Origin of the sequence: Haloarcula rubripromontorii (assembly GCF_001280425.1) — an archaeon.
In the GTDB taxonomy this organism is placed as follows: Archaea; Halobacteriota; Halobacteria; order Halobacteriales; family Haloarculaceae; genus Haloarcula; species Haloarcula rubripromontorii.
On sequence record NZ_LIUF01000004.1, the window covers coordinates 393,298 to 450,798 of the forward strand.

At 61.0% G+C, this 57,501-nt stretch carries 52 protein-coding genes (1 of these 52 only partly in view); 30 read left to right on the plus strand and 22 right to left on the minus strand.

From position 1 onward, the window contains the following. Both AMS69_RS14175 and AMS69_RS14180 read right to left on the minus strand, forming a co-directional pair. Positions 1-234 carry the start of a GcvT family protein gene (locus tag AMS69_RS14175; RefSeq protein WP_053968705.1) on the minus strand. The gene continues 2,319 nt to the left of window position 1, outside the view, so 234 of the gene's 2,553 nt are visible here — the first part of the coding sequence; it begins with the start codon at positions 232-234; its stop codon lies off the left edge, out of view. 216 nt (positions 235-450) lie between these two features. Further along, the gene (locus AMS69_RS14180) at positions 451-3,021 is read right to left on the minus strand and encodes a GcvT family protein (RefSeq protein WP_053968706.1); all 2,571 of its coding nucleotides are present in this window, start codon (positions 3,019-3,021) and stop codon (positions 451-453) included. Between the two features lie 368 nt (positions 3,022-3,389). On the opposite strand from AMS69_RS14180, the gene AMS69_RS14185 reads away from it, so the two are divergent. The 3 genes from AMS69_RS14185 to AMS69_RS14195 all read left to right on the plus strand — a co-directional run bounded on the left by AMS69_RS14185 (position 3,390) and on the right by AMS69_RS14195 (position 6,623). Next, positions 3,390-4,346, plus strand: a complete 957-nt coding sequence (locus AMS69_RS14185) for a succinylglutamate desuccinylase/aspartoacylase family protein (protein ID WP_053968707.1) — start codon at positions 3,390-3,392, stop codon at positions 4,344-4,346. Positions 4,347-4,484: 138 nt separating this feature from the next. Continuing rightward, positions 4,485-5,684 carry a hypothetical protein gene (locus AMS69_RS14190; protein WP_053968708.1) on the plus strand — a complete coding sequence of 400 codons (1,200 nt, stop codon included), beginning with the start codon at positions 4,485-4,487 and terminating at the stop codon, positions 5,682-5,684. Positions 5,685-5,762: 78 nt separating this feature from the next. After that, entirely contained in the window at positions 5,763-6,623 is an 861-nt protein-coding gene (locus AMS69_RS14195; RefSeq protein ID WP_053968709.1) for a methylenetetrahydrofolate reductase, read from the plus strand. Positions 6,624-6,920: 297 nt separating this feature from the next. Here AMS69_RS14195 and AMS69_RS14200 read toward each other — a convergent pair whose 3' ends face one another. The 6 genes from AMS69_RS14200 to AMS69_RS14230 all read right to left on the minus strand — a co-directional run bounded on the left by AMS69_RS14200 (position 6,921) and on the right by AMS69_RS14230 (position 14,639). After that, on the minus strand, positions 6,921-8,297 hold the full coding sequence (locus tag AMS69_RS14200; protein WP_053968710.1) for a glycine cleavage system protein T: 1,377 nt from the start codon (positions 8,295-8,297) through the stop codon (positions 6,921-6,923). 227 nt (positions 8,298-8,524) lie between these two features. Then, a complete protein-coding gene (locus AMS69_RS14205; protein ID WP_053968711.1) occupies positions 8,525-9,022 on the minus strand; it encodes a dihydrofolate reductase in 498 nt (165 codons plus the stop codon). Between the two features lie 688 nt (positions 9,023-9,710). Continuing rightward, a complete protein-coding gene (locus AMS69_RS14215; RefSeq protein WP_053968713.1) occupies positions 9,711-10,364 on the minus strand; it encodes a helix-turn-helix domain-containing protein in 654 nt (217 codons plus the stop codon). 621 nt (positions 10,365-10,985) lie between these two features. Then, a complete protein-coding gene (locus AMS69_RS14220) occupies positions 10,986-12,086 on the minus strand; it encodes a carbon-nitrogen hydrolase family protein (protein ID WP_053968714.1) in 1,101 nt (366 codons plus the stop codon). A 101-nt stretch (positions 12,087-12,187) separates the two neighbouring features. Next, the gene (locus AMS69_RS14225; protein ID WP_053968715.1) at positions 12,188-13,426 is read right to left on the minus strand and encodes an MFS transporter; all 1,239 of its coding nucleotides are present in this window, start codon (positions 13,424-13,426) and stop codon (positions 12,188-12,190) included. Between the two features lie 430 nt (positions 13,427-13,856). Then, entirely contained in the window at positions 13,857-14,639 is a 783-nt protein-coding gene (locus AMS69_RS14230; protein WP_053968716.1) for an IclR family transcriptional regulator, read from the minus strand. Positions 14,640-15,157: 518 nt separating this feature from the next. Here AMS69_RS14230 and AMS69_RS14235 point away from each other — a divergent pair. The 12 genes from AMS69_RS14235 to AMS69_RS14290 all read left to right on the plus strand — a co-directional run bounded on the left by AMS69_RS14235 (position 15,158) and on the right by AMS69_RS14290 (position 27,371). Continuing rightward, positions 15,158-16,255 (plus strand): ABC transporter ATP-binding protein, encoded by a 1,098-nt coding sequence (locus AMS69_RS14235; RefSeq protein WP_053968890.1) that lies wholly within the window; start codon positions 15,158-15,160, stop codon positions 16,253-16,255. Continuing rightward, entirely contained in the window at positions 16,255-17,055 is an 801-nt protein-coding gene (locus AMS69_RS14240; RefSeq protein ID WP_053968717.1) for a creatininase family protein, read from the plus strand. Before AMS69_RS14235 ends, AMS69_RS14240 begins: the two co-directional genes overlap by 1 nt. Before the next feature lie 55 nt (positions 17,056-17,110). Then, positions 17,111-18,469: an ABC transporter substrate-binding protein gene (locus tag AMS69_RS14245; protein ID WP_053968718.1), complete on the plus strand. Its 1,359-nt coding sequence runs from the start codon at positions 17,111-17,113 to the stop codon at positions 18,467-18,469. 9 nt (positions 18,470-18,478) lie between these two features. Then, positions 18,479-19,417 carry a carbohydrate ABC transporter permease gene (locus AMS69_RS14250; RefSeq protein WP_053968719.1) on the plus strand — a complete coding sequence of 313 codons (939 nt, stop codon included), beginning with the start codon at positions 18,479-18,481 and terminating at the stop codon, positions 19,415-19,417. After that, positions 19,414-20,259: a carbohydrate ABC transporter permease gene (locus AMS69_RS14255; RefSeq protein WP_053968720.1), complete on the plus strand. Its 846-nt coding sequence runs from the start codon at positions 19,414-19,416 to the stop codon at positions 20,257-20,259. Before AMS69_RS14250 ends, AMS69_RS14255 begins: the two co-directional genes overlap by 4 nt. Before the next feature lie 40 nt (positions 20,260-20,299). Next, positions 20,300-21,448 carry a hypothetical protein gene (locus AMS69_RS14260; RefSeq protein ID WP_053968721.1) on the plus strand — a complete coding sequence of 383 codons (1,149 nt, stop codon included), beginning with the start codon at positions 20,300-20,302 and terminating at the stop codon, positions 21,446-21,448. Between the two features lie 46 nt (positions 21,449-21,494). Further along, positions 21,495-22,664 (plus strand): mandelate racemase/muconate lactonizing enzyme family protein, encoded by a 1,170-nt coding sequence (locus tag AMS69_RS14265; protein WP_053968722.1) that lies wholly within the window; start codon positions 21,495-21,497, stop codon positions 22,662-22,664. Between the two features lie 49 nt (positions 22,665-22,713). Then, positions 22,714-23,556 carry an SDR family NAD(P)-dependent oxidoreductase gene (locus AMS69_RS14270; RefSeq protein WP_053968723.1) on the plus strand — a complete coding sequence of 281 codons (843 nt, stop codon included), beginning with the start codon at positions 22,714-22,716 and terminating at the stop codon, positions 23,554-23,556. Between the two features lie 5 nt (positions 23,557-23,561). Next, positions 23,562-23,936: a Rid family detoxifying hydrolase gene (locus tag AMS69_RS14275; protein WP_053968724.1), complete on the plus strand. Its 375-nt coding sequence runs from the start codon at positions 23,562-23,564 to the stop codon at positions 23,934-23,936. A 1-nt stretch (position 23,937) separates the two neighbouring features. Next, positions 23,938-24,576, plus strand: a complete 639-nt coding sequence (locus AMS69_RS14280; protein ID WP_053968725.1) for an HAD-IB family phosphatase — start codon at positions 23,938-23,940, stop codon at positions 24,574-24,576. Positions 24,577-24,832: 256 nt separating this feature from the next. Further along, positions 24,833-25,765 (plus strand): DMT family transporter, encoded by a 933-nt coding sequence (locus AMS69_RS14285; RefSeq protein WP_053968726.1) that lies wholly within the window; start codon positions 24,833-24,835, stop codon positions 25,763-25,765. A gap of 301 nt (positions 25,766-26,066) precedes the next feature. Continuing rightward, positions 26,067-27,371: a dicarboxylate/amino acid:cation symporter gene (locus AMS69_RS14290; RefSeq protein WP_053968727.1), complete on the plus strand. Its 1,305-nt coding sequence runs from the start codon at positions 26,067-26,069 to the stop codon at positions 27,369-27,371. A 204-nt stretch (positions 27,372-27,575) separates the two neighbouring features. Here AMS69_RS14290 and epsC read toward each other — a convergent pair whose 3' ends face one another. Beyond that, positions 27,576-28,439 (minus strand): serine O-acetyltransferase EpsC, encoded by an 864-nt coding sequence (gene epsC / locus AMS69_RS14295; RefSeq protein WP_053968728.1) that lies wholly within the window; start codon positions 28,437-28,439, stop codon positions 27,576-27,578. Positions 28,440-28,589: 150 nt separating this feature from the next. Here epsC and AMS69_RS14300 point away from each other — a divergent pair, with 150 nt between their 5' ends. Beyond that, the gene (locus AMS69_RS14300) at positions 28,590-28,790 is read left to right on the plus strand and encodes a hypothetical protein (protein WP_053968729.1); all 201 of its coding nucleotides are present in this window, start codon (positions 28,590-28,592) and stop codon (positions 28,788-28,790) included. A gap of 36 nt (positions 28,791-28,826) precedes the next feature. On the opposite strand, the gene AMS69_RS14305 is transcribed toward AMS69_RS14300, so the two are convergent. Then, positions 28,827-29,720: a bifunctional methylenetetrahydrofolate dehydrogenase/methenyltetrahydrofolate cyclohydrolase gene (locus AMS69_RS14305; protein WP_053968891.1), complete on the minus strand. Its 894-nt coding sequence runs from the start codon at positions 29,718-29,720 to the stop codon at positions 28,827-28,829. A 314-nt stretch (positions 29,721-30,034) separates the two neighbouring features. Between AMS69_RS14305 and pabB the strand changes: the two genes are divergently transcribed. Beyond that, positions 30,035-31,546 carry an aminodeoxychorismate synthase, component I gene (gene pabB, locus AMS69_RS14310; protein ID WP_053968730.1) on the plus strand — a complete coding sequence of 504 codons (1,512 nt, stop codon included), beginning with the start codon at positions 30,035-30,037 and terminating at the stop codon, positions 31,544-31,546. Further along, a complete protein-coding gene (locus tag AMS69_RS14315) occupies positions 31,543-32,115 on the plus strand; it encodes an anthranilate synthase component II (RefSeq protein WP_053968731.1) in 573 nt (190 codons plus the stop codon). Before pabB ends, AMS69_RS14315 begins: the two co-directional genes overlap by 4 nt. Before the next feature lie 20 nt (positions 32,116-32,135). On the opposite strand, the gene AMS69_RS14320 is transcribed toward AMS69_RS14315, so the two are convergent. Continuing rightward, positions 32,136-33,992 carry a BCCT family transporter gene (locus AMS69_RS14320; protein WP_053968732.1) on the minus strand — a complete coding sequence of 619 codons (1,857 nt, stop codon included), beginning with the start codon at positions 33,990-33,992 and terminating at the stop codon, positions 32,136-32,138. Positions 33,993-34,081: 89 nt separating this feature from the next. Then, a complete protein-coding gene (locus AMS69_RS14325) occupies positions 34,082-35,326 on the minus strand; it encodes an NAD-binding protein (protein WP_053968733.1) in 1,245 nt (414 codons plus the stop codon). 172 nt (positions 35,327-35,498) lie between these two features. On the opposite strand from AMS69_RS14325, the gene AMS69_RS14330 reads away from it, so the two are divergent. After that, positions 35,499-35,909, plus strand: coding sequence for an EamA family transporter (locus AMS69_RS14330; RefSeq protein ID WP_053968892.1), 411 nt, complete (start codon positions 35,499-35,501; stop codon positions 35,907-35,909). A gap of 90 nt (positions 35,910-35,999) precedes the next feature. Continuing rightward, complete coding sequence (locus AMS69_RS14335) at positions 36,000-36,380, plus strand: Rid family detoxifying hydrolase (protein WP_053968734.1); 381 nt, start codon at positions 36,000-36,002, stop codon at positions 36,378-36,380. Positions 36,381-36,401: 21 nt separating this feature from the next. On the opposite strand, the gene AMS69_RS14340 is transcribed toward AMS69_RS14335, so the two are convergent. Continuing rightward, positions 36,402-36,671, minus strand: a complete 270-nt coding sequence (locus tag AMS69_RS14340; RefSeq protein WP_053968735.1) for a hypothetical protein — start codon at positions 36,669-36,671, stop codon at positions 36,402-36,404. A 165-nt stretch (positions 36,672-36,836) separates the two neighbouring features. Here AMS69_RS14340 and AMS69_RS14345 point away from each other — a divergent pair, with 165 nt between their 5' ends. Both AMS69_RS14345 and fdhF read left to right on the plus strand, forming a co-directional pair. Beyond that, complete coding sequence (locus AMS69_RS14345; RefSeq protein WP_053968736.1) at positions 36,837-38,360, plus strand: NADH-ubiquinone oxidoreductase-F iron-sulfur binding region domain-containing protein; 1,524 nt, start codon at positions 36,837-36,839, stop codon at positions 38,358-38,360. Next, positions 38,357-41,668 carry a formate dehydrogenase subunit alpha gene (gene fdhF, locus AMS69_RS14350; protein WP_053968737.1) on the plus strand — a complete coding sequence of 1,104 codons (3,312 nt, stop codon included), beginning with the start codon at positions 38,357-38,359 and terminating at the stop codon, positions 41,666-41,668. The genes AMS69_RS14345 and fdhF overlap by 4 nt, the downstream gene beginning before the upstream one ends. 225 nt (positions 41,669-41,893) lie before the next feature. On the opposite strand, the gene AMS69_RS14355 is transcribed toward fdhF, so the two are convergent. Together AMS69_RS14355 and AMS69_RS14360 are read right to left on the minus strand one after the other, a co-directional pair. Further along, the gene (locus tag AMS69_RS14355) at positions 41,894-42,625 is read right to left on the minus strand and encodes a creatininase family protein (RefSeq protein WP_053968738.1); all 732 of its coding nucleotides are present in this window, start codon (positions 42,623-42,625) and stop codon (positions 41,894-41,896) included. Positions 42,626-42,752: 127 nt separating this feature from the next. After that, a complete protein-coding gene (locus AMS69_RS14360) occupies positions 42,753-43,604 on the minus strand; it encodes a CPBP family glutamic-type intramembrane protease (RefSeq protein WP_053968739.1) in 852 nt (283 codons plus the stop codon). A 546-nt stretch (positions 43,605-44,150) separates the two neighbouring features. On the opposite strand from AMS69_RS14360, the gene AMS69_RS14365 reads away from it, so the two are divergent. Both AMS69_RS14365 and AMS69_RS14370 read left to right on the plus strand, forming a co-directional pair. Next, positions 44,151-45,452, plus strand: a complete 1,302-nt coding sequence (locus AMS69_RS14365) for a S8 family serine peptidase (protein WP_053968740.1) — start codon at positions 44,151-44,153, stop codon at positions 45,450-45,452. A gap of 64 nt (positions 45,453-45,516) precedes the next feature. Continuing rightward, on the plus strand, positions 45,517-46,128 hold the full coding sequence (locus AMS69_RS14370; protein ID WP_053968741.1) for an ArsR/SmtB family transcription factor: 612 nt from the start codon (positions 45,517-45,519) through the stop codon (positions 46,126-46,128). 183 nt (positions 46,129-46,311) lie between these two features. Here the strand turns inward: AMS69_RS14370 and AMS69_RS14375 are convergent, their stop codons facing one another. Then, positions 46,312-47,667 (minus strand): DUF7827 domain-containing protein, encoded by a 1,356-nt coding sequence (locus AMS69_RS14375; protein WP_337999205.1) that lies wholly within the window; start codon positions 47,665-47,667, stop codon positions 46,312-46,314. Between the two features lie 349 nt (positions 47,668-48,016). Between AMS69_RS14375 and AMS69_RS14380 the strand changes: the two genes are divergently transcribed. Continuing rightward, positions 48,017-48,295 (plus strand): PRC-barrel domain-containing protein, encoded by a 279-nt coding sequence (locus tag AMS69_RS14380; protein ID WP_053968743.1) that lies wholly within the window; start codon positions 48,017-48,019, stop codon positions 48,293-48,295. Between the two features lie 207 nt (positions 48,296-48,502). Here AMS69_RS14380 and AMS69_RS14385 read toward each other — a convergent pair whose 3' ends face one another. Next, positions 48,503-49,093: a TetR/AcrR family transcriptional regulator gene (locus AMS69_RS14385; RefSeq protein ID WP_053968744.1), complete on the minus strand. Its 591-nt coding sequence runs from the start codon at positions 49,091-49,093 to the stop codon at positions 48,503-48,505. 180 nt (positions 49,094-49,273) lie between these two features. Between AMS69_RS14385 and AMS69_RS14390 the strand changes: the two genes are divergently transcribed. From AMS69_RS14390 to AMS69_RS14400, 3 genes are all read left to right on the plus strand, one after another. Next, complete coding sequence (locus AMS69_RS14390) at positions 49,274-49,873, plus strand: TetR/AcrR family transcriptional regulator (protein WP_053968745.1); 600 nt, start codon at positions 49,274-49,276, stop codon at positions 49,871-49,873. Beyond that, entirely contained in the window at positions 49,873-51,342 is a 1,470-nt protein-coding gene (locus tag AMS69_RS14395; protein ID WP_053968746.1) for an MATE family efflux transporter, read from the plus strand. Before AMS69_RS14390 ends, AMS69_RS14395 begins: the two co-directional genes overlap by 1 nt. Positions 51,343-51,418: 76 nt before the next feature. After that, positions 51,419-52,087 carry a class I SAM-dependent methyltransferase gene (locus AMS69_RS14400; protein ID WP_080508836.1) on the plus strand — a complete coding sequence of 223 codons (669 nt, stop codon included), beginning with the start codon at positions 51,419-51,421 and terminating at the stop codon, positions 52,085-52,087. Positions 52,088-52,098: 11 nt separating this feature from the next. On the opposite strand, the gene AMS69_RS14405 is transcribed toward AMS69_RS14400, so the two are convergent. Then, complete coding sequence (locus AMS69_RS14405) at positions 52,099-52,770, minus strand: AIM24 family protein (RefSeq protein ID WP_053968894.1); 672 nt, start codon at positions 52,768-52,770, stop codon at positions 52,099-52,101. 223 nt (positions 52,771-52,993) lie between these two features. Between AMS69_RS14405 and AMS69_RS14410 the strand changes: the two genes are divergently transcribed. Further along, positions 52,994-53,596, plus strand: coding sequence for a class I SAM-dependent methyltransferase (locus AMS69_RS14410; protein WP_053968747.1), 603 nt, complete (start codon positions 52,994-52,996; stop codon positions 53,594-53,596). A gap of 200 nt (positions 53,597-53,796) precedes the next feature. Next, a complete protein-coding gene (locus AMS69_RS14415) occupies positions 53,797-54,165 on the plus strand; it encodes a cupin domain-containing protein (protein WP_053968748.1) in 369 nt (122 codons plus the stop codon). 10 nt (positions 54,166-54,175) lie between these two features. On the opposite strand, the gene AMS69_RS14420 is transcribed toward AMS69_RS14415, so the two are convergent. From AMS69_RS14420 to AMS69_RS14435, 4 genes are all read right to left on the minus strand, one after another. Beyond that, on the minus strand, positions 54,176-54,481 hold the full coding sequence (locus AMS69_RS14420) for a hypothetical protein (RefSeq protein WP_053968749.1): 306 nt from the start codon (positions 54,479-54,481) through the stop codon (positions 54,176-54,178). A gap of 53 nt (positions 54,482-54,534) precedes the next feature. After that, positions 54,535-55,458: an LLM class oxidoreductase gene (locus AMS69_RS14425; RefSeq protein ID WP_053968750.1), complete on the minus strand. Its 924-nt coding sequence runs from the start codon at positions 55,456-55,458 to the stop codon at positions 54,535-54,537. A gap of 80 nt (positions 55,459-55,538) precedes the next feature. Continuing rightward, entirely contained in the window at positions 55,539-56,285 is a 747-nt protein-coding gene (locus AMS69_RS14430; protein WP_053968751.1) for an NAD(P)-binding oxidoreductase, read from the minus strand. 114 nt (positions 56,286-56,399) lie between these two features. Beyond that, on the minus strand, positions 56,400-57,395 hold the full coding sequence (locus tag AMS69_RS14435) for a DMT family transporter (protein ID WP_053968752.1): 996 nt from the start codon (positions 57,393-57,395) through the stop codon (positions 56,400-56,402). Between the last annotated feature and the right edge of the window lie 106 nt (positions 57,396-57,501).

Sequence of the window (57,501 nt, forward strand, 5' to 3'; positions counted from 1 at the left end):
GAGTAATCGGCTGGTGTAGTGTGCCGTCTTCGTCTGTATCTTCGACGGCGATGTCTGGAACATGATGCCGGGTGCGTGGACCGACGACCCGCCGGTGACCGGAAGCGGCCCCTGGTCGATGACGACAACATCCTCCGCGCCGAGTTCCGTCAGGTGATACGCGACGCTACACCCGACGGCCCCGGCACCGATAACGACTGTATCCGCCCGAGACGGGGGAGTCTCTGTGCTCATGTATCTCGTTTGGGACTGTTTCTGTCACAATCTTAAATACACCGGTGGGGAGAACCACGCAAAGAGTAGACCGCCGGGGAGAGCGCTCAAATATCGATTATTCGTCCGGTATATGAGTGTCTGCTGTCCGTCGGGAAGGGAGAGTAAACGGCCAGTCGGACTGAACCACAGCGTGTTACAATCCCGATAGAATCAGCGGCGGGTCGGAGACTGCTCTCAGACGAGCGGTTCCTCGCGGACCGTCGCGTCGTAGCGCTCGCCCTCGTAGAGGATTTCGACGGTGGTGCCGGGTTCGGCGTACTCCGGCGGCAGGTACGTGTAAGCGACGCAGGCCCCGACGGTGTAGCCGTACTCGGCGCTGTGGAGATAGCCGATAGTCTCGTCGCCGTCAAGCACTGGCTTGTTGTCCAGCACCACGGCGTCCTCGTCGTCCAGCGTCAAGCACGCAACTTTGTGGTCGATGTTGTCGCCGTCGGCGGCCGCCGCGACCGCCTCCTTGCCGATGAAGTCGGTTTCGAGGTCGACGGCCCAGCCGAGGCCGGCCTCGTAGGGGTTGTGTTCTGTGTGGAGGTCCTTCCCCCAGAGGCGGAACCCCTTCTCGATTCGCAGGGAGTCGAGCGCGCCGCTGCCGTACGGGCGGATGCCGTACTCCTCGCCGGCCTCCAAGATGTGCTCCCAGAGGCGCTCGCCGTACTCCGAGGGCGTGTAGAACTCCCAGCCGAGTTCGCCCGCGTAGGAGACACGGAGCGCGGTCACGGGCACGTTCTTCACGAAGAACTGCTGGCTCGTGAAAAACGGGAAGGCGTCGTCCGACAGGTCGACGTCGGTGACCTTCGACAGGACCTTCCGGGCGTTCGGGCCGGTACAGACCATCGCCGCCAGACTGGAGGTCACGTCGTTGACGACCACGTCGTCGGGGGATTGCTCGCGCACCCACGCGACGTGGTTGTTCCCGACCTCGCGGCCGGTCGTCAACAGGAGGTAGCGGTCCTCGTCGGTCCGCGTGACCGTGATGTCAGCCCGGACGCCGCCGCCCTCGTTGCACATCAGCGTGTACTTCACGTCGCCCACGTCGATGTCCATGTCGTTCGTACAGAGGTACTGGACGAACTCGCCGGCGTCGCTCCCGATGACCTCCATCTTGTTGAAGGGGGTCATGTCGTGGAGGCCGACGTTGTTGCGGACGTTCAGCGCCTCGGCACCCTCGATTGGCGACCAGTACTTTGCCTCCCAGCCCTCGCGGTCGGGAATCCGGTCGCCGTACTCCGCCAGCAGGTCGGCGTTGGAGTCGAACCAGTGTGGTTCCTCCCAGCCCGCCTCGGCCCACAGTTCGGCGTCGTACTCCTTGTGGGTGTGGTACATCGGGGTCCGGCGGATGTCCCGCTGTTTGTCGGTCCAGACCCACTTGGGGTGCATGATGTTGTAGACGATGCGGTACTCCTCGCCGCCGATGTCCCGGGCGAAGTCCCAACTGCCCTCGTGGTCGTCGAAGCGGTTCACGTCACAGTGTGCGAGGTCAATCGGACCGGACGGGAGCCGCGGGACGCCGTGTTCCATCCACTCGGCGAGGGCCTTCCCGGCCCCGCCGGCGTGGGTGACCCAGATGGCCGCAGCGGTCCAGAGGCCGTCGTACTCCTGGACCGGCCCCATCACGGGGAGGCCATTGGGCGACTCCGCGAACATGCCGTTGTACTTGTGTTCGAGTTCCTTGCCGGCCGTCGCCGGGATGAGTTCGTCGCTGGCCTGGCGCGGGGCCTTGTCCGGCCGGTCCGGGTGGGTCGCGTTGTCCATGTGGTAGTCGGTGAACTCGTGGACCGACCCCTGTTCGCCGTCAGGATCGTTGCCGCCCAGTCCCTGCGGGTCGGGCACGATTGGCTCGTGGTTGTACGAGCCGATGCCGTAGGAATCTCCATGGTTCCGGTAGTACATCGCGTTGTCCTGGTCGCGGAGAATCGGCCGGTCCGGACCCACGAGGAGCCGTTTCGCCTTCTCCCCGGAGACGTTCTCGTAGTTCTCGAACAGCGGGTGGTCGGTGATGTCGACCGCGCTGTCGGCCAGTTCGTCGAGCGATTCCGTCATTGTGTACTGGTGTTCGACCGGCGTCACCGGCAGGTGGACGCCGAGCTTCTCGCCGAGTTGCCGGGCCCAGATGTTCGTCGCCACGACCACCTCGTTGCACTCGATGGTACCGTTCTCGGTGACGACGGCCCGCACCGAGCCGTTCTCGGTTTCCACGTCCTCGGTGCGCGTGTGCGGAACGAACTTCGCACCCCGGTCCATCGCTTCCCGGGCCAGCGCGTCACACGCGACGACGCCCGAGACTTGCCCGTCCGTTGGGGAGTAGTAGCCACCCTTGATCTGGTCGGCGTCGACCAGCGGGAGGTGGTCGGTGACTTCCTCTGGGGAGAGCAACTGCGGGTCTTCGATGCCCCAGGCCTTTGCGTACTCGACGCGGCGCTGGAGGAAGTCCATGCGCTCCTCGCTCCGGGCCACCTCGATGCCACCTGTTTCGTTGTAGGCCTGGTGTCCGTCAGCCCCTTCGAGGTCCGAATACAGCCGACGGCTGTAATCCGCAAACTGGCTGAGGGTCTTCGGTTCCGCGGTCTGGAACATGATTCCGGGGGCGTGTGTCGACGATCCACCCGTAGTCGGCATCGGCCCCTGGTCGACCACGACCACGTCTTCGCGGCCGAGTTCTGTCAGCTGGTAAGCGACGTTACAGCCGACGATTCCAGCACCGACGATGACGGTATCGGCCTGGGTCGGCAGGCTATCGGTAGGCTCCATGACTCTGGGTAAAACGTGCTATGGCGTGGCAATATAGTTACCGCCTGATCCATCTCCTTTGCAAAATAAAGCCGAATTGTCACGTAGTGTTTCAGAATAACAGGAGTACCATTGTTAATAGATTTGGGTCCCCTGTGGTGATTGTCGCCGCTGTGTAGGAACTCCAAGTCACGCCTAACAGACAGATTGTATTGTCACCTTATGTATTCATACCCCAGCAGAATGTGTCCCCAACGGTGATTTCACACCATCGATGGCAGCGTCTCAGCCAGCGGTTCTGTCCCGAAAGAGAATCACAGCACCGCGCTATGTGACCCGGTGCAACGCCCACTCCCAGCGTTTTTGTCCGCGCGCCGCCGGCCTTGGGTATGGACTACGCGCCCGTCACGCACACGACGACGGACCGACAGCTCGGACGATTGCCGTCAGGGCGAGACGTGTCTGTGACTGTCCACCGGTACGTCGGCGGCTCCGGGCCGACTGTGTACATTCAGGCGGCGCAACACGGCATCGAACTCAACGGTCCAGCCGCGTTGCGGCGGCTCCACGACCGCCTGACTGACGCGGCCATCGCTGGGCGAGTGGTCGTCGTCCCGGTGGTGAACCAGCTTGCGTTCGACCACCGGTCGTACATGACTCCCGGTGAGTACGACGTGATGAACCCGAACCTGAACCGCGTGTGGCCGGGCAACGAATGCGGAAGCTTACAGGAGCAGTTCGCCGCTCGGCTGTGGGAACTCGTAGAAGACGCCGACGCGGCCGTCGACCTCCACACCGGGACGGCAGATATGCTGGAACACGTCCGGTGTCGGGCAGGCGATCCGGCCGCCGAGCGCCTCGCCGAAGCGTTTGGCACGTCATACAGGCTCACCGACGCAGCAGAGGACACAGATGACGACGGGTCCGGCAGGACGTTCCGAGCGGCGGCTGCGGCAGCCGGGATTCCGGTTATCACTGCAGAACTATCGAACAGTCGTCGGATCGCACAGGACGCGGTTGCAGCGGGTGTCGACGGGATGCAGAATCTTCTACGCGAACGTGACGTTCTCCCCGAAGAACCCGAATCAAAAGCGACACAAACGGTACTCCGAAACGATGCGGAGCCAGTCACCGCGTCGAAATCGGGGCTGTTCGAATCTCGGCCGGACATCACTGTCGGCAATACCGTCGACGCCGGGGAGCGACTGGGAACTATATACGAACCAGCCTCCTTCGAGCAACAACAGGTCGTTTCAGCGACAGAACGAGGAGTGGTATTCTCGATTGCCAGGGAGTCCGTCGTCGTGAAGGGGGAGCGGCTCGCGGGCATCGCGATACCGGGATAGCCGACTCAAGTTCGACGGCTCACCGACGAGTTCTGTTTCAGACAGGTGGTGATAGCCGTGGTTTTGTGGGGGTTTATAAATGGGTTCGGTATTCCACACCTATCTCTACACCATAACGTGTCATAGTCACTCAATGACATGGGACTCCACACCGCCTTCACGGCGCTCGCGGAAGTTATCGATGCGTACGAATCCCGCGGTCGGTCCATTGAGACCGTCGAAGCATCGCCTGCCGACACCGGTGGTGCAGTCCTCGATGTGACGGTGGCAATGCCGGTCTCGCTGCGTTCCGGTGGCGGCGCTGATGAGAGCCTCACGCCGGAGACGGCGAGGCTGACCGAGAGTGGTGACCTCGAAGTCACGTTCTCACCACCGGCTCCCGAACTCCCGTCGACTTCCGGTGTCGCGCTGTCGGTATGCGACGCTTCGGCGACGGTCACCGACGATGGCTTACTCCTGACGGTTCATCTAACGATCGACGCCACAGATGCACCAGACGGGGCAGCCAGCGCCGACTGCGGGCCTGACCGGGCTGGCTCCAGCGACACAGCGACCACCACATCGCGTTCGGCCGGGCCCGTCGAGGGTGACGGTGGCCCGGTCGATGGGTCGGCCGCCTCGGCTGCAGAGTCTACCAACGGCGGAGACAGCGGTTCACAGGAAAACTCACAGTCAGGCGACGCATCTACGGCGGATGCGCAGTCTGATCGCGACACCGACTCTGAATCCGACTCATACGCCGCCGTCCGCGACGACTCTGTGCCACCGTACGAGGACACGGACTACCTGCAAGCACTGTACGACGGATGCGACAACTTCAGAGAAATCGCCGAGAAAATACAGATGGACGTGTCCTCCGAGACAGTCCGACGGTACATGATAGAAGCGGACATCCACGTCCCGAACACGTACGACACGTCCAGTGACGACGAGGAAGAACCGTCGACCGAATCAGATGCCCCGGACGAGGGCGCGAATCAGTCCGGTGCTGTGGATGCGGACGAAACGGTCGCTGTGGTCGAGCCTGTCTCGGCAGAGTCGTCCGGCCCCGCCGACGAGCCGGTCGGAGAACTCCCCGACGAACAACTGGTCACCGACGGGATCGGACTCCCGGCTGATGTCCAGTTACAAGACATCGCGGACGCGGTCGTCGAGTCGGACACGGTCTACGAGGTCCAGCGCCGCCTAGACCTCGACCGGGGCCGGACCCGGGATCTGCTCGAAGAGCTCAATCTGTTGGACCTCGTCCTGTGCCGGCTCACGGACGAACCGGACCAAGCCGTCTCCTACGAGACTGTGGCAGGTCGAATCCGGCAGTGTACGCCACATTGCGCGTGATGATCTCGGTCTGTTATAAATGGGTTCGATGCCCCACCCACAGAGAAAAGTACGGGTACGTCTTATATATGGCAACACATGGCCCTCGGAACTCGCGCAGTCTCAAACAGTCAGGGTGTCCAGACGCTGCTGACGAGCGCCCGGTTCGAACTGATGCCGTTCGAGAGCTTCGACGAGGAAATCACTCACCTTCCCGACGACGCGACGATCGCAATTACGACCTCGCCACAGCTCGGTATCGAGAAGACCGTCGAAAAGACGGAGCAAGCCGCTGCAATGGGGTACGATGTCGTGCCACATGTCGCAGCCCGCTACGTGGAAGACCGGGCGCAACTCGAAGCTATAGCCGAGCGACTGGACCAGGCAGGCATCACTGACATCTTCGTCCCTGGCGGTGACCGCGAGGAACCGGCCGGTGAATACGAGTCAGCCCTCGATATGCTCGAAGCACTCGCAGAGACCGAGTACTCCTTTGAGGAAGTCGGTATCACGGGCTACCCCGAGGGCCACGACTTCATCGACGACGAGACGCTGGCGGAGTCGATGGCACAGAAAGCACCATATGCGACGTACATCGTCACGCAACTCTGTTACGACCCGGATGCCGTGTTAGAGTGGGTCGAAGAGATCCGTGGTCGCGGTATCGAACTCCCTGTCGAAGTTGGCATCCCGGGGGTAATGAACTACCAGCGACTGATGCAGATCTCCCAGAAAGTCGGCGTCGGTGACTCGATCAAGTTCCTCAGAAAGACCACGGGGATTCTCGGCTTCGTCAAGCAACTGGTCGGTTCTCGCGGGACCTACGAACCAGACGAACTCATCGACGGTCTCGCCCCATACGTCGGGGACGACGAATACAACATCCGCGGCGTCCACATCTACACCTTCAATCAGACGCCCGACACGGAGAAATGGCGGCACAAGCGTCTCGACTCCTGAACCCCGCTGATTGCCCGGACTCGGGTCGCGCCCCGACAACAACCAGTTTTCAGTCGTATTGTAGTCTCTGACAGCGGACGGTGGTGTGTCCGAATCACCCCACCGGAGTACAGCGAGAAGCGACGTGGATATTCCGTAGACACGAGCTGTCCAGCGACAGCACTGCAGGACTGAATGGCGTGTGAAAACGACGGAGCGCTACGACGGTATCAGTGAAAACTGTGACGGCAGTCAAAGAACAACGTCGGCGGACAGCAGCGAGGTTCGCTGGCTGCCGGGACAGACGGAGTGGTGGAGTTAGTCGTCGCTTTCGGCTTCTTTGCGGGCGTTGAGCTTCGCCTGCTCACGGGCGCTGGGATTGACCGACTCCTTGAACGGGACCTTCGCGGCGGTGGCAAACACCGGTTCGCCGGGTTCCTCTGCGTACTCGTCTGGGAGATGAACCTGGAACTCCAGGTCCAGTTCCTCGTCGTAGATCTCGTCGTTAAGCGGCGTGTCTGTGACTTCCTGAATCTTCTCGGCCGGGACGAACCCCATCCCGATGTTGGTTTCCAGGTCCGGGTTCCACCACGGGGACGTGAGGTAGCCGCACTCCTCACCCGTGTCCGGATCAGAGATAAGCCAGAAGTCGGGGGCGTAGTCGCGGATAGGCTCACCGGCGATCTTCAGGCCGATGAGTTTGTGCTGGAACGGGTAGTTACCGTTCTCGATCTGTTCTTTCTGTTCTTCGAGCACCTCTTTCCCGATGTAGTCGGCTTCCTTGTCGTCGGGAACGTGGTAGCCGAGGTTGACCTGGAACGGGGAGGTCTCGTGGTCGAGGTCCTGACCCCAGGACATGATGCCGGCAGCGATCCGGCGGTGGTGTCCCGGCGCGATCTGGCGACCACCGTGGTCTTTGACGGACGCCATAACTGGGTCCCATACCTTCTCGGCGTTTTCCATCGCGTCCTTGACGTAGATCTCGAAGCCTTCCTCGCCGGAGAAGCCGGTCTGGCTGATCAGTACGTCACAGCCGTCGATCTCGGCCTCCATCAGACCGTAGTACGGCACGTCTTTGACCTTGTCACCGACGACGTCGACCATCACGTCAAGCGCCCTCGGGCCCTGGATCTGCATCGGGGCGACGTCGATCTCGTCGATCTCAACGTCGAAGTCGTTGTCGACGTTGACGCCCTGCAGCCACTGCATAAGCGTCGAGTCGGAGATGGAGAACCAGAACTCGTCTTCTTCGGGGCGCAGGAGGACGGGGTCGTTGAGGACGCCGCCGTCTTCGTTGCAGAGGATGACGTACTTCCCGTCCATGGCGTCCATTCCTGTTACGTCGCGGGTGACGACGTAGTTCGTCAGCGCCTCGGCGTCAGGCCCTTTGACACGAATCTGGCGCTCTACGGCAACGTCCCAGAGGGTGACGGTGTTGGTCAGTGCGTCGTACTCCTTCATCACGCCGCCATCCTCGGGTTCGATGAGGCCGCGTGGGTGATAGAGGCGGTTGTAGACGGTTGCCCGCCAGGCACCCTCTTCATTGAATGACTTGTGGAAGAACGGGGACTTTCGAACGCGCGTCGACACCAACATCTCGATGTTGGGGTCACCAGTCTGGCGGAGGTTACGGGGGACGGTCCGGTCTGACTGGTCGACACTGGGATGATTAGGATGTTCCTCGTTACCGGTCATGCCTCTGAAAGAAGATGTGAAATGCTAATAAAAGATACTGTTACTTGCTTCTGGGATTTATATGCGGGGCGGAGTTGACTGGCAGAAGCGATGCTCTGAACCGTTGTTTTACAGCTCCTAAGTGGAGATATTTACAGGAGTACGCAATCGTATGACTCGGCTGAGACTGGAAAGTACGAGAGGAAACGACCGGCACAGCCCAGCCGTTGTGACTGCTCCGACAGAGATCATTGCGAGCAACTGCTTGTTCGAGTGTAGCTCACGATAGCGAACTCGCTGTGTGCCGTTCGGTCTGTCTCAGTCCAGCACGACCAGTCGACTGTCGGGAAGACTGTATCGCCGTCGTAAGATGCTGCTAATTCGGTCAGAATTAGCTCGTCGGCCCGTGGGAGAAACTGTTCGTACACTGTCGCTCCACCGATGACATACGTCGTAGATGCACCACTGTCGGCCGCTGCTGACAGCGCCGCCGTCGTCGAGGTAACGGCCGTAACACTGTCGGGAAGGCGATTCGGTGTCGTGGTCAAAACGATGTTCAGTCGCTTCGGTAGCGGGCCATCAAGATCACGCTGAATACTCTCGAAGGTTCGCCGCCCCATAATCACGGGATGACCGACTGTTGTCTGCTTGAAATGTGTCAGGTCTTCGGGATACTGCCACGGAACGTCGCCGTCAGCACCGATCACCCCGTTAGCTGCGACGGCAGCGATCAACGAGACTTTCATACATACCCCTTTGTCGGGCTCCTGGTAATAAGCTCGCCCCAGTCGATACGTGGGGCCACCGCTAGAAAGTCACGTATCAGTCCCGCTGCCCCAGTTGGAGACGAGATACAAGGAACGCACGGTCGCTCTCGGGTATCGTAATCCCGCTGTATATGATGGATGAGTAAGATGTTTCCACAGCAGTGCTAGCCCGGACCGTGATAGCGCATCTCGCGCGTCACTTATGGGGGTCAGCCATATAAAATGTTGCATGGATACGATTCACCTGCCGCCCGGACCCGCCGCTGCTCAGGCGTTTCGCCTGGGAATCGTTGCGAGCGCTGTCGGTGGGCTCGCCGGGATCGCGACTCTGTACTGGCTAGATGTTCTGACGCCGCTGTTTGCTGGATACGTACTCGTTCTCCTGTTCCCCGTGTATCTTGTCTTCGCCGCGACAGCGCTGAGCGTGTGGTTGGGGTACAACAAAGATGCGACGGCGTTACGCCCAGTCTATCGTCAAAAAGATTCGAGCAGGCAATCGAAGTAGTTCTAGCGGCTAAAGAGATCTAATATTCGCACCGAGAGGTCTCTTTTTGCTGTTTTCAGACATAGACCCTCGGATTTGCTTTCAAACGTGATTCGATATGACCAGCGGGCTTTGAAACTGCCAAAGCGACGGGGAACACTCTTCGATGTCCGACTTGCGAACTCACTTCTCTCGGTCTATTATCGTCGCCGCGATGAGGTTCCGCATCCCACGGCGGAGTCTGCCGCTCATTGCTGTCGAGGATAGCCCGATTTCGTCGGCAACTTCGTTCAAAGATATGTCTCTGGGTTCTCCGAAATAGCCGTTTTCGTACGCAGTCGTCAGAGCGGTCCGCTGTTCATCAGTCAATCCGTACGACGATTCGCCACCGGTGTCCGTGTTTCCGTATATTTCGATTATATCGAGGGAGATATCGTTCTCGTTTGCATATTCCCAGATCGTATTGAGCGCTTCGCGGTCAGGAAGCAGGAGTCGGACGAGCCACCCGTTGCCCTTCGTTTCTGTATGAACGAGAAAGCCGTTGACATCGGTAACGACAGAGCTGATAAGTTTCGTTTCAGGGGTGTGTTCGATGTAGTATATGCCGGTCTGGTCGGTCCAGTCGACAAGGTCGTAACTCTGGACTGTCGGGTCGGCATCGAGCATCTCCTCGAGTCGTTCCCTGTCGTGGTACTCGACGAGGAACGGAAACACAGTGGATCCCGGGTCGGTGTTCCCCTGCGTAATAACGCGGATGGTTATCTCTCCGAGGTTCTGTAAGGTTGGAACCAGCGCGAGGCGTTCGTGTTGGATGTGTATTTTAGTCGTTATCGACATTGTGTGGGAAGGGACTGCTCTTGAAGCGTCAGAGATCAGTACGAACTGGACAGCTGAACAGCAGCATCGGTGAGTTGCTGTGTATAAGCTGGGTCACTACGTCAATGTTTACATACACAGGTGCACACACGAGGGCAAAAATATAAATCTGACTGTACTTCGAGCGAGTTCAGAGCGAGCTAAGTAGTGTGTTTTCACCGTTGAGAACAGATATGAAACCTATTCTCGGAACAGACCAGATAAAAACGGATGCAAAAACTGTGTGTCACTGATTTACGCAATGCGGCGATAGCCGCTCTACCAATAATATGTGTTAATAATCATTTGAAATTATCCGTAATAAATACCCGTAATTATCCACCAAGGGGGTTACCACGTTGTAACGAATATAGTATATTGAAATGAGTACCCAACAAAACAGGACAACAGAGAGCAGCAAGTTCTCCACCGACGATTTCTATCTGCCGGCAGTCGCACTGCCACCAAATTTCGGTCGTATCGAGTCGTTCGTTTCCGACCTCTTTGATTTCCACGGTGTCGTGTTGATTCCGGACAGTTACAATAAGTAATTCCTCAATCGCCGGTTTGCAGTCTATCCGAAGAGGAACCAGCCACGACTGCTTAGTCTGCCAGTTCGTCGGCGACTGCTTCGACAACTTCGATGGGAACGTCGTACTCTTCGGCTACCGCTTGTGCCTGAGCCGCCGAGAGCGAACCGTCCCCAGCGACTGCATTTTTGCCGGGTTCCCGAGGCTGTGACGGCGCTAGCGTTGCATCACTGATGGACAAGCTGACTGCGTCCCATCGGGTGTAGTGACCCATCGCATCGAAGTACGCTTTTGTCGCCCGCCGTTCGTCATCCCGGAACTCGGCGGTCAGAAGTCCCTCCTCACCGACCAGCGGACCAGCTTTGACAATCCCAGCCGGGTTGATAAGCATACTCCCGCCCGCAGCGACGTTGAATCCGAGTTCTGCCTCCGAGAACCCGTCCGGCACAGCGTCGTCCATGTACGCCGAGCACGAAGCGACGAACGACTGGGTTTCGAAGGCGTACTCGCGCATCGCGGGATAGATATCACAGGTATCCACAGCGTCGCTCGTCTCCGCTCGGGTCTTGTCACCCGGATGCCCGTGCTGTTCCCAGAAGCCGGGCCAGACGGCGGCGTGTATCTCCTCACCCATCGCGGTTAGCGCCGCCTTCGAGAGTGTCATGTGGTTCTCATAGCAGATGAGCCCGCCGAGTCGGCCGACATCTGTTTCGTACGTGGCCAAGCTCGATGGATCGCCGCGGCCCCAGATGGCACGCTCCTCGTGGGTCGGCATGAGTTTTCGGTGGCGACCCACCAGCTCCCCGGTACTGTCGAAGTAAAACAGCGAATTATAGAGCGTCTCGCTCCCCTGCCGGTCGCTGATTTCGTTCGTTCCCAGCACGAGTGTGAGGTCGGCTTCCGCGACGGTCTCGCCGAGTATCTCGATAGCCTCGTCGTCGGCGTGGAGGCTGTTCTTCTGGAGGTCCACCATCAGGTCTGTCCATCTGGGGATAGAAACACTGCCCCGCCAGTATGGATACCCTGGAAAGTACGTCTCCGGAAAAACGACGACGTCCGCACCGTCCCGGCCGGCCTGCTCGATATACCGACACGTCTTGTCCAGCGTTCCAGCCATATCGTGGTAGACGGGCTCTACCTGTGCGGCCGCGAGTGTGAGCGACTCAGATGGCATTCGTTTGTAATATATATTCCAATGACAAATCAGTTCAGCCGACAGCCCGGAACGTGGTCTCGGAACCGAAGCGTGAACGACGGATTTCACCGAGTCGTGTCCTACTGGCGTCCCGGCTCCGGAGCCTGCCAGGTGACGATGATACCGGCGACAGCGACCGCACCGGCCAGTAGAAACGCCGGCTCGAATCCGGCCCTGTTTACGACGATTCCGCCGGCAATCGGTGCGACAAACGCACCGGCGAGGCCGATACTGGTCTGGAATGCGACCGCCGTTGCAGCGACCCGCAGGTCAACGACCTCTCGGACGTACGTAAACGAGAGGCCAAGCGTCAGTTGGACCGCAAATCCGATCAACAGCAGGACGGCGACGAGCAGCCCCAGCGAGCGAAGCTGCGTGAACCCGAGGAGAAGCGGCGCAGCAAGGCCGAACGACCACAGCACAACCGGTCGCCGCCTGCCATCGAAGACCCGATCCGATATGAGTCCGCCGCTGATTCGGGAAAGCACCCCCACAGCGGGGAACACGGCAACGACAAGCCCACTCACGGCCAGAGAGAAGTTCAGCTCTTGCGTGAGATACGACGAGCCCCAGCTGTTCACGAACAGGTAAAGCGCGTACCCGAGGAAGCCGAGGGCACCGACGAGCCAGACACTCGGGCTCTGCAACACTGCCCCGAATTCTCGCAGAGAGGGGGCATCACCCCGACTCTCGCCGTGCCCGCGACTCGCTGGCCAGAAGACGGCCAGACCCGCGATTGCGGGGGCGATAAAGGCCAGAAAGACAGTCGACCAGCCGAACCGCTGGGCGATGAGCGGCCCAGTTCCCTGTCCGAGTGCGAAGCCGACCGGCCCGCTGGCGGTGAAGATGCCGACTGCTGTCGCGCGGTGAGAGCCTTCGACAGCCCGGCTCACCATGTCGATTCCGGCGTTCCAGACGACGACGTAGGCGGCTCCGCCCAGTGCACGGGATGCGAGGATTGCCTCGTACTGGCCCCGCCGGCCGGCGCGCCATCCCCACAACCCGGCGATGACCAGCATGCCAACCGCAATGGCCATCGCGGTTCTCGAATCGGTCCGATCCAGTACAGCACCGGCAGGAAGGCTGACGACGACAGCGGTTCCGAACATGACCCCGACGAGGAGTCCAGCGGCTGTCGGCCCGACCCGCAGTGATTCCTGGATTAGTGGTGTGACACTTGCAGGGACGATCTCGTATGCGGCCAATCCCATCGAAATCAGGCTCGCGCCCGCTACGAGCCACCACGTCGAGTTGGCTGTTCGGACGGCGGTCTCAGCAGTGGGGTCCGACATATCGGAATCAGTAGCCTGTGGTGTCATGCTGACGGCAGAGCACGTTTGATCATCGCGGTGTAGTAACGGTAACGGAACTGGCAGTGAAAAACTCAAGGTAATTCGAATAGCGAACAGTTGGCAGGCGATTCTCGGACGACACGGAAAGGCCGCATACCGCCAGCGTACACACACGATGGCAAATGTATACACACAGTACTAGGGCATAGAACTAGAAGACGTAATTTTGGGCTAATAGGATTATACTTACGTTTCCTCGGTTTTGACGGCTTTTGTATCGGATTAAGTTCGCAAAGACGGTACATCCGGCCACGTTCCGATTAGTTTTGGAGTGTAGTCGAGAAATTGAACAAATATAACCTCCATTGGGCAGTATTTAGCAATAAAAGTCCCCACCGAACCGGCAACGCTTCCAGTATTTATTCGTAGCACTGAACGCAACAGTGTGTGTTCCGGGCTATCCGTCTATCGTACTGTACTCGTAGTATTGACTTCGAACTTCGATCTCGTTTTTCGTATATCGGAGTATTTCCAGCAGGTTTGCCATATATCCGGAAGTGAATCTATCTCTGGGTCCAGTGATACCGAGGGATACCATAACATCCTGTTCATCGTTGAATATTGGTACAGCGACACCCCGAACACCTCGGAGATGCTCCTCGTCGTCTATCGCATAGCCCTGGTCGCGAATTCGCTCAAGCGCCGCTTCAAGATCTGACCGGGATGATAACGTGTTGTCAGTCCCCCTCGGAAGCCCATGTTCGGCAACGATTTGGTTTCGTTTGTCCACCGGCAGATGCGCCAGAATGGCTTTGCCCAGCGATGTCCAGTGCATCTCTGTGTGGTTGCCGATGGGGATTTCGTCGCCCGCAGCCTTTCCGCCTGAACTCCTGTAGAGGATGACCCGCTGGCCATTCTCCTCGATGCCGGCACCAGCAATCTCGCCGGTTTCTCTGCTGAGTTCTTCGACTTTATTACGGAGTAGTCGGCCGATATCCAGCCGCTGCCGAACACTGCCACCGACCTCCAAAAACCGGAACGACCGACGGTACTGCCCGGACTCCTTAACAACGTAATCACGTTGAACTAATGTGTTGAGATGAATGAAGACAGTACTCGTAGGGATATCGAGGTGAGACGCAAGATCGGAGAGACCGACGGGTTCAAGTTTTCCGAGAGCAGCGAGGATGTCCAGCGTCGTCTCAACTGCGCTGATCGTTTTATTGTTCTGTGAAGGCATAGATACGCTTTTTTCTGCAGAATAAAATAGGTTCCGCCGAGCGGCAAAAAATTTCCAACAGTGTTGGAAACTGGCATTACACCATGAGTTGACCAATTCTAACAAGGGTACGGCTGTTATTTTCTGGAATCTGTACCATTGCGAAGAATGAGAACATACCACACGATCACAACAGCTGTGATACCCAGCACCTGATTTCGAAGAGACAGGGCCTCTAGCGCTGGTTTATCACACCAGCCTGCTCCTGGCGAGCGCAACATGTATCTTTCAATCTCATTGAAAGAGAGTGGAAGCGCTCCGAGACCCCATTTGCTCCGGAGTAGTAGCCCTCAGCTCCGTCTTCTGTGTCACGGTACGAGGTTGGACTACCGAGTGTCCCGTTTCAGCGTGGCGTAAAACAGGTCGCTCCGCAGTCGTACCGGATAGTACTCCACAGTTCTCGCCGGATTTCAATGTGATTGGGCTGTCGACACTACCAACATTTATTAATGATGATTGCGATGCTTCTGTTACTCGGTATGAGCGAAGTTACACTATCAAACGTCAGCAAGGTATACGACGACGACGTCCTTGCAGTTGAGGATCTTTCTCTGGCCGTCGAGGACGGGGAGTTTGTCGTCGTTGTCGGGCCGTCCGGGTGTGGGAAGTCGACCACGCTTCGGATGATTGCGGGGCTCGAAACGGTCACCGATGGTGAGATTGCTATCGGCGGGGACGTAGTCAACGACGTTCGTCCACAGGACCGGAACATTGCGATGGTGTTCCAGAGTTACGCGCTGTATCCGCACATGTCCGTGCGTGAGAACATGTCCTTCGGGCTACGACTATCAGGTGAGTACGATGATCAGATCGAGCAGCGCGTGACCGAGGCCGCCGAGCTGCTGGAGATCTCGGACCTCATGGACGACCTCCCGAAGCAACTCTCGGGTGGCCAGCAACAACGTGTCGCGCTTGGGCGGGCTATCGTCCGGGACCCGGATGTGTTTCTGATGGACGAACCGCTGTCGAATCTCGACGCGAAGCTTCGGACCCAGATGCGAACGGAGATCCAGCGAATCCAGGAAGAGCTGGACGTGACAACGATTTACGTCACGCACGATCAGACGGAAGCGATGACGATGGCCGACCGGATCGTGATTCTCAATCAGGGCGAACTCCAGCAGGTTGCGCCGCCGGAACGCTGCTACGATACGCCCAACAACAAATTCGTCGCAGGGTTTATTGGCTCACCATCGATGAACTTCTTCGAAGTGAGTGTGACCAACAGCGGCGGGCGCGCGACGGTCCACTCAGGGGCTGTCGAGTTCACGCTCGACGTCGACATTCCCGATGGGGAGTACACGCTGGGCGTCCGCCCCGAAGATTTCGTCGCCGAGGACGCTGGCGCGTACATCGATACAGTTGTCGACGTCGTAGAACCCATGGGATCTGACAATTTCCTCTATCTGGATACTGCAGGCGGGTCGAAAGAAGTCGTAGCACGCGTCGATAGCGAATACCGCCCAGAACGTGGCGACGAAATCGCGTTAGGGTTTCATACAGAGGATATGCATCTGTTCGATTCCGATGGCGAACGAGTGGAACTGAATCAGCTTCAGCGGACAGAATCAGTCTAATGTTGTACGATACTATCGGCCGGAAAGAGAGCGAATGGGCCGGGATGACTGCGAATCAGATCCGTGGAGTCGGCGAACAGCCGGGGTCTGTCCTCGTTATTCCCGTCGGAAGCGTCGAACAGCACGGGAATCACCTCCCGGTCGTCACCGACACACTTCTGGTCGAGGCGATGGTCGACACTGCTATCGAGCGTCTGGACGACGTTCCCCTCGTCGTGACACCGCCGGTCTGGAGCGGGTTCTCGCCACATCATCTGTCCTTCGGGGGCACTCTGTCACTGGAATTCGCACACTTGCGGGCAACACTTGAGGATATCGCGCATGCTGGCATCCAGAACGGATTCGATGCGGTGCTGTTCGTAAACGGTCATGGGGGGAACAGTTCGCTTATCGATGCCGTCGTGAGTACCGTGGGCGTCGATACTGATGCGGAAGTACTCGGGACGACGTACTTCCAGCTGGCGGCAGAGCGAATCGAGGAACTTCGGACGACCGAGACGGGGGGAATGGCCCACGGCGGTGAGTTCGAGACGTCTCTCATGCTTGCGCTCCGCCCAGACCTCGTGGGCGACCCGGAGGTCCGCGACGGCAAACCATTGGACGAACACTACAGATGGGGCGGACAGGACTTGCTCGACGGGGGCAACGTCGCCGTCTATCGGCCATTCGACGAGTATTCCACGTCCGGAGCCATCGGGACGCCGAAACAGGCGAGCGCGGAAACAGGCGAACGAATCCGCTCAGTTATTGGTGAGGAACTCGCGGCCCTTATGACAGCGATTCACGAACACAATGCGTAACCAATGATCGACACAACACAAAGAATTATGTTCATGGAAATAGGTGATATTAACGATGCAGCCCGATAACAACGACAGGTCTGTCGCGGACAGTATCGACCGTCGACAACTCCTTCAAGCACTCGGCGCAGGCGGCGCTATCGCCATCGCGGGGTGTAGCGGCGACAGTGGGAGCGGCGGCGACGGTGGTGATGGTGACAGTGGAAGCGGTGGTGACGGCAGCGGCGGCAGTACGCAGAGCGTGCAGTTCCTGACGATGGGCGTCGGGGACAACATCAAGCAGTTCTTCGAGGAAAACAACACGGCCTTCGAAGACGAGCATGACGTCGACGTAGAGTTCACTAGCGTCACATGGGACAACGCCCGGCAAACCGTGAACAACCGTGTCGACGGCGGGGAAGCGCCCGATGTCAGTCGATGGCCGGCGCGCTGGATCCCCCAGCTCGTGGGCAAAGACGCGCTAGAGCCCCTCGATGACATGATGGACGGGGAGTTCGGTGAGCAGTTCTACGACGGCGTGGCCGAAGGGACGATGTACAACGGCTCCCACTACGGCGTGCCGTGGGCCGCCTCGAACAAGTGCCTCTACTACAACAAGGACGTCTTCGAGACGGCGGGGCTCGACCCCGAAGACCCGTCGCTCGATTCGTGGCAGGACATGGTGGATGCCGCAACACAGATCCGCGACAGTGACGCGAGCGTCCCAGCACTGGGGCTTGCGGGGGCGGACGCAATCGAAACTGGGTCGCAGTACTACCACTACCACTGGTCACATGGCGCCGACCTCGTGAACGACGAAGGAATGCCAGTCGTGAACTCCAGTGGCGCTGTCGACGCCCTCTCGTTGTACACCGACCTCCACCTCGAACACGGGGTCACCCAGTCGTCACCGCTTTCCTCGACCCGGCAGGACATCCGGCAACTGTTCGAGAACGGGGACCTCGGCATGGTCATCGGGCACGTGTACACGGGACTCAACATCACCGCCGCGAAAGAAAACGGTGATGTCGACTTCGACTACGGTATCGTGCAGGTGCCACGTGGCCCAGCGGGCCGGTACAGCCTGTTCACCATCGACACGCTCGCTGTTCTGAGTCAGAGCGAACACAAGGACCTCGCACGGGACCTGATTCGGTTCTACTTCGACGAGGAGCGGCGGTTCCAGTACTCGAAGCAGAAAGGGTTCCTCCCTGTCGTCGAAGCCGTCGGCGAGCGCTCGTACTTCTCAGAGTCGAAGAACTGGGGACCGTTCGTCGAGGCGGGGCAGTACGCCCGCGCTCGACCGAAGCTCGGTAACTTCAGCGAGTTTAACGATCGGATGGTCCAGGCGATTCAGGAAGCACTGGCGGACCGGAAGTCACCGCAGAAGGCGCTCAACGATGCCCAGAGTGATCTCGAAGATGCTATGGAGTGACAGACAGGGATGAGTCTGGCAGAGGAATACACCGAGGCGTCCGAAGACTCACGTCTCGAACAAGGGTTAGCGTACGTCCAGCGCAACAGCCGCGCGTACCTCCTCATCGCTCCCGCAGCGGTGTTCCTGCTAGCCGTCGTGGGGTACCCGATTATCGAGACGTTCCGGCTATCGCTGTACCAGTCACCCGCTGACTCGAACATTGAGACGTTCGTCGGGCTCCAGCACTACGTCGAAATATTCAACAGCGACATCTTCTACCGCCTGCTCTGGCAGACCGGCCGCTGGGTCGTCGTCGGCGTCGCAGGCAAGACACTGCTGGGACTGCTTATCGCCGTTCACCTCAAGGGCGACATTCGCGGTCGGAAGTTCTTCCGCACGGCGTTTCTCATCCCGTGGGGGATTCCGTATGCGATCTCTGCTGTAGTGTTCCGGTGGATAGAACACCCGCAGTTCGGCTACCTCAACGCAATCTTGCTGAAACTCGGCGTCATCGAACAGGGTATCGGTATCCTCGGTAACCCGAGCATCGCGTGGCTCGGCGTCGTCGTGGCCGACATCTGGATCGGAACACCGTTCATGGCGATTATCTTCCTCGCGGGCCTGCAGTCGATACCGCAGGAACTGTACGAGGCAGCCGCCATCGACGGAGCCGAGAAGTGGCATCAGTTCCGGTACATCACGCTTCCACAGCTGAAAAGCGTCGTCCTGATTGCCACGTTGCTGTCGACGATCTGGACGTTCGTCAGCTTCGACGTTATCTGGACGATGACCGGCGGCGGGCCGATCAGTTCGACGGCGACGCTCGTCATCCACATCTATCAGGTGGGCCTCCAGAACGGGAACCTCGGTCGCGGAGCCGCCTACAGTGTCATCGGGTTCCTGTTCCTGTTCGTCTTCGCCATCATCTACCTGCGCATCTACACGCGCGGAGGTGACGAGCTATGACGATGGCAGGCCACGATCGAAGCAGTCTCCGCAAAGTCCGCCTCTACGGCGTGTTGATCGGACTGCTGGGACTTATGATGTTGCCGTTCTACGCGATGTTCTCGAGTACGCTCAAGCCGGAGTCAGAGATATTCGCTGCACCAGCGACGCTGGTCCCCAGCGACCCAAGCATCCAGGCCTATCTGCAGGTCTGGACACAGACCGACGTGCTGCTCTGGGTCGGGAATAGCTTCATCATCTCAGTGGGGACGGTCGTGCTGACGCTTCTGCTGGCGATCCCGGCCGCGTATTCGTGCGCCCGGAACGATTTCATAGGGAAGCGGACCTTCCTCCTCTCCGTGCTGGTCGTCCAGATGTTCGCACCGGTCGTGTTGATCGTCGGCCTCTTCGACGTGATCTCCCAGATGGGGCTGTTCAACACCTATCTCGCTGTGATAGTGCCAGCAGCGGCGTTCACGCTGCCGTTCAACGTCTGGATGCTCTACGGGTATTTCAAAACGATCCCCGTCGCACTCGAAGAGTCAGCACGTATCGACGGCGCGAGCCAACTGCAAATCCTGACGAAGATCGTACTCCCGCTCACGAAGCCGGCGCTGGTCGCCAGTGTCACCTACACCTTCCTCTATGCGTGGAATCGGCTACTGTTCGTGCTCACCTTCCTCACTGATAGTGCGAAGTACAACATCCCGCGGGGGGTCTTCTCGATGGTCGGCGCGCTGCAGACCGACTGGCGGATGATGCTCACTGTGTCTGTGATCGGTATTATCCCACTCTTGATTCTGTTCGCCTTCCTCGAGGAGTATATCGTCGCAGGGATGACGGCTGGCGCGGTCAAGGAGTAACCGCCTCTACTTTTATTACCGCCGCGATAGTTGTCCGCGTATGGAATTTGCGATGTGGGCGTACCCGTGGGACCTGCTCGACGAAGGGCCGGCTAGAGTGGAAACGCGATTGCGTGACATCGGCATCGACGAGCTGAATCTCGCGACGAACTATCACACGGTGCAGGCGTTCGCGCCGCACAATCCGGAGCGGCGGACGCTGTTTGCCCGCGCGAGTTCGTATTTCGAGCCCGGCCCGGAGTACGGGGACCTCGAACCGGTTCCGTACGAGGGGATGGACGCGGACTGGGTTGCGGACATCGCCGCCGGCTTATCCGAGGTGACACTCAATTCCTGGACAGTCGGCTGTCACAACTCTCGGCTCGGAATGGCCAACCCCGAGTACACGCTGGAGTCTGCACACGGTGACGACCTGATCTTCGGCCTGTGTCCGTCCCAGTCCGCGGTCCAGACGTATCTCTCGGCACTGGTCTCGGATCTGGCATCCCGCGAGGAGTTTGCCCGTATCGAACTGGAGACGTTTGATTACTTCTACGGAACGGGCTTCGGCTGGCATCACCAGAAGATCCACGCGCAGTTGGGCACACTCGGCGAGTTCTTGCTTGGGTTGTGTTTCTGTCCACAGTGTCAGGAGAATGCGACGGCCGAAGGCGTCGATACCGAACGGGCGCGCGAAACGGTAGCCGGCGCGCTGGACGGTATCGTCGCTGGCGACGTGTCACACGAAACCCCGCCGGGGGAGTGGCTCGCGGACCACAGCACCGTCGCCGCATACGTCGATGTCCGTGAACGGACGCTGGCCTCACTGTACGCCACACTGGCTGACGCCGCGGGAACGACACCGCTTGGCTACTACGTCGGCGCACCGGAACCCGGCCGTGAGTGGATCGTCGGAGCCGACCTGCAAGCACTCTCGAATCACGTCGATTACTACTGTCTGCCGGCCTATGAGTCTACAAGTGACGCAGTCATAGAGGCGTACAACGCTGTGGAGACAGTAACCGATGACGTGCCACTCCACGTTGGTCTCCTGCCGGGCCATCCGGCTGTCGACGACGAGGATGCCGTGGTCGATATCGTGGAGACGCTCAACTCGAAGGGAGTGCCGCGACTGTCGTTCTATAACTACGGACTGCTTCCGGAGCAGTCACTGGGGTGGGTCGAAACAGCCATCGATGCGGTGAGCTGAGAGGGGGAGCGGTACTTTGATATCGGCTCCCGAACGACAGAAGAGCATGGAGATAACTGGCGTGTCAGCGGTAACTATAGATGTACCGTTGGCCGACTTGGATGAGCATCTCGGAATCGGACCGTACGTGACCAACCACGGGAAACTGCACTCGATGGAACGGGTCCTCGTCCGTGTCGACACAGACGAAGGGATTAGCGGCTGGGGCGAAATGCGTGTCTTCCTGTCACCTGAGGCCACCGAGTCGATCATCGAAGACGGCGTCGGACCGATGATTGAGGGCCAGTCGCCGTTCGAGATCGAGCGACTCCGTCGACAGGTGTTCGTCGAGTACACGAACGTGGATATGTTCTTTGCGGCGGTCGAAACAGCCTGCTGGGACATCGTCGGCAAAGCCCTCGACAAGCCGGTGTACGAACTGCTCGGCGGGTGGACAGCACCGACACAGGGGACGCAGCAACATCGGCAAAGCGTCGACGGCAACAGTACTGCACCCGCTGATGTCCCCGTTGCGTTCTGTCTCGGTATCCTCTCGCCCGAAGAGTCCCGTATCAAGGCACGAGAAGCCCTCGAAGCTGGCTTCACTGTCCTCAAAACGAAGGCAGGGCGGGACTGGCGACAGGACGTCGAGCGAATCAAAGCGATGCATGACGAAGTCAACGGGCAACTGGAGTTCCGACTCGACCCGAATCAGGGCTGGACGCTGGACCAAGCAGTTCGGGTCGGCGCGATGCTCGAAGATGCGGGAATCTACCTGCAGTACATGGAACAACCGATTCGAGTCGATGCACACACGTCGCTAGCTCGGCTCCGGCAGCGACTCCGACAGCCAATCGCACCGAACGAGGACACCTATATCTCGCATAATCTGCAGTCGCTCGTGGAGACTGGCGCGATGGATGTCGGCGTTATCGACCTGACTCCGGCTGGCGGTATCAGTGGGATTCGACAGCAGGCTGCCATCCTCGAAGACGCCGGAGTCCCCTTCACGCACCACTGTGCGTTCGACCTGGGGATTCGGACGGCAGCGATCCTCCACGCGTTCACCGGCATCCCGGGCTTCTCGTTGCCTCCAGACTCGACGTACTACGGCTGGGAAGCAGACGTCATCGAGACACCGTTCAGCGTCAGCGATGGCTGCCTCCCAGCCCCGGAGGGTCCCGGTCTCGGCGTCTCTATCGATATGGCCGCCATCGAGGAGTATCGAATTACATGAGCGGACAAGAGCAACATTCAAGAGGACAGGTTACGTGGGCATCGGTGTCATGGTAGAGCTATCACTAGCGAACCGACCGGCCATCGTAACTGGCGCGTCGCGGGGTATCGGGCGCGAGATCGCGGCCCGATTCTCCGAAGCGGGTGGCGATGTCGTCGTCTGCTCGCGCACCTACGAGGACGTTGAAGCGGTTGCGACGGAACTAACCAACACACACGAGGGCCGCGTCGTTCCGGTCGAGTGTGACGTCACAGACCGTGAGGCGGTTCGGGACCTCGTCGACACGACCATCGAGGAACTCGGGGACGTTCGCGTGCTTGTGAACAACGCCGGTGGCGCAGACGAGTCCGCCAATCTATTGCACCGGTGTGACGAGGAGACCTTCGAATCGATGGTCGACCTGAACCTGAAGAGCCAGTTCCTCCTGAGCAAAGCGGTACTGCCGGCGATGGTCGCCGCTGGCGGCGGATCGATAATCCATATGGGCTCGGTCAACGGCCTGTTCGGTATCGGTCTCTCCGGCTACTCCGAAGCAAAAAGCGGACTGCTGGCTCTCTCCCGAAACATCGCCGCCCACTATGGGCAACACGGGGTCCGCTCGAACGTCGTTTCAGCGGCGACCATCGAAACGGCAAACAGGCGGGCAGAGATGGAGAACACGGAGGAACGGACCGGAGAGACAAGCGCACGGGAGCGCTGGCTCGACCAGTACCCGCTCGGCCGCTTCGGCACACCGAGAGAAGTTGCTGATGCAAGCCTGTTCCTCGCTTCCGAGATGTCGAGTTTCGTTACCGGTGAGAATCTGGTACTCGACGGCGGATTGACGACGAGCCTGCCGACATCGTTCATCAACGAGATCTACGACGCGGACGATCAGCCGACAGCCAATTAACAACCATGGAAGAACTAACAACTGACGACGCACCCGACAGTATCGGCCCGTATTCACAGGGAATCGCTAGCGGCGACCGCATTTATGTTTCCGGACAGGGACCAGTCGACCCGGACACCGGCGAGGTAATCCAGGGCACCCCCGGCGAGCAGACTCGACGCACACTCCAGAACGTTGCGGCGGTGCTACAGGCCGGGGGCGCGTCGCTCGACGATGTCGTGAAGGCGACGGTATTCGTGAAGGATATGCGGTACTACGACGAGGTAAACGAGGTGTACGGTGAGCTCATGTCACCACCATATCCTGCTCGCAGCGCCGTGGAGGTCGTTAAATTGCCGGTGGATATCGACGTCGAAATAGAAGTCGTTGCAGAACGGTAGTATGTCGCACCTGATAGTGTTCGACCTCGATGGGACGCTCACTCGGCAGCGCGGTGGGTTCGAGCTATTGCACACCCTCTATGGAACGACGCCAGAAGCCGAGACACTGATGGACCATTTCGAGGCCGGAGAAATTACGTTTGCAGAGTGGTGTCGAGGAGCGGTCGACGTGTGGCGTGCGAACGATGTCACCAAGTCGGACATCGAGCGCGCGACCCGGGCTGTCAAGCCGAAAGCGGGTGCTGTCGACCTCCTCGAACACCTCCAGCAAACGGATCTCCAGTTTGGTATCCTCAGTGCTGGCGTCGCAAACCTCGCGAAGCGATTCGAGCCATACGAACCAGCATTCGTTCGCGGAAACTGGCTTCGATTTGAGGATAGCCGGATTTCGGGAATCGATGTCGGTGTTGGTCCCGATGAGAAAGGAGAATTACTGAGAGAGATTCGAACCAGGCAAAGCCCCACTTCAATCACCTATATCGGCGATTCGCACACTGATACGGAGGCGTTCGTCGAGGCAGATACAGCGATGTTGTTCGACCCGGACGAACGAATTCCTGAAAGAGCAATCGACGCAGCGGATACAATCATAGAGCGCGGAGATATGAGAGAAATGCGAAAATATATTCTGACAATCTAGTCTCATATTTCCAAGATAGCATTATATTCTCAAACGCGTACAGTTCACCAGCCGTTCTGCAATATATAGCTCTATATTTACCATAAGTTACATCATTCAGGACAAGTTGTCGCCATCTCTCCGTCTAGATGGAGCATAGGTTTCGATGAGAGGGTTGAACCGCTGTCGAAATCGCCTGCTAGCGTAGTGGCAACATCTGTCAATTTCTAACGGGCTTCGACGGCTCTTTTACCGTCCGGCGGCGACCGATAACTGAATGAGTCGCTATCGAACGACCGGTTGCTTTCTGCTCTTGGCTGCAATCTGGGGTACTGCCTTCATGGCGACAGACGTCGGCCTCGCCGACCTGCCGCCGGTACCGTTCGCCGCCGCCCGCTTCGACATCGCCTCCGTCCTCCTGTTCGCCGCGTTGGCCGTCACCGGGTCGCTAGAACGACCGCAAACACGCGATGACTACGTGTACGTCCTCGCTGGCGGGACGCTTATGATCGGAATACATCACGTATTCCTGTTTACCGGGCAACAGTACGTCACCGGGGCGGTCGCCGCCGTGCTGCTCGGTCTCGTTCCCGTCGTGACCCCCGCGTTGACGAAGCTCGTGTCCAGCGATGACACGTTCACCGCAAACACCGGTGTTGGCGTAGTACTCGGGTTCACCGGCGTTGTCGTGATTGCTAACCCCGACCCGGCAAACCTCCTCAGCAGTACTATCGGGATCGCACTCGTGTTCGCGTCAGCGCTGGCCTTCGCCATCCCGGCTGTTGTCACGCACAACACCAGCCCGTCGATGTCGTTTCTGGCCACACAGGCGTGGTTGATGGTTATCGGGGCCGTAGTCCTCCATCTCACCGTACTCGTGCTTCCCGGACAGTCGTTTGCGGACGCATCGTGGACGCTGTCCGCATTTGCGGCGCTGTTGTATTTGGCTGTCGTCGCCGGCATCGGTGGCTTCCTGCTGTACTTCCGCTTACTTGACCAGCTGGGGCCTATCGAGATGAGCTTCATCGAATACGTCATTCCGCTGTTCGCCGCGCTTGCCGGCTGGATCGTGCTCGACCAGCAAGTCACGCTCGCTACCATCGGCGGATTCGCGTGCATCCTCATGGGGTTCATTGCGGCAAAGTGGACGGCGTTGCGAGCGGAACTGCGTCGGGTCGTCGAGCCGAAACCCAGTCCACCGGCCGACTGACCGAGACCAGTCTGCTGAACAGCACTGACTGGAATATCCGGCTGAATCGAGAAGATCGGCAGCGAAGCGAGAAGCGGTAAGCATAGCCGTTAGGCAGGAGCGACAACGGCGTCGCACTTCTGAAAACAAGCGAACTGCAACCGGTATTCTGCTATCTTTTCAGCGGATCGGCGGCAGCACTCGCCATTTGCCGATAAACACGACTGCAAACGGAAGCTTGTAAGCGACGCCCGCATCATAGCCGGTTGCACATACTGGCGGGGCTGACGGGTTTTTATAAGATCGCCCGTTGCCGTATGGTATGATACGATCCGCTCGGGCACTGTGGAGCCGCTATCGATCCATCCCGCTCATCTGGCGCATCTTCGTCGCTTTCGTGGTGGGAACAGGTGCCGGTATCGCGTTCGGGGAGCAGATGGCCGTAGTCAGACCAGTAGGCGACCTCTTCCTTCGACTGCTCAATATGCTGGTCATCCCGATTATCGTCTTCACACTACTGACCGGCATTCGGCAGCTCTCCCCCGCGAAACTTGGGAAGATTGGTGGTGCGACAGTTGGCCTCTACGCCCTGACGACGACCCTCGCAGGCATCATTGGCCTTGCAGTTGCAAACGTGCTTCAGCCGGGCCGTGGAATCGAGTTCGGCGGCGGTGAAGCGCAATCGAAAGCGCCGCCGTCATTGCTGGATGTTGTGCTCGGTATCGTGCCAAACAATCCCGTCGCGGCGCTTGCAGAGGGGAATCTGCTGGCGACGGTTTTCTTCGTCATCGTATTCGGAATCGCGCTGACGTATGTCCGCTCCCAGCAGGACGCACTTGCAGAGAGCGTCGATTCGGTGTTCGAGGCCTTCGAAGTGGGTGCTGAAGCGATGTTCGTCATCGTTCGAGGGGTGCTCGAATTCGGTGTACTCGGCGTGTTCGCGTTGATGGCGTCCGGCATCGGCACTGAAGGCATCGGCCTGTTTTCTTCGCTGGGCGAACTCGTGTTGGCAGTCGCAATCGCAATCGTCATTCACATCGGCTTTACCTATCTCGTTTTCTTGATGGGTGTGGTCGCCGATGTCTCCCCGATTGCGTTCCTCAGCGGGGCAAGAGACGCGATGGTAACCGCATTCGCAACGCGGTCGTCGAGCGGAACGCTCCCTGTCACGATGCGTAATGCGGACGAAGACCTGCAGATCGCCGAGCGGGTGTATTCGTTCACCCTTCCAGTCGGTGCAACGGCGAATATGGACGGGGCCGCCATCCGACAGGCAATCACCGTGATGTTCGCTGCAAACGTCGTCGGACAGCCACTGGTACTTACTGAACAGGTCTTCGTCTTGATCGTGGCTGTCCTCATCAGTATCGGAACCGCTGGCGTTCCGGGAGCAGGCATTGTCATGCTCACTGTGATTCTTACACAGGTTGGCCTCCCGCTGGAGGTCGTTGGGTTCGTCGCCGGCGTGGACCCAATCCTCGGGCGGATTGCGACGATGAACAACGTCACAGGTGACCTCGCAGTTTCGACCGTTGTGGGAAAGTGGAACGACGGACTCGACCGTGGTGCGGGCGTCTGGTCACGGAACCTGAGCGGCGTCGCCGAGTTCGTTCCCGGTGACGATTAGGGGACACCGGCGAAAGCGATTGACACAGAACCTAATGCTGGTACAGTTGTTATTCTAATCTATACGACGAGAGATACGTCCCACGACTGGCCTGATAACAACAGTATGAGCGAGTCTCGCGCCGGGCACGCGTTTCAGCAGCGTTTGTCCGGCCGATTCGTAGTATCACCGCAGCCTCAGAAACCGCGCCGTAGCAGTGTCAGTTCACTTGGTTCGTTTCCGTTCCTGCGTCGGGTGGTCTGTGACGTACACTTTCGTCTCGTCCGGAACGTCGTCAGTGACCCAGGAGTTCGCCCCGATGCTGACGTGATCACCAACAGTAATAGCACCCAGCACTTTCGTGCCCGCGCCGATGACGACGTGGTCGCCGATGTCCGGGTGTCGTTTGTATCCCTTTTTTAATCTGTGTTCGTCGCTCTCGTCTGCTTCAAAATGGAGTGCGCCAAGCGTCACGTCCTGATAGAGGCGGACCCACTCCCCCACAGTGGTGGTTTCACCGATGACGACACCGGTTCCGTGGTCGATGAAGAAGTGGTCGCCGATCTCAGCGCCGGGGTGGATGTCGATGCCGGTCTCAGTCTTGGCGTATTCAGTGAGTTCGCGAGCGTACTCGGAGGCTTCGGCCTCGTAGAGAGTATGTGCGACCCGCTGTACGAGTATCGCCATGAATCCCGGATAGGACCGGATTATCTCCATGTACGTCTTCGCTGCCGGATCGCCTTTGAACGCGGCCTCGACGTCTTTTTTGAGTCGCCTGCGAACCGCCGGGAGTTGATCGATGACGGCATCGACTGTTTCAGCGGGGTCCGATCCGGAGTACGGTCTGATCCCGGCAAAGAAGAGGCCGCCCAGGGTGTCGAGACGGTCCAGAACGGCGAGTTCGTCTCGGACCAGTTCAGCGGCGTTCCAGCAGGTCGGGAAGAACAGTCGTTTGAGGATGTCGACTTCCGGTCTTCGGTGTTCCCGTCGCGGGAACTCCATCTGTGTCTGGGTCGGAAACGGTTCTTCGTCTGCCCGGTACGCCGCGAACAGTTTCTCGTGCGCGTCGCCTGTGTAACAGTAGTCCATATCGAGATGTTGACCTGAACCACCTTAGTCTTGAAACAACAGTTGTCCATTCATCGATATGTTGTGTTCTCGCTGGCGCAGTAGTCTGGAACCGAGCAGCATCATAGAGTGAGAGGTAGTTATTTGATACTGGCTTGTCATCGACGCTGTATGAACGGCGAGTGCTACTTCTGTCACGGCATCGTGTCAGCACCCGAAGAAGGCCATATCTGGCTGCGTGAGCACGACAGCCACGAAGTGTACATGCACGAACAGTGTGCCAGTGGCCACAACGTCATCGAAGGGGGACAGAGCCCGGCCGGTGAACTCCTGATTACGTGCCCGGAATGTGGCGAAGTCGAGACAGTGTAGCAGCCCACGCAGGCACCCTGTAGGCGGGTATCTGTCCTACGGGAGTGTAATATCGACGCCGGACTGGAGGCTAGCTGCTTTTACTGTATTGTACATCAGCATCGCAATGGTGAGCGGGCCGACTCCACCGGGGACCGGCGTGATGGCGTCCGCTTTCGCTCTGGCGCTTTCGAAGTCTACGTCCCCGACGAGTTTGTACCCTTTGTCCGTGTCAGCATCAACCCGATTGATACCGACATCGATGACCGTCGTGCCGTCCGAGAGCATCGATCCGTCGATCATCTCTGGGACGCCGGCAGCGGCGATCACGATGTCGGCATCGCGAGTCTTGTCTGCGAGATCGTCAGTCCGTGAGTGACACACGGTCGTCGTCGCGTTGCCGCCCGGTCCGTACTGGATGAGCAGGTTCGCCATTGGTTTGCCGACGATGTCTGAGCGGCCGACGACGACAGCGTCTTTTCCCGCCGTCTCAACGCCAGTTTCGGCCAGTATTTTCTGTATTCCGTGGGGCGTGCAAGGCTTGTATCGTGCGTTCCCTGCGACGAGTCGGCCGACGTTTTCGGGGTGGAACCCGTCGACATCTTTTATCGGGTCGATGCGCTCCAGCACGTCACGCTTGGTCACGTGGTCGGGGACCGGCATCTGGACGAGAATCCCGTGGACGGCCGGGTCCGCGTTCAGTTCGTCGATGGTCGCAAACAGTGTCTCAGCCGGTTCGTCCGGGCCGATTTCGTAATGGAACCCCTCGATGCCGATCTCCTCACAGGCCTGTTGTTTCATCGAGACGTACGTCTCACTCGCGCCGTCGTCGCTCATCAGCACAGTCGCCAGCCCCGGTGTGACGCCCTCGCTGACGAGCGTGTCCGTACACGCCGCCACGCCTTCTGTGATCTGGTCGCCGATCTCGTTACCGTCGATTATCGTTGTCATTATTGCTGTGTTCGTTCTCAGCCCGGGACCTCCCGAGAAGGTGTTCGGGAGTGAATCGCTGCTGTCAGTCAGCAGGTGGAGACCGGGCAAGCGTTCGATATCCGTCTCAAACCCAGCGGGTATAGTGGGTGATGTGGAATAGTCCAACCGTTGAAATACCATCGGCTATTCGTCCAGCGAGCAACCACAATCGGTCGACGATTCAACAACATATCGGGCGGAGGGCCAAGGGACCGAAAGTTTTTGTCCTGACCCATGCTTGGTCTACACAACCACACCGGGAGGCATGGGCCTCCCGTTCGGGAAACTGCACTATGACTGATATCCGGTTCAGCACCGACAGAGAATCGTTCCTCGAAACTGCAGAACGGGCCCCCAACGGCGCTCGCGTGCCGGTCGAAGCGCGCCTCACAGTCACCGATCCGTTCGAGGCGTATCGCCGCGCCCGCGACGGGACCACAGACGGGTTCTATCTCGAGACGACCGGCGGGCAGTCCGGCTGGGGGTACTTCGGCGTCGATCCGGTCGAGCAAATCGAGGTCTCCGCAGGGGCAACGGCAGCACAGGACAGCGGCAGTCCAAGCATCGCCGCCATCGACGAGCTACTCGACCGCGAACACCTAGAGCGAGGCGACTGTACGGTTCCATATCCATGCGGCGCGTTCGGCTGGCTGTCGTACGACGTCGCACGGGAGCTCGAAGATATCCCGGAGACGACTGTAACAGACGGTCTCCCACGGCTCCAGCTGGGCGTGTTCGAGTGTGTCGCCGCGTGGGAGGAACCACACGACGGAGAGGTCGAACTGTACGTGACGGCCTGTCCCGTCGTCGACGAGTCGCCCGAGACGGCGTACGAGCGTGGCCGCGAGATGGTCCGCGAACTGGCCGAGGACGCCGTCCACGGTGACCGGCACGTCCAGTTCCAACCGACTGCTGCAAGTCAGGCCACGTTCGAGAGCGAGTGCGGCGAAGCGGCGTTTGCAGACCGCGTCCGGCAGATAAAGCAGTACGTCAGGGACGGCGACACGTTCCAGACGAACGTCTCGCACCGGCTGACTGCCCCGGCGGCCGTCCACCCGGTCGATACATTTGACGCGGTCCGCCGGGTGAATCCGGCCCCGTACTCGGCCCTGCTTGAGTTCCCCGGCGTCGACCTCGTCAGCGCCAGCCCGGAGCTGTTGCTGGACGTCGACGGCGACCGGCTGCTCACGGAGCCGATTGCCGGGACGCGCCCGCGAGGCGCGACACCGACTGAAGACGCGGAACTCGAGGCGGACCTTTGCAGTGACGAGAAAGAGCGGGCCGAGCACGCGATGCTGGTCGACCTCGAACGCAACGACCTCGGGAAGGTCAGCGAGTACGGAACTGTCGATGTCGCCGAGTACCGCCGCGTCGACCGCTATTCGGAGGTGATGCACCTCGTTTCTCTCATCGAAGGGGAACTGCGCGACGGCGTAAGTATCGCCGACGCGGTCGCTGCGGTGTTCCCCGGCGGAACCATCACCGGCGCGCCGAAGCCGCGAACGATGGAGATTATCGATGCGGTGGAACAGACCCGACGGGGGCCATACACCGGCAGTATTGGGGTGTTCGGCTTCGACGACCGCGCGACACTGAACATCACGATCAGGACACTGGTCCAGTACGACGGCGAGTACCGGCTCCGCGTCGGGAGCGGTATCGTCCACGACTCGGAGCCGGAGGCTGAGTATCAGGAAACGCTGGACAAGGCTCGGGCGCTCGTCACCGCCGTCGACGAGGCGCTGGGCGAACAGGGGTCGTTCGCAGTTGAGTCCGGAACTGAACCGATGGAGAAGATGCGATGATACTCATCATAGATAACTACGACTCGTTCGCCTATAATCTGGTCCAGTACGTCGGTGAGTTCGACGAGGTGACCGTTCGCCGGAACGACGCTATCGACGTGGACGGCATTCGCGAACTCGACCCGGACGGCATCGTCGTCTCTCCTGGCCCCGGGACGCCGGCGGATGCTGGCGTGTCAATTGACGTTTTCGCTGAGACAGAGTACCCGGCCCTGGGCGTTTGTCTGGGCCATCAGGCGCTCTGTGCGGCCCACGGAACCCCCGTCGGCCATGCACCGAGTGTGGTCCACGGGAAGCCCTCCGAAGTCCGCCACGACGGGACGGCGCTGTACGACGGGGTCGACGACCCGTTCGAAGTCGGGCGGTATCACTCGCTGGCCGTCGAAGCCGCAACGCTGCCGGATGAACTGGAGGAAACGGCACACACCAACGACGAGCAAGGCATTGTGATGGGTGTCCAGCACACCGAGAAGCCACACATCGGCGTTCAGTTCCACCCGGAAAGTATCCTCACCGACGCGGGGAAACAGCTGGTGGAGAACTTCTGTACCGGGATCGCTGAGGCCTGACCACACAGCACGAGCCGGGCCTACTTCTCTTCGGGTGGGTCCACGTCGTGATGGGTCTGAATGTCAGGCAGTTTCCTGACGGCACGCCTGATGAGTGACGTGTGGCCACGCTCGTCCCGAAGCCAGGTGACGGTCAGCCCACCGGCCGCCACGAGCGAAATGACGGCGAACGGACCGCCAGTCAGAACAGCCAGCGCCTGTAAGGTCTCAGCGCCACCGAGAAGCAACACCGAAACGGCGACCGCACCCTGAAAAACACCCCAGAAGACGATATGCGTCGTTGACGGTGCCACGCCCCGTCGCGTCGCCAGCACTGAGACGACGAGTGTCGAGGTGTCCGCTGATGTGGCCATGAACACGATGATGAGCGCGAGAAACAGGAATAGCAGGAGCAGACCCAGCGGCAGCGACGACAACAGCGGGAATCCAGCGACGGCCTCTGAACCCCCGCGCTGTGCGATAGCGGCGAGAATATCGGCCCGACCCGTTTGCTGGATGAACAGGGATGTGCCACCGAGCAGCAGGAACCAGACCATCGTCGCCGCCGAGGTCGCGACGACGCTCGTGAACACGACAGTCCTGACCCGGCGACCGCGGGAGAGTGCGGCCACGAACAGGCCCGCGAACGGAGCCCAGGAGAACCACCACGACCAGTTCCAGACGGTCCACTCCGCGACCCACGCCCCACCCGTGTGGAGACTCAACGGAACGAACTCCACAATGTAGGTGCCGAAGGCCCGTGTCCCCTGTTGGAGAACGAACGACCGTGGACCCACAGCGACGATGAGGAGCGTGAACAGACCGAACAAGACAACGTTGAGGCCGGCAATCCGACGGATGCCGCGGTGAATCCCGGTCGCACTGGAGACGACGAATATCAGCGTCAGTCCGCCGACGAACAGGACCGGTCCGACCTCGCCGGCCGCCACACCCCACTGGTAATTGATGCCAGCGAGGAACTGCTCGCTCACGAGTGCGACGGAGGTGGCGATGCCGCCGATAGTGGCAAAGACGGCCAGCGTATCGACCAGTTTGGTCCAGGCCGAATCCAGTCCGTCAGTTCCCAGCACCGGTGCCAAGACCGTCGAGACCCGAAGCGGTGCGCCTCGCGTGAACGCGAAGTACGCTATCGGAACGCCGATGACGGCGTACGCGCTCCAGGCCGAGACGCCCCAGTGAAAGAGAGTGTACACCAGCGCACCGTTGATAGCGGCCTGCGACCCGGCGGCGGCCCCGATGTACGGCGGCGGTTGGTTGAAGTGAAACAGTGCCTCCGTCGGTCCCCAGAACACAAGTCCGGCCGCGATGCCGGCGGTAAACACGAGCGTGAAATAGGTCGGATAGGTGTAACTGGGCTCCGTCTCCGGACCGCCGAGCTTGATGTCGCCCCAGGGTCCCAACAGCAGGACCAAGCAGTAACAGACGGAGAGAAAGACGGCGGCGAGAAACAGTGGACCGCCACCGCGAAGGACTGTGGCCGCAGCAGCATCAACAGCACCTGTCGTCCGTGCGGGGAATGCGACCTGAAGCCCGAAGAACGCGGCGAACACGAGCACCGGGAACGCGAGGATGGCCGGTTCGTGCTGGGTGAGGAATCCCCGGACAGCCTGCCGGACATCGGTCTGTCGGACACGCAGGAAAACATCGGCTGCGGCTGGTGCGGTCGTGTCTTCGGAGTACGGGAGCAGCGCTATGTAGCACAGCCCCGAGGTGAAAAACACGAGGGCGACGGTCAACCAGACCGGGCCAGTCACGGCTTCGCCGACGAGCGTCGGAAAAAAGAACCCCGCAAGTACGAGCGCCCCGGACGCGGCACACAGTGGGATCAGTAGCCGGCCGACGATCTCCGCAATGCCACTTGCGTCCGAGGTGGCCATGCCTCGATATTCGGTATCGAAAACATATATTATTATCCCAGAATGCCATCGAAACGGTCGAGACTATCGTCGCTGGAGTGGTGGCCGGGTCACTCGGAGTTGGCAGGGTCGCTGTCGTCGGTCCCGATGCCGGTCAGCAACGATTCCGTTGACCCGCGGCCAAGCACCGACTGGCCAAGAAGCCGCCCGCCGATGGAACGGGGATTGATAACCTCGTCCGCGCCGACTGCGCGGAACTTTTCGACGTGCTTTTGATCGGTCGCCGCCGCGACTGTGCGGATGTTCGGATTGACGTTCTTCGTCGCGATGACGGCCAGTACATCGCGTGCGTCGTCGTTGCTCCCCACCACAACACCGCTTGCAGTTCCGACGCGTGCGTCCTTGAGAACCGCCTCATCGGTAGGATCGCCGGTGAGCAGGTTCACGCCTTCGCCCTGCAGCGACGCGACCGTTTCCTCGTCGGGCGTAACGACCACGACCTCGGTTTCGTCGCCCAGTTCCTTGAGCAGCGATGCCGTAACGTCTCCGTACCCGAGAACCACGACGTGGTCCTCAAGGAGTGTGAGTTCTGATGCAGTCATGACTCCGAACGCTGTCGCCATTCTTGATTCGATAGCTGGCCCGATGAGCGCGCCCACGGCGACGGTGAACGCGCCGGTCCCGAACAGAATGATCGAGAGCGAGAACCACCGTGCCTCCGCCGTCACGGGGGTGATGTCGCCGTAGCCGACCGTCGCGATAGTGACGATGACGTAGTACACGGCATCACCCCAACTGTCGAGTTCGAGAAACTGGCCCCGTAGCCCGTAGGCACCCACAGTTCCGTAGAGAATGACCCCGAAAATCGCTGACAGCGACGCAATCTGAATCGGCGAGAGGTCGAGCGACTGATCGAACCGGTGTCGGTTCCGGACTAACAGCGGGTACGTGACCAGCGTCATCACCAGCAGGGGGATATCCGTGGGCTGAAACGTGGCAAGCGGCAAGAGTACCAGCCCGAGAAACACGACAGTCGCCACACGCCAGGCGAGCCGTTTTCGCCGCTGGAGTCCGACTGTCAGGATGCCGAGTACGAACGCGAACAACACACCGCCGAACCGGACGACGGGTAACGGAAGGTCGACCACTGTGGTCAGAGGTCCATTGATTGCAAGCGACGCCTGGCTGAGATTCGAAAGACCGGTCACGAACGCCAGGAGCGCAACCACGCCGGTCAAGACGACCGTCGGCTTCGCACCGGATAACTCGTCCCATTCGACGAACGGAACCCTGTCGGCCGGATAGAACACGTCTTCAAGTGTCCGGTCCGACGGGTCTTCTGGGACGTTATCCATTGTCACAGTGTTCTCGGAGTCGACATAAAAAACACGCGGCGATCGGACACCGAACTCAAGACAGAGGGCTCCGTACGATGTCGTCAATGCGTCGATTGTACGGTCCCAGATGTCGCTGTTCGTCAGGGGTATATAAATCGAGTTGGAACCGACGTACGCGGAGGTCGGACAGATGAACGCCGCCGTCCTGTTCGGACTGGGGACGATGATAGCCTGGGGGTTCTGGATCGCGTTTGGCAACGTCGCGTCGAGCACAATGGACCCTGAAACCGCGGCGTTTGTCTCCTATGCAGCCGCGACAGTCGTCACTGGCATCTACGTCGCGGTCTCTGACGCGTCGCTCGTCGTCACGAACCGGGGGCTGTTGTTCGCGGGCGCGGCCGGTGTCGCGGCAGCCGTCGGCGTGGTTTCGACCTTCGTCGGCGTAACTGTGGGATCGACATCGGTGGTCTCTACCATCGGCGGGATGTACTTCATCACTGCCGCAGTCATCGGCGTCATCGCCTTCGGCGAGTCGATGACCCTGACGAAAGCCGCGGGCATCGGGCTGGCGCTGACCGCGATTGTCATCATCAATCAATGACTGGACACAACTGGTAAGCGCCCGAGAACGTTGTGTGAGCGTGACCCACAACGGCCGGGATTTATACAACGAGGGCAGGTTTGTCCGGGTATGAAGCGCACAATCAGCACCGACGACGCACCGGCCGCGGTCGGCGCGTACAGTCAGGCCACGTCGAACGGCACCCTCCTCATCACTGCCGGACAGCTCCCGCTAACGACAGACGGTGAACTGCTCGACGACGAACCAGTCGGCGACCAAACCCGGCAGTGTCTCCACAACGTCGAGGCGATTCTGGAGTCGGACGGGCTCTCGCTCGACAATGTACTCAAGACCACCGTCTACCTCGACGACATCGACGACTTCGACGCGTTCAACGAGGCCTACAGCGAGTTCTTCGAATCGGAGCCACCAGCGCGGAGCGCCGTCGGCGTGGGTGCGGTCCCGAAGGGTGCAGCGGTCGAAATTGAAGCTATCGCCACCACCGACTAGCGACGGCGGCCGCTCCGTATCTTACCGTAGCTCCATCTGTTCGGCCCGCTCAGCAGCCAGCGCAGTCAATTCGTCGACACTGCTGTCCGAGCGGTCCGCAAGGACGCGGAGCAACATCCCGAGCTGTATGGCCGCTGCCTCACGGAGTTCCGCGGCCTCCTCGGTGTCGTTACCGAAGTAGTACTCGTGGCGGCCGTCCTCGTGGATGATACCTGTGTACACCGAGCGCAGGTCAGCCTCGGTTATCGCGGCCGACGCTTCCGTCTTGACTTCCTCGAATCGCGGGTTCATCGTTTGGGTGAACGTCCCGCTGCCTCATTGTTTCGACGGAACAGTTCTGTCAGTGCCGTCCCACCAGTCCCCCAGCGAGTGATACGTTGTGGAGGCGGTCGACCGCGGCCGTACCTGGGGACGTCTCGGCCGGGGTTTTTAATCGTTCAGTACGACGCACAGAGTATGACACAGGAAACCACGGCCCTCGCTCATTCGACCGTCGTCCGCGTGTCGACGGAGCGCCAGTCACAGAGCGGGAACCGGGTTCGCTCCGCGGCGCGGGCAGCGGCGGACTCGGTCCCGGTCGTCAGGACGGGGCCGACGGGCATCACAGCGGCCACACCGCTGGTGATGTTTACGAGTGGCGGGCAGACAGCCTTCTACGGCGACCCGTCACCGGCGACCGTCCGTGACCTCGTCGATGAACTGGAAGCGGGAACAGTACCGACGGCTGCCGCAGACGCGGTCACCGAACACGACCCTGAAACGGCGTCGCTTCCCGTCCCGGAGCGCGGCCCACTTTCGGTCGGCCGCCGTGACGTGCTCGGTCCCTGCGGCTGGGTCGCCCCAATGGAACCGGCCGACTGGGCGTTCGTCTCGACTGAGCAGCCCGCCGACGCTGCAGCAGGAGCCGGGCTGCTGGGCCGGGGCCGCGGGGACGCCGCCGCTGATGAACCGATAGCAGAGGCATGGGAAACAGCCAGCACAACCGACGGTGACCCGGTGGTCGTCTGCAACGCCAACGACGCCAGCGGCCTCTCGACGGGCGATGACACCCTCCTCTCTGGCGCACCGATGGCGGTACTGGACGGGATTGCAGTGGTCGCCAAGCACGTCGACGCCGACGACGCTGTCATCTACGTGAACGAGTCCCAGACGGCCGTGCAGGCGTACCTCAGAGAGGCTATCGACGCGGCCGCCGACATGCTGCCCGTCGTTCCGCAACTGGTAGCCGGCCCGGACGAGTACCGGGCCGGCGAACCGACGGCGGCGCTCGAAGCGCTGGAAGGGGCCGACCGCATCGAGCCGCGGCTCCAGCCACCATCGCCAGCTAAACGGGGGCTGTACGGCCGCCCGACAGTCATCCATACCCCACGGACGTTCGCGCAGGTCCAGCGGGCCGTCGCCGACCCCGGAAGCCTCGACGCCGACGCCGCGGACCCCGGGACGCGAATTGTCACTGTCACCGGCGACGTGGCCGCACCGGCAACGGTCGAACTCGGGTCCAGCGCCAGCCTGGCGGCGGCCTGCGAGGCCGTCGAAATGGATGGCTCGTTCAAGATGGCCTGTGTCGGCGGCGTCCTCGGCGGCATCACGCGAAGTCTCGGTGTCGCGCCGACCGCCCAGTCGCTCCGGGCGGCCGGGCTCGGGACCGACGGCGTCGTCGAACTGTTCGACGGCGACCGCTGTGCCGTCGAGACGGTCGGGAAACGGGCTCGGTTTGCCTCCGAGGAGAACAGCGGCCGGTGCGTTCCCGGGCGCGAAGGGACGAAACAGCTCACCGAACTGCTGCGTGACGTCTACGACGGCTCCTTCGAGACGGAGAAGATACGCGAACTCGCCCGCGTGATGCGCCGGTCGAGCAACTGCCAGGTCGGCGCGCACGCGCCGCGGCCGGTGACCACGGCTATCGACGAGTTCGAACCTGAATTCCGCGCCCACACGAACGGCCGCTGTCCCAGCGGCACCTGTACGGAGAAACTATGAGCACAGACAAATCGATTCCGCGAGTTCCCGACGTACACGACCCACAGCCAGAGACGCCAGTCACCCGCGAGTTCGAGACCGGCACCGCCAACGACCCCGACGTGGGGACCGACGCGGACGAACCGACGACGCTCACCGTCGACGGCCGCTCCGTCACCGTCGCCCCGGGCTCGACCATCATCGACGCCTTGCAGGACCTCGACGACGACGTGGTCAGCGTCGACCTCGGCGCGGAGGGGGTCGAAGACGACGCCGACGTGCCGGCGCTGTGTTACTACGACCGCGACGGCGACTGCAGCGACGAAATCGGCCCGCGCAGCGAGTGTCGTACCTGCATGGTCGAGACCGAGCAACACGGGCTGGTCCCGTCGTGTTCGTTCCCCGCCGAGGACGGCCTCACCGTCTCGACGGACACGCCCGACGCCGAGGAGGCCCGCAGCGTCAACCTCGACCTCGTGCTGTCGAACCACAACCTCCGGTGTACCACCTGCAACGGCAACGGCCGCTGCGAACTGCAGGACGCCGCTATCAGCGAGGGCGTCGACCATCCCCGCTACGGCGTCTTCGACGAGCGCGACCAGTACGAACCCATCGACGACACGTCCTCGTTCATCCAGATAGACCGCAACAAGTGCATCCTCTGTAACCGCTGTGTCGACGCCTGCAACGACGTGCAGGTCGAGGGCGTCCTCCGCGTCGAGGGCCACGGCGAGGACACCCGCATCGGCTTCCAGTCCGACGCCGAGACGATGCACGACTCGGAGTGTGTCTCCTGTGGCCACTGCGCGACGGTCTGTCCCACCGGCTCGCTGACCGAGAAGGGCATCGACGGCGCGGCGACGCTTCCGCTGCCGGGCTTTACCCAGCGAAACTCCATCGGGACGGTCATTGAACACGAGGACGCCGAGACCATCGACGACACCACCGCCCCGAACCGCGGGTTCGAACCCGGCGACCCGAGAGCGGCGAAAGGGAAGAAAGGTCTCGCCAGGTTCGCCTCGGCGGCGAAACGCCGGGCCGGCGACATCGCCAAGGACTACGGCAGGAAGGCGTTCCTCGCCGGGGAGCACACCGCCGAGAGCATCGCGGCGAACACGATGCCCGAGGGCCGGCTGTTCGACATCGCCAGCACGGTCAGCGACTACCGCCTCTCGAAAATCGACAAGGAGGAGACGACCTGCGGGTTCTGTGCCGTCGGCTGTCGGTTCGAGATGTGGGGCAAGGACGGCGACTCGCTGGGGGTCGTCCCGGTCGACGACCCCGACGACGCGCCCGCGAACAACTTCTCGACCTGCGTGAAAGGGAAGTTCGGCCACGAGTTCGCCAACAGCAAACAGCGGGTCACCGAACCGCTCGTCCGCAACGACGAGGGCGACCTCGAACCCACGAGCTGGGACGAGGCGCTGGACCACGTCGTCGAGCGCTTCACCGAGATTCAGGACGACCACGGCATCGACTCGCTGGGCTGTCTGGCCTCGTCGAAGGGGAGCAACGAGGAGGCCTACCTCGTCCAGAAGTTCGCCCGGCAGGTGCTGGGGACGAAAAATATCGACAACTGCGCCCGGCTATGTCACTCCTCGACGGTCGCCGCGCTCCAGCAGACGCTGGGCTACGGTGCGATGACCAACCGCATCAACGAGGACATCGGCGAGGCCGACGCCTACCTCATCAGCGGGTCCAACACGACGGAGTCCCATCCGGTGCTGGCAACGCGAATCAAGCAGAACGTCCGCGACGGGGCCGACCTCGTCGTGTTCGACCCGCGGAAGGTCGGCATCGCCGAACACGCCGACCAGTACACCCGCACCAACCCCGGCTACGACGTGGCCTGGCTCAACGGCCTCATCCGGTACATCATCGAACACGACCTCCACGACGAGGAGTTCATCGAGCGCAATACGAAGAACTTCGAGGAAGTCAGGGAGAAAGTCCAGGCGTTCACGCCGGAGAAAGTCGAAGAACTGGCGGGCGTCTCGCCCGAGGAACTCGCCTCGGCGGCCGAAACCCTCGCCGCGGCCGACAGCGTCGTCTTCGGCTGGGCGATGGGGATGACCCAGCAGAGCCACGGCACGGAGAACCTCATCGCGATGGCCGACCTCGCGCTCGTCCTGGGCCAGGTCGGCAAGCCCGGGGCCGGCCTCTCGCCGTTCCGCGGGCAGAACAACGTCCAGGGCGGCGGCGGCGACATGGGCACGCTTCCGGGGAGCCTGCCGGGCTATCAGAACCCGGCGGACGAGGAGGTCGCTGAGAAGTTCGCCGACGCGTGGGGCGAGCGACCGCCGGAAGAACCGGGGCTCAAAGTGCCGGAGATGCTCGCCGAGGCCCACGCGGGCAACCTCCGCGGGATGTACGTCGTCGGCGAGAACCCGGCGCTGTCGGAGCCGGACATCCAGCACGCCGCCGAGGCCCTGGAAGACATGGAGTTCCTCGTCGTTCAAGACATCTTCATGACCGAGACGGCGGAGTACGCGGACGTGGTGTTGCCCGCTGCCACCTCGCCGGAGAAACACGGCACGTTTACCAACACTGAGCGCCGCATCCAGCGGGTCCGCCCCACGTCCGAACCGCCGGGCGAGGCCCGCCAGGACTGGGAAATCACGCAGGCGCTGGCCCGTCGACTGGGCTACGACTGGGACTACGACCACCCGCGCGAAGTGATGGACGAAATCAACTCCCTCGCGCCCATCTACGGCGGCGTCACCTACGACCGCCTGGAATCCGGCGAGGAGCACGGCCTGCAGTGGCCCTGCTGGGACGAGGACCACGAGGGGACGCCGTACCTCTACGACTACGAGGAGGGGAACTTCAACTTCGAGGACGGGAAGGCCCGCTTCGTCCCCGCGGACGGCGGCCACCCCGGCGAGATTCCGGACGAGGAGTACCCGCTGACGCTCACCTCCGGGCGGGTGCTGTATCACTGGCACACGGGCCAGATAACGCGCCGCGTCGAGGGGCTGATGAGCCACGTCGGCGAGAGCTTCGTCGAGGTCCACCCCGAGACGGCCGAGAACCTCGGCATCGGCGACGGGGAGTACGTCCGCGTCGAGTCCCGCCGGGGCGACATCGTCGTCAAGGCTCAGGTCACCGACCGCGTCGGTCCGGGGACGCTGTTCATCCCGATGCACTTCGCCGCCGGTGCGGTCAACAAGCTCACCGGGGAGACGTTCGACCCGACCGCCGGTATCCCGGAGTACAAGGTTTCGAGCGTCCGCGTGGAAGTGCTGGGTCCGGAGACGGACGAGACGGTGCTACGGACGCCGGACGCCGGCGGGAAACAGGTCCGGAAGCGAGGCGCTGGCGACGACTGAGCCGGCCCGGACGGTGGGCCGCGGGTCCGCGGTCCGATTTGGGACCCCCCACACGATAGTTCCGTATTTGGCGATAGTACGACGAAATTAGGAATAGATGCCGACAGTTTTGCTTTTTGGTCTTCTGTTGGTGTTCTCTGAATCCACGTTTCGCTCTTACAAATAGAAATTAGAGAGGATAAAGAGAAATTCGCGTTCTATATTGGCAAGTTCGGCCGTCTTGGGTCAGTCCCGCGGTCCGACCGGGCGGTCTGCGATCTCGTCAAGGAGGTCGACGAGCGACTCTGTGGCCAGTTCCAGCAGCGTCTCCCCGCGTTCTGCGCTGCCCTCGCGCGGGTCGCCGACGACGCCGTTCTCGGTGAACTCGTCGGAGTCAAAGGCGAGGTTGACGCCGCTTTGCCACTCTCCCCAGCCGTCGCTGCCGCCGTCTGCGGCCTCGTCCAGTCGGTCCTCGTGGACGGTCTCCGGGTTCGTGTGCTGGAGCAGCGACGTTTCCAGCGGCCCGCCGTGGCCCATGTCAGCGCTGTGGTCACCGACTGCGTTAAACCACGTGAACGGGACGGCGAAGGCATCGTCGTGGCGGGTTATCCGCCCCGACACTTCCCGCAGCGCGTCGATGTTGCCGCCGTGGCCGTTGACCAGCACCACGTGATCCCACCCGTGGCTGGCGAGGCTCCCGACGATGTCCCGAACGTATGACCGGAACGTCGACTCGGCGGTCCACAGCGTGCCGGTGAACGCTCGATGCTCTTCGGCCACGCCGACGGGGACTGCCGGTGCGACGACGACGGGGTCCTCGTAGCGCTCGGCCCCGCTTTCGGCGACCGTCTCGGCGTCGAGCGTGTCCGTCCCGAGCGGTGCGTGTGGCCCGTGTTGCTCCGTACTTCCGACGGGAAGAAGGGCCAAGTCCGTCTCGACATCGGCCATATCGGTCCACGTCTCCGTCTGTAAGTCCATAGTGAAATCTCTGTACGGGACGGAATAAAGCCCAGTCTCTCTTCGCCTGGTACAGTTACCTGTTATTTATCCACATATTCGAACACACACGCACGGTCCAGACCCATCTCAAATGCGGAGAGACCGGTCAGTCCCCAGTCGAGGCGGAGATAGTCCGCTGTGACCAGATAAGCGATGTTCCAGCAGCCCCTCCCAGTCGAACAGTGAGAGCGACCAGCGAGAGGATGGCAGCGTACTCGATCACGCTGACCACCAGATGTAGCTCGGGTGGGAAAGTCACTGTGACGAGAAGCGGCGGGTGATTCATCGAGGCATGGAACAGGGCGACGAGCCAGAGGTTACCCGAGAGTACGTACACGCACCCGTAAGCCAGACCCATGAGCGTCAATCCGATGAGTCTGCCTGCGAGCGCTGAGCTAACACCGTGCCCCGATGCGAGGAACCACCGCGGGAGGTGAAACAGGGCAAACAGGACCGCGGCGAGGCCGATGCCAGACAGCACCGCGCGAATAGTCGTCCCACCGACCAGCCCCGTGAATTTCTGTTGCAGGTACGCACGGAAGAGAAATTCTTCCGGGATAGCGGTGAACAGAAGCGAACTGAAAAGCGCTGCGAGATACAGCAGCGGGTGGGCAGCGGTTCTCGACAGTGAGGCTTCGAACCCGGAGACACCACCCATCGCCAGGGCGACCGCAACGAGGTTGTACAGTCCCCAGAACGCAGCGACCACTCCGACGACAGGACCGAGTGTGCGAATAGGTGGGCACAGAGAGCGCGGTGAGACGGCCTCGATTCTGAGTGCACCAGCGGTGAGTGCAACGAGACCGACACCCCATATCATTCCCAAGATAGGCGGCGGCGATGCGCCGGGGGAGATGGTCACCAGTCCGGCGAGGACGGTAATCACAAGGAGGTACGTTGCAACGGGAATCAACGGCCCACCGCTGAATCGCGGCAGGCCAGTATCAGGGCGCAACATCAGGTCGGCATCCGATGGCCGACCAAAAATTAGCTTCTATCTCGCATTCCGATGCGAATCCGTGACGACGAGTGTCCAGTATGTGAGTGGCCCACACCCTTCAGGGCTGACGTTTAAAACTGGTTTTTAGTCTCTGATAGCTTTAGTATGCATCCGTCCAACAGCGTAAACGCCGGCGACCGCCTGAGACTGGTCCCGGCTGCCAGCGCCCTCCCCCTATCGGTTTCAGCGAATCGGAATCCATCAAATCCGGTTGTCCACACGACAACGGGTACAGCCCGTCCACCCCGTTGTCAGTTGCGTGATTCACAGTGCGTTTGTAGTACAGGTTTGAGCCACACCACAGACCGAACATAATCATGAAACGACGAGTACGCCGGTTAGATCGTATGAATTTTCGTCTGTTTGTTTTCACAGCCCACGTGTGCTGTGAGATGCCGCACCGAGTAGCCGAGCATTTCCGTACGGCGCTTGATGTCATATCAGTGTTCGCTGAGAGAGCGGCGCACCATGTGGCGGCGGTAGTATCGCGACAGGTGGTCAACGGTGCGTGATCGGACTGTACTGCTGCTGGCCGTCGTCGCAATCGCATCGCTCACTGGTAGCATCGCAGTACTCGCAGTGACTGGTCCGACAGACGCCCGCCCGAATGAGGACGATCTCAAATCGGTGTCGGTGTCAAACGGAACGACCGGCCAGTTCGCCGAACTCCATGCGGCCGGGATCACGGGGTCGAACGTCACGGTCGGTATTGTCGACCCAACAGGATTTGATACGGAGTCGAAAGCGATTGCCGGGCACGTCGCCAAGACGCGGGCCTTCGGTGCCGGTCCCGTAGACGAGACCGGCGAGGCTCATGGGACCGCGACGGCTGCCGTCGTTTCACGGACCGCACCGGACGCAGACCTGTATCTCGCTCGGGTCGACAGCGTCGACAGTTATCGGCAGGCAGTCGACTGGCTGGTCCGAGAGGACGTCGATGTGGTCGTCGCACCTGTTTCGTTCTACGGACAGCCGGGCGATGGAACCGGACCGGTCGCTCGGAGCGCGACCCAAGCGACGGAGAGTGGATCAGTGTTCATCGCCCCAGCCGGTAATCTCGCAGAGGCCCACTGGTCAGGTCAGTACACCGTCGAAACCGTCCAGAATCGGACAGTCGCGTTTACCAACGGGAGCAGGCAGAATTACATCCGGGGTGGGACCAAAATCACGGTCTGGCTCTCGTGGGAACAGGCCCACGCAGACGAGGATTACACGGTCGAACTGTATCGAACGAACGGCACCGACGCCCGCCTCGTCGCTCGCTCACAGCCCTACCGCGGCGACGACGTGCCAAACGAGCGAATCGTCGCTGATGTCAGGCCCGGCGACTACTATCTCGTGATTCGCGGGCCGGCATCGCCGACTGGCGCACGGCTACGGCTCGTCTCACCGACGCACGAGCTCCAGCACACGTCTACTCGAAACAGCATCGTCGCTCCGGGGACGGCCCGCAAAGCGATTACAGTCGGGGCGTACAACAGCCGAGTCAAGCAGCTCGAACCGTTCAGTTCCCGAGGCCCGACGGTCGACGAGCGGCCCGGTGTCGACATCGTAGCACCGGACAGGAAGTTCGCCGCCGCCGCACCTGACGGGTTCGTCGGCTCTTCGGCCGCAGTCCCATACGTCGGCGGAACCGCGGCCCTACTGCTTGAGGCAAACGAGTCGCTAACGCCCCGCGAAACAGAACGCCTCCTAGAGCGGACCGCGAGAGACGTGGGACGACCGGGACTCGACAACGAAACCGGCCACGGGGCGGTCCGTCCAGTTCGTGCAGTCCGGACTGCACAGAACCGTACTGACGGTTAAATATCGTTTTAAGCCAGCCACAGGTCTTTGGGGTGTCCCGTATCATATATCCGACAGTGACGCTATGTCGAGCCTTATCGAAAGAATACAGGAACGGACCGGGACAGCCGACGAGTCACCGCGGGTACTCGATGTTGCGGAGAACGAAACCGACGACGTACTCGATGCGCTCGCGTCGGACACCAGCCGGTCGCTGTTCCGCACGCTGTATGACGACCCCGGAACGCCGTCCGAGATAGCGGACCGATGTGACACGTCGGTTCAGAACGTCCACTACCACGTCTCGAACCTCGAAGACGCAGACCTCATCGAGCCGGTCGAAACGGTGTATTCGTCGAAGGGCAACGAGATGACCGTGTACGGTCCCGCGAGCGACCCGATTGTACTGGTCGGCGACCGCGACCTAGCGCCGCGCATCCAGCAGTCGATGAGCAATGTCGTTACGGGAATAGGACTGATCGGCTTTGCGAGTCTCTTCGTCCAGTGGGGTGCAGAAAGACTGGCAGACACAACCGCCGGAGCCGAGGTTTTAGCTCCGGCAAGTCCGCATGCAGGGCCAGTCAGTGGAACCAGCACGCTCGCATGGTTCGTTTTCGAAGTGGTCGAGCCGGGCGTGCTGTTTTTCTGTCTCTGTCTCACCGTTCTCGGTATCGCTGCGGTACTGGCTGACGAGTGACTCTGGACTAACTGTGTCCTAAGAAATCCACTCCCGCTGTGGTCGGCTTGAGCGCAGGGGCGCATAGCTCACCGGCACTGCTGTCAGAGTCCTCTCAGTGGGAGTGAACGTCCGATGGGAAAAGTCGACCCGAGCAGTCTCGATATCGTTTCAAAACCGGACGGGGAGACGACCGTCGCGGCGTCAGTTCATGATGGACCGCAAGCACAGCCCCACGCCGGCGATGGCGAGGACGCCGCCGACGGCGATAGCGCCGGCACCGATTTCGAAGTCACCGCCCTGTGACTGCTGTGCGCCCGTTTCACCGGTAACTGAATCAACCCCATCGGAAGCCGCATCCGTAGACGAGTTGGCGCCGTCGGTAACCACCAGCGTTCCGATTGCGTCGGGCTGGCCGGTCGCGTCAGTCCCACGGTACAGCGACAGGTCGTAATCGGTTGCAGCGAGTTGCGAGTCAAGAGCGACCTCTGAACCCGATTCGACCGCTACGGCGTCGGCATCCGCCGCGGTTTCGAGAGTGGGATCATCGTGTCCGGCCGCCGTAGTGTCAAAGAGGAGACTGACACGATCATCCCCGTTCCCGTCACGGAGGGTCGCATTGATCTCGTAGTTGCTGGCCGGGCTGCCAATAGAGATGGTGGCCGCGTCAGCAGTTGTGAGGACGATTGGAATCCGACCGGTGTCGCCTTGTTGAACGTTAGATACCGACTTCTCGAAGCCGAATTCGGCAGTCTCCTCGACCTCGAACTCCTCGTTTGCCGTCTCGTTTGCTTCGATGAGGAGGGTCCCGGTGGTCGGCGTGTCGTCGGTTTCTCGGCTCTCGAACACGCGGTAGGTGTACGCTGCGGGGGCAAGCGGCGACGAGAGGTCAGGCTCTGTCGCAGTGACGGTGAGCGAGTCGCCGTCGTCCGCGACACTGAGGGTCTCCGAGTCTCTGCCGGCGGCCGCAGTGTCGAAGAGAACCAGCACTTCACCGTCATCATCGTCATCACTGACAGTCGCGTTGATCTGATAATTAACCGCCTCACTGCCGACCGAGAGCGTTTTGTCGCCGCCATCACGCATCGAAATCGGAATTTCGGCTGTTCCACCCTGCGGGACCGTGACGACCTCTTCGTCCGAATCAGTCTCTGTCGGAGTCTGGATGTCCGGTACCGGGTCGGTGCAGTTGCCGTCGCACTCAGCGATGGTCTCAGTACGTTTAAACAGCGTGTCGCCGTCGACATGAGCGGACAGTTCGTAGGAGACGTTCGCCGGCAGGTCCGACAGATCGAACTGGGCGACGAACGTCCCGTTGGGTTGCACGCTGACCTGTCTCTGCATAAGGAACGGGTTCGATGCGTTGACTGACTTGATCCGGACCGTCATCTCCGTCCCAGAGTCCAGCGTGGTCTCCCCGGTGACCACCTGTTGTTCGTCGGCGTGCAGCGGCAGGCTGTCTTCTGAGACCGTGGCTTGCTGCTCCGCAGCGGTAAGCCCCGGACCCGTCGCCGCCACGGCGATAAGCATCGCGGCCAACGCTACCGACCGAACGCTCACAGAATCACCTCCCGGAGTCTGAGCATCTCTGCGTACGTTTGAGAGCGATGCTGCCAACAGTACCGCATCGCAGGTGGAGGGCAATTCGCTGGCATACGGTTAGCAATTACGAGGGGATTGAAAAACCGCCTGGGATAGCTTAAACTCGCGTTGAATTCGGCAGTGCTGGTCCGGACCGTAGCCCATCGAGGCCGTCCTGATACGAATAGTAATATTTGTGATGGCTCTTCGGTGACAATAGTTTGCGTGATATTCGCGCACACACTGGTTTTGTACTACGAGACGGCAAGACGCGGAAAGTTCTGATAGATTCAGTATTTTTATGGTAATTTCGGTATTGTTGACTAGTATGCGAACGGTCCTCGCAAATCAGCTCTCCAACGTCCGGGTCGTGAGTACCGATGGCCGCGAAGTCGGCACACTGCAAAACATTACCGTCGACACGGCCACAGGAGAACTTCAATCGATCGTCATCGACAGCGACGTTCAGGAGATATTCGGCGTTGAGCGGGATCCCGACGGGGATATTCGATTGCCAGCATCCCTCATCGAATCGATGCGGGACCACCTGACCATTCAGCCGCCTGCACAGCAGGGTGTCGCAGGTGGCGGTACCGTGGACTCGTAGGCACCCCGTCAGCTGTTCAAACAGGTCGGAACGAATGCAGTTGTTAGCCGAATGTATCCAGCTTGTCGTCGGCTGACAGAGAGGCGTTCCTACGGGACTTTAGAGTGGTTTTTGCGAGGTCAGGGCGCTCTGTGCTGTGATTATAGAGAACGGGCAGTCAGTGGCTTCGACACATAGTGACTGAACACCGGTGAGACAGCCGACGGGTCACCGTAACATCGCGTCGGCGTACTCACTCGCCGTCTGTCGGGCCGTTTCGAGTTCCGCAGTGTCATCTAGCATCACGGCGCGGGTCCGGGCACCGTCGATGATCGTCAGCAGCGAACGGGTAACGTGTTCCGCATCGACATCGTTGAACACACCCTCATCGATGCCGTGGTTGATGACCGCCTTGAGCAGGTACCGAATATACTCGTCGTTCTGGCGGAACCGGTCGCTGAACGCCTCCTTGTACGGTGCTTGACTCCGCATCTCTAGCAGGGCGACCGAGAGGTCGGGGTTTTCTTGGAGTTTGACGAGTAGTTCATCAAGCAAGAGGTCCAGTCGTGCTTCGGGGTCCGTCGTCTCGACGTCATGAATTGAATCGACGAACTGCTCCAGCAGATAATCGAGAAAGGCCGCGAGCAGGTCGTCTTTCGTGTCGTAGTAGTAGTGCACTGCAGCCGTCGATTTGCCGTACTCGTCCGCGATCCGTTTTATTGTGAGGTCAGCATAGCCGTGCTCGCGCAACGCGCGGTAGGTCGCTTGCATTATCTCCTCGGTCTGGTCCGAGAAGGTCCGGTCCGATGGCCCAGTCATTGTGTACCGGGTTTCTCCCATGGTTGGATAACCGTTGTGACCCGCATACTGTTACTCAGGGAAGTTATTAACTAATTAGTACATTTATTGCCCTTCCCGCCCAGAGAGTTGTTTATATCTATAGGTTCTGGCTTCAAAGCGCTTTTGACTAATCGGTTAGTAAGTTCGATCACAGCCGCCATGGATGACGATACAGCTACTGAAATTCTTGAGGCGACGTACCGCGCCCTCTGCCAGCACGGGTACGCCGCGCTCACGGTCAAAGACATCGCTGTCGAGGCAGATCAGAGCAAAGCGTTGATTCACTACTACTACGACAGTAAAGAGAACCTCTTTCGGGAGTTTCTGGATTTCTTGTACGAGCGATACACTGCAAGGATACTGGCCGTCAACGGGAGGACACCGCGGCAAGCGCTCGACTCGCTATTGGACACGGTTCTCACGGAAAGGCGACCGACGCCCGGTGCGAATTTCAGGACAGCACTTCTAGAAATAAAGGCACAAGCCCCGTACAACGACGCCTTCCGGACACAGCTCGCCAAGTTCGATACCGTTCTCTTCGACCGGTTACGTGAAATCATCTCGGCTGGCATCGAAACCGGAGAGTTCGATAGCGCGGTCGAGCCGGCCGTCGCAGCGCAGTTCCTCGTGACCGCGATTACCGGAGCGCATGCTCGACACGTCGCCACGGACCGCTCGATAGACCAGTTCAGCGAGGCGATTACGCGATACGTAGAGACCCATTTCCGAGCGGAGACGCCAGCGGGGGCGACCCGCTGATGGGGATTCGAAGTCGTGTTAGTTCTCTGTTCAGAGGCCCCGAGGAGTTCGACCTCACGTCAGGTAGCATCGGAAAACCGCTGTTTTTCCTCTCGATGCCGATTGTGATTACGAATCTCTTCCAGACCGCGTACAACCTCGCAGACACATTCTGGCTCGGCCAGTACAGCACAGACGCGCTGGCGGCGATTAGCTTCGCCTTCCCGATGGTGTTCCTCCTCATCTCGCTCGGGATGGGGATATCCGTCGCCGGTAGCGTGCTTGTCGCGCAGTTTACCGGCGCAGGCGAAGAGCGCGAGGCCGAGTACGCCGCCTCACAGACGGTCACGTTTGCCGTCATCATCTCGTTCGTTCTCGGTATTGTGGGCTATTTCGGCGTTGATACGTTTCTGAGTCTGATGGGGGCGTCCGAAGACGTTCTGCCCATGGCGACCAGTTACATGGAGGTCATCTCGCTCGGCCTGCTGTTCATGTTCGGGTTCTTTGTCTTTGTCGCGCTCATGCGGGGCTACGGCGACACGATAACGCCGATGCTCGTCATGTTCGGTTCGGTCGTGCTCAACATCATCATCGACCCGTTTCTGATATTCGGCTGGACGGTCGTCGAGAACGCGCCGCTCGTCGGGACGATCTCGTTCCCCGAACTGGGGATCGAAGGGGCCGCCATCGCGACCGTTTTTTGCCGGGCGCTGGCGTTGGTCGTCGGGCTGGCGATCATGTTCCGCGGGAACCGCGGCGTCCAGATTCACCTCCGCGATATGGCACCGGACCTCTCGTATCTCCGCCGTCTCGTTCGCATCGGCCTGCCCGCTTCCATCGAGGGGACGGGCCGGGCGCTATCGATGAACCTGCTGCTGGTCATCGTCGCGATGTTCCCGGACACGGTTGTCGCCGCCTACGGCATCGGAACGCGCGTGTTCTCGGTCGTTTTCCTGCCGGCTATCGCCGTCGCGCGCGGCGTCGAGACGATGACCGGGCAGAACATGGGGGCCGACAAACCGGACCGGGCAGCGAAAGCGGCCGGCCTCGCGGCGAGGGTGCTGTTCGGTGTACTCACCCTGGCTGGCGTTCTCGTCTGGTTCACCGCCGCACCGATAGCTGACCTGTTTACGACGGACCCCGAGGTTGTCGATATCACCACGCAGTTCCTCCACTACGTTGCGCTGTCTTTCGGGTTTATCGGGATTATGCGGGCCTACACCGGGAGCTTCCGCGGTGCCGGGAAAACGCTCACGGCCGCAGCCATCTCCGTATTGATGCTTGGGATCATTCGCTTCCCGATTGCGTGGTTCGCCACGGACCCGATGGGTGAATCCGGTATCTGGCTGTCGTTCGCTGTCTCGAACGTCGCAGGGGCGCTCATCGCCTACGGCTGGTATCGGCGCGGGACGTGGCGAAACAGCAACCTCACCGAAGCCAAGGTGGATATTGACGAGGCAGGCGTCGAGATGTCGGCAGAGGGCGACTGACAGCAGTGGATGCCGAGCGCGTGTGATGCCCTTCAGGTGAACCAATGCTTTCACGGGAGCCACCGTTACTACCGCTATGCCCGCAGAACCGAACGCCAGTCAGGAGCCTTCGTCGCCGCTGTTTGCGGCTATCTACGATCCAGCAACGGCGCTCGTCGAGCGGACGCTCTTACGGCCACATCGTGAGTATCTGGTGGCGAATCTGGATGGAACGGTTCTGGACCTCGGCGCTGGAACCGGCGCGATGTTTCCGTATTTCGATAGCGTTGCCACCGAATCGGCGACATTTCACGCTATCGAACCGGACCCGCACATGCGACAACAGGCAAGAGAGAAGGCAGATGCTCAGGCCACGCCGATTCGTATCGAGTCGGCACCGGCGGAAGCCCTGCCGTACGAGGACGACTGCTTCGACGTCGTCATCGCGTCGATGGTGTTCTGTACGATACCGGATATCGAATCCGCGATGAGTGAAATCGCACGCGTACTCAGACCCAGCGGCGAACTGCGGTTTTTCGAGCACGTCATCGACGACGGCTGGCGCGCTCGCGTGCAGTCGGCCCTCGCACCGCTCTGGAAACGACTCGCTGGCGGTTGTCATCTCACTCGGCAGACAGGGTCGCGACTCGCCGCTGCCAAGTCGTTCGATGTCGTCGAAATCGAGCGACTCAATCTCGGCGTCACACCGATCCGCCCGTTTGTTCGGGGACGGCTCCGCAAGCGCTCGGTGTCTCCGGCGAAGTGACTCGGCGGCGATTAACTCTGGCTCTGTGTGACAGACCCTTCCTCGTTTGGCTGGATGACAACGAAGCCGTCGTCGCCGGTGAACTCCATCTGTATCGATTCCCCGGAGGTCTGGCCGATTTCGAACGTCTTGTTCATCTCGATAGACGGCGAAAGGTTCGAACTCCACGCAACGGTCGCGTCGGGATCGGTGAACACCGGCGGTGTCATCACCAGCGGGTCGCCGTGTGTCGTCAGCGCGATCTCGCCGGGGCCGGTGAGGTAGACGTTCGTCAGGCCGCCGGCAGCCATGCCAGAGAGACTGCCGACAGTGTTGATTTCGTAGTCGACAGTTGATTCGAACGCGAGCACGTCAGTGCCGTTGACCGATATCGACTCCCCGTCGTCGAGGGCCAGCACCTGTACCTTCTTGCCGTTCTCGGCCACGTAGAGGTGCCCGCTTCCTTCGGCTTCCATGACCGGCGTCCCTTCGCCGCTCACGGCCTCCTTGACAAAGCCCGTGATACCGCCTTCCGCCGAGGACTTGCCGGTGAACGTGACCTCACCGGTGTACGCGACCATCGAGCCGGCTTTGACCATCACTGTTCCGTCAAGCGGGATATCGAGCAGCCTGTTGTTCTCTTTCTGGAACCCATCGCCGCCATCTGCGGGGGCGTTGGAGTCGACGAATTCCTGTAAGTCCATGGTTACAACGAGTCCCTCGCCGGGGCGACCCATAGGCCTCGTGGAGGATGAAAACGGATTTTGTGCGAACAGTTCCCACGTCGTCGGCCACAACATCCGAGGAGGGCGCGGTATAGCCGTATAGCTATTCCGTATTACCGTACGGCCGTCGGGGGCGGCCCCATGACGCGAGCGCCCTGGCCGACCCGCACCTTTCATGTCCCGGCGGGCGGTCATCGGAGCCATGACGACCTGGGACGAGCGATACCGAACGGGGACGTACCCACAGCGCCCGGACCCGCACCCGGTGTTGGAGCGGTACCTGCCGGCTGTCCCGGACGGCCGGGCGCTCGACGTGGCGACCGGGACCGGGCGGAACGCGCTCCCAGTCGCGGCGGCCGGCCACCGCGTCGACGCGGTGGACCAGTCACGGGAGGGGCTCCGCATCGCCCGCGAGAACGCACGGGAAGCGGGCGTCGAGGGCGACATCGAGTGGATACAGGCGGACCTCGACTCGTTTGCCTACCCGGCGGCGACGTACGACCTCGTCACGATTAGCTTCTATCGCCCCGTCGACCGCCTCCCCGACATCGTCGAGTCGCTGACCGACGGCGGCTACCTGTTCGTCCAGCACCACCTCCGGACGACGGACGACGTGGACGGCGGTCCTTCGGGGGACCGGTACCGGTTCGCCTCGAACGAACTGCTCAGGGCGGGCCTCGGCCTGACCGTGCTACACTACGACGAGCGAACGACGACGACGGACGGGACGACCGCTGCAACCGCGCAACTGGTCGCCAGAAAGTCCCACGGGAGCAGACAGTCCTACCCCGACATCGGGGAGTGAGTCGGACGCCGTCTGTGTCGCCCGGGGCGGACGAAACCGTTCGGGACCGACGCTTTCCGTGGTCGGCCGGACCATCCGCGTATGCACCCACAGCGACCCGGAGCGGAACCGCGCAGTCGCCGACAGTCGGCCCGGGCCTCGGCCCGGCGTGAGGACGCGTCCACAGTCGGTCGTGCCGACACGGCCGGGGAGGGCCGGCGATGACTGCGACCGACTTCGACGCCGCCCGTGAGTACGACGACGACCGGTTCTCGGCCGTCGAGGTGTTCCACAGCGACCGGATGAAGGTCGTCTGTGGCTACTTCGAACCCGGCCAGTTCATCCCGGTCCACGCGCCCGGGAGCGACGTGGCGATACACGTCCAGTCCGGGACCGGCGTCGTCCGCGACAGGGACACGGAGCGGACCGTCGAACCGGGCGACGTGGTAGTCGTCGAGGCCGATACCGACCGCGGCGTCAAAGCGGAGGACGGTCGGCTGGAGGCGTTGCTGGTGACCGCGCCGCCGCCGACCGACGCCGAACACGGACCCGTCCGAGAGGGGCTCAAAAAGGGCGAGTTCGACCCGTAAGTCCCGGGGGTCACTCGACGACGTAGGAGCGGTGCGAGCCGCGGGTCCGCACGTCCACGAAGTGGTGGCGAGTCGCGTCGCCCACGTCGCCGACGGCGGACTGGCGCGCGTCGTCCGCACCGTAGACGCTGTCGGCCGGGAGCAGGTCGCGGTCGGCGAGGCGGTCGCGGACGGCGGCGGGCAACTCCGCGCCGGCGCGGACGTCGACGACGAGTAGCTGGTCCGTGAAGCTCTTCGCGAGGAACGCGTCGGTAATCGGCTCGGAGTCCGTAAGCTCCCCGGCCAGCGCCCGGAGGGCCGCCTGTCGGTCAGTCATCGGCGTGTCGTAGGTCCGCCCCACCGAAAGCCGTGCCCGCGAACATCTTCCCGTTACAGCCCGTCGATGATTTCGTCGGCGAAGGTGGACATCGCCGCCTCCGGCTCCTCGGCGCGGAGCCCGACGATGACGTGGTCCAGGCCGTAGTCGTCGAGCCGCCGGAAGTACTCGCGGAACCACTCGACGCCGGCCCGATAGCCCAGGTGGAGCGGTTCGGGCTCGGCCGTCGGGTCGTCGGCGAGCGCGACCTGGACGGCAATCGAGAACGGCTTCTCGGACGTGTGACTCCGCCAGGTGTCGAGATACGACTCCAGGGTCGACTCTGGGAGATGGTAGAATATCCAGCCGTCGCCGTTCTCGGCGATCCACTCCGTGGACTGTCTGGCGTTCCCCGTCGGAAAGACCGGGAGCGTGTCCGTCGTCGGCTTCGGGAGGACATCCAGTTCGCCGTCGATGTGGCCCCAGGAGCCGTCGAGCGTTGGGTATTCCTCGCGCCAGAGGGCACGAAGCGCGGCAACGCTTTCGCGGACGAGATGCCCCCGGTTGTCGGGGTCGACGCCGAACGCCGGGTACTCCGGGTCGCGGTCGCCCGAGGCGACGCCCAGCACGAGACGGCCGTCGGAGAGCCGGTCGACGGTTGCGGCCGACTTCGCCACGTGGATTGGATGACGAAGCGGGAGAACGATACTCGCGGTGCCGAGCGCCACAGACTCGGTGTGAGCGGCGACGTGGGACAGCAGCGACCATGGGTCGAAGGCCCCGCCAGCGTCCCCAAATCGCGGCCAGTACGTCGGCACGTCTCGCGCCCAGAGTGCGTCAAAGCCGACTGCTTCGGCGTGGCCTGCGAGCCGGAGTTCCGCGTCGATATCCGGCGTCGATTCCTTTTCCCCCGTAAGCGGAAATCCGAGACCGAACGAGAGTCCATCCTGCTCGTACAGTCGGCGATAGCCGGCGTTCGCGTGGTCCACAGCAGTCATCACGATGCTTTCCCGCTGGAAGCGTATGTGGACACGGGTAGCGACACTGCCGTCGGAACGGGGAATCGATGGGTGCCCCGCTACGAGATATCGTCCGGAGTTTCGACTGATACGGTTTTGTGCCCCCCACCACGGGGCAGCTGCCACTCGACATCCAGCGCACGGTTCGGGAACGACGGCTTCGAGACGACTTCCAGCGTCCGGTCTTCGGCCGCCGGCGTAACGGGCGCGGCAATCATCAGTCGGGCCACGTCGGCCCGCGAAACGCTCCCCCAGAGCTTTGCACCGGGGTCGGCGACGGAAACGGTGTCAGTTCGTGGCCCGTTCGTGAGTACGCCCGGTCGGAGAATCGTGTGCCGAATCGGGACCTCGCGAATCGCGGCCTCGGCTTCCGCTTTGGCCCGTTGTATCGGCTGGATAACGGTGTCAAAAGCCGTCGCGAGCGGACTGGCCGGCTCGTCACCGACGCCGATAGCGGATTCCATGACAAAGGCCTCGACATCGGCGTCGACGGCCGCATCGAGGAGGTTCATCGTTCCCGCGCCGTCGACGTACTCGTCTCGGGACCAGACATCTGTGATATTCGAGCCGACGGCGCTCAGGACGACATCGACGTCCGACAGCACGTCGGTCAACGCCGTCGGGTTCAGCAGGTCGTCGACGACCACCTCATCAGCACCGGCCGCCCGCAGGTCATCTGTCTTCGACGGCGTGCTGGTCAGTGCCCGGACCGTCGGCACGCGCGAACTGAGCAGTCGGAGTGTCGCTCGTCCGGTCCCGCCACTCGCCCCGGCGACAAAGACGGTCGCCACGTCAGAAGGGTCCATATCGTCGCTTAGGGCTGGTGATACATCATTGGCCGGGGCAGTGTACCAGTTGGCAGGGCGCTGATACGCCCACAGAACGCGGCAAATCAGGTTCCGATTACAGGTGTCGATTCGTCAGTCGTCACACGGCGGCGTCTGCTTCGGCGAGGTGTCCTCGAACCGACGATAGAGCCTGCGCAGTTCCATCCGAATCGTCACACGCTCGATGAGAGCAAAGCCCGCAACGACGACGAGGAAGCCAACGAACGTCCACAGCGACACCGACGAGCCAAGCAGTAGCCAACCCATGAGCGCGGCGAAGATCGGCACGACATACGCGACCAGATTCGCGCGAACCGGGCCGATGCGCTTGATGAGGCCGAAGTAGATGGCGTACGCGACCGCTGTCGACGGGATGCCCACAGCGACGATGCTCGCAATCGTTGCAGGCCCGATGCCGATCACGGCTGTTGGCGGCTCCCCGACGAGCAGGCTCGCAATGTGGAGGAGGACCGCACCGACGGCCATCGCCCACGCCGTCAGCGGTGTACTGTCCATCTGCGGGCTGACACGCTGGAGGAGGACGCTGCCCAGAGCAACGGCCGCGGCCGCACCGAGGACCAGCAGTTGCCCGACCGCGCTCGCGTCGGTGAACGTCGACGGCGACGGCTGCACGATGATGATAACGCCGCTCAGCGCGATACCGATACCGACCACACCGAGCCACGATAGGCGGTCGCCCAGCAGCCACCAGGCGAACACGGGGGCCAGGATCGGGTTCAGGCCGTACATGACAGACGCCGCTGCGGGCGTCGTTGTGCCTTGACCGAGGAACAGAAATCCGTTGTTGAGCGCGATGAGGAACAGCGCCGCCATCCCGATGCCCACGAAGTCGCCGCGAGTCCGCGGTAACCACGTCGACCTGGACCGGGTGAAGACGATGTAGCCAAGCAGCGTCACCGCTGCCAGGTCGAACCGAAGGCCGGCAAACAGCACCGGCGGAAGTTCACGGAGTCCGGTTTTGATCGCGACGAACGAACCGCCGAACAGTACCGCAAGCAGGACGAACAGCGCACTGTCTCGGTAGCGAGCAGGGAGTGACGGACGATCAGTGAACGCGGACCGCAGCATAGGCCAAGTCAGTTGGACCACCCATTAAAACGAAAATATCTCATTACCTGTTCAACGGGTCGAAATGTGAAGAGGGCTGTGGGAGACGTGGTGTCACGGACCGACA

Bases quoted from the DNA above. Each gene is read 5' to 3' on its own strand.
- AMS69_RS14395 (WP_053968746.1), top strand. From the start codon at position 49,873: ATGGGGATTCGAAGTCGTGTTAGTTCTCTGTTCAGAGGCCCCGAGGAG.
- AMS69_RS14435 (WP_053968752.1), bottom strand. From the start codon at position 57,395: ATGCTGCGGTCCGCGTTCACTGATCGTCCGTCACTCCCTGCTCGCTAC.
- AMS69_RS14355 (WP_053968738.1), bottom strand. From the start codon at position 42,625: ATGGACTTACAGACGGAGACGTGGACCGATATGGCCGATGTCGAGACG.
- AMS69_RS14225 (WP_053968715.1), bottom strand. From the start codon at position 13,426: ATGACACCACAGGCTACTGATTCCGATATGTCGGACCCCACTGCTGAG.
- AMS69_RS14185 (WP_053968707.1), top strand. From the start codon at position 3,390: ATGGACTACGCGCCCGTCACGCACACGACGACGGACCGACAGCTCGGA.
- AMS69_RS14370 (WP_053968741.1), top strand. From the start codon at position 45,517: ATGTCGAGCCTTATCGAAAGAATACAGGAACGGACCGGGACAGCCGAC.
- AMS69_RS14415 (WP_053968748.1), top strand. From the start codon at position 53,797: ATGACTGCGACCGACTTCGACGCCGCCCGTGAGTACGACGACGACCGG.
- AMS69_RS14385 (WP_053968744.1), bottom strand. From the start codon at position 49,093: ATGACTGGGCCATCGGACCGGACCTTCTCGGACCAGACCGAGGAGATA.
- AMS69_RS14405 (WP_053968894.1), bottom strand. From the start codon at position 52,770: ATGGACTTACAGGAATTCGTCGACTCCAACGCCCCCGCAGATGGCGGC.
- AMS69_RS14325 (WP_053968733.1), bottom strand. From the start codon at position 35,326: ATGGATAACGTCCCAGAAGACCCGTCGGACCGGACACTTGAAGACGTG.
- AMS69_RS14255 (WP_053968720.1), top strand. From the start codon at position 19,414: ATGACGATGGCAGGCCACGATCGAAGCAGTCTCCGCAAAGTCCGCCTC.
- AMS69_RS14220 (WP_053968714.1), bottom strand. From the start codon at position 12,086: ATGCCATCTGAGTCGCTCACACTCGCGGCCGCACAGGTAGAGCCCGTC.
- AMS69_RS14340 (WP_053968735.1), bottom strand. From the start codon at position 36,671: ATGAACCCGCGATTCGAGGAAGTCAAGACGGAAGCGTCGGCCGCGATA.
- AMS69_RS14330 (WP_053968892.1), top strand. From the start codon at position 35,499: ATGAACGCCGCCGTCCTGTTCGGACTGGGGACGATGATAGCCTGGGGG.
- AMS69_RS14300 (WP_053968729.1), top strand. From the start codon at position 28,590: ATGAACGGCGAGTGCTACTTCTGTCACGGCATCGTGTCAGCACCCGAA.
- AMS69_RS14360 (WP_053968739.1), bottom strand. From the start codon at position 43,604: ATGTTGCGCCCTGATACTGGCCTGCCGCGATTCAGCGGTGGGCCGTTG.
- AMS69_RS14260 (WP_053968721.1), top strand. From the start codon at position 20,300: ATGGAATTTGCGATGTGGGCGTACCCGTGGGACCTGCTCGACGAAGGG.
- AMS69_RS14270 (WP_053968723.1), top strand. From the start codon at position 22,714: ATGGTAGAGCTATCACTAGCGAACCGACCGGCCATCGTAACTGGCGCG.
- AMS69_RS14315 (WP_053968731.1), top strand. From the start codon at position 31,543: ATGATACTCATCATAGATAACTACGACTCGTTCGCCTATAATCTGGTC.
- AMS69_RS14280 (WP_053968725.1), top strand. From the start codon at position 23,938: ATGTCGCACCTGATAGTGTTCGACCTCGATGGGACGCTCACTCGGCAG.
- AMS69_RS14400 (WP_080508836.1), top strand. From the start codon at position 51,419: ATGCCCGCAGAACCGAACGCCAGTCAGGAGCCTTCGTCGCCGCTGTTT.
- AMS69_RS14235 (WP_053968890.1), top strand. From the start codon at position 15,158: ATGAGCGAAGTTACACTATCAAACGTCAGCAAGGTATACGACGACGAC.
- AMS69_RS14250 (WP_053968719.1), top strand. From the start codon at position 18,479: ATGAGTCTGGCAGAGGAATACACCGAGGCGTCCGAAGACTCACGTCTC.
- AMS69_RS14230 (WP_053968716.1), bottom strand. From the start codon at position 14,639: ATGCCTTCACAGAACAATAAAACGATCAGCGCAGTTGAGACGACGCTG.
- AMS69_RS14380 (WP_053968743.1), top strand. From the start codon at position 48,017: ATGCGAACGGTCCTCGCAAATCAGCTCTCCAACGTCCGGGTCGTGAGT.
- AMS69_RS14190 (WP_053968708.1), top strand. From the start codon at position 4,485: ATGGGACTCCACACCGCCTTCACGGCGCTCGCGGAAGTTATCGATGCG.
- epsC (WP_053968728.1), bottom strand. From the start codon at position 28,439: ATGGACTACTGTTACACAGGCGACGCGCACGAGAAACTGTTCGCGGCG.
- AMS69_RS14410 (WP_053968747.1), top strand. From the start codon at position 52,994: ATGACGACCTGGGACGAGCGATACCGAACGGGGACGTACCCACAGCGC.
- AMS69_RS14305 (WP_053968891.1), bottom strand. From the start codon at position 29,720: ATGACAACGATAATCGACGGTAACGAGATCGGCGACCAGATCACAGAA.
- AMS69_RS14245 (WP_053968718.1), top strand. From the start codon at position 17,111: ATGCAGCCCGATAACAACGACAGGTCTGTCGCGGACAGTATCGACCGT.
- AMS69_RS14195 (WP_053968709.1), top strand. From the start codon at position 5,763: ATGGCCCTCGGAACTCGCGCAGTCTCAAACAGTCAGGGTGTCCAGACG.
- AMS69_RS14320 (WP_053968732.1), bottom strand. From the start codon at position 33,992: ATGGCCACCTCGGACGCAAGTGGCATTGCGGAGATCGTCGGCCGGCTA.
- AMS69_RS14420 (WP_053968749.1), bottom strand. From the start codon at position 54,481: ATGACTGACCGACAGGCGGCCCTCCGGGCGCTGGCCGGGGAGCTTACG.
- AMS69_RS14285 (WP_053968726.1), top strand. From the start codon at position 24,833: ATGAGTCGCTATCGAACGACCGGTTGCTTTCTGCTCTTGGCTGCAATC.
- AMS69_RS14240 (WP_053968717.1), top strand. From the start codon at position 16,255: ATGTTGTACGATACTATCGGCCGGAAAGAGAGCGAATGGGCCGGGATG.
- AMS69_RS14430 (WP_053968751.1), bottom strand. From the start codon at position 56,285: ATGGACCCTTCTGACGTGGCGACCGTCTTTGTCGCCGGGGCGAGTGGC.
- fdhF (WP_053968737.1), top strand. From the start codon at position 38,357: ATGAGCACAGACAAATCGATTCCGCGAGTTCCCGACGTACACGACCCA.
- AMS69_RS14215 (WP_053968713.1), bottom strand. From the start codon at position 10,364: ATGTCGATAACGACTAAAATACACATCCAACACGAACGCCTCGCGCTG.
- AMS69_RS14180 (WP_053968706.1), bottom strand. From the start codon at position 3,021: ATGGAGCCTACCGATAGCCTGCCGACCCAGGCCGATACCGTCATCGTC.
- AMS69_RS14200 (WP_053968710.1), bottom strand. From the start codon at position 8,297: ATGACCGGTAACGAGGAACATCCTAATCATCCCAGTGTCGACCAGTCA.
- AMS69_RS14290 (WP_053968727.1), top strand. From the start codon at position 26,067: ATGATACGATCCGCTCGGGCACTGTGGAGCCGCTATCGATCCATCCCG.
- AMS69_RS14205 (WP_053968711.1), bottom strand. From the start codon at position 9,022: ATGAAAGTCTCGTTGATCGCTGCCGTCGCAGCTAACGGGGTGATCGGT.
- AMS69_RS14345 (WP_053968736.1), top strand. From the start codon at position 36,837: ATGACACAGGAAACCACGGCCCTCGCTCATTCGACCGTCGTCCGCGTG.
- AMS69_RS14335 (WP_053968734.1), top strand. From the start codon at position 36,000: ATGAAGCGCACAATCAGCACCGACGACGCACCGGCCGCGGTCGGCGCG.
- pabB (WP_053968730.1), top strand. From the start codon at position 30,035: ATGACTGATATCCGGTTCAGCACCGACAGAGAATCGTTCCTCGAAACT.
- AMS69_RS14390 (WP_053968745.1), top strand. From the start codon at position 49,274: ATGGATGACGATACAGCTACTGAAATTCTTGAGGCGACGTACCGCGCC.
- AMS69_RS14275 (WP_053968724.1), top strand. From the start codon at position 23,562: ATGGAAGAACTAACAACTGACGACGCACCCGACAGTATCGGCCCGTAT.
- AMS69_RS14265 (WP_053968722.1), top strand. From the start codon at position 21,495: ATGGAGATAACTGGCGTGTCAGCGGTAACTATAGATGTACCGTTGGCC.
- AMS69_RS14425 (WP_053968750.1), bottom strand. From the start codon at position 55,458: ATGACTGCTGTGGACCACGCGAACGCCGGCTATCGCCGACTGTACGAG.